We start from the raw sequence: 56,082 nt of genomic DNA on the forward strand, positions 1-56,082 counted from the left end.
GACGTGCCTTGTGGAAGCCGACCTTCTTACGTTCGACTTCACGAGCGTCACGGGTAACGAAGCCAGCGTTCGACAGTTGCGGCTTCAGCGTTGCGTCGTAGTCCATCAGAGCGCGGGTGATGCCGTGGCGAACCGCACCGGCTTGACCCGTTTCACCGCCACCGGTCACGTTGACCTTGATGTCGAACGTGGTGCCGTGGTTCGTGAGTTCCAGCGGCTGACGCACGATCATCAGCGACGTTTCGCGGGAGAAGTAGTCGGCGATGGGCTTGCCGTTCACAACGATGTCGCCCTTGCCTGCCTTGATGAACACGCGAGCGACGGCGCTCTTGCGGCGGCCCGTGCCGTAATTCCAGTTACCGATCATGTGGGCTCCCCTTAGATCTCGAGCGCCTTCGGCTGTTGTGCCGAATGCGGATGCGTTGCGTCAGCGTAGACCTTCAGCTTCTTGATCATCGCGTAGCCGAGCGGGCCCTTCGGCAGCATGCCCTTGACCGCCTTCTCGAGCGCGCGGCCCGGGAAGCGTTCCTGCATCTTGCCGAACGTCGTTTCATAGATACCGCCCGGGTAGCCCGAGTGACGGTAGTACTTCTTGTCGGTAACCTTGTTGCCCGTGACCTTCAGCTTGCCTGCGTTGATAACGATGATGAAATCACCGGTGTCGACGTGGGGAGTGAATTCAGGCTTGTGCTTGCCGCGAAGACGGTGTGCCACTTCGCTGGCGACACGCCCGAGAACCTTATCCGTCGCGTCAATCACGTACCATTCGCGCGTCACCTCATGGGCTTTTGCGGAAAACGTCTTCATGATCGATCCAAAAAAATTGCTGCGCCCAGTGTGTTCTTTCCTGCTTGTAGTGTGCGCATCGAGGCGCGTGCAGGCTCTCCCTGGTTCTTCTTCCGCGGGCGCGGATGCGGAAAAGCCCTGAATTATAAAGGAATTTGTAGCCGCAAGTCAAAAGGCGCGATGCGCTCGCCATGGGCGGTCCGAAATCGGGGCAAAACGACGGACAACGGCCGGCGAAAAAAAACCCGAACAAGTGGTTCGGGTTTAATCCACCAAAGGAGGAGGTGGAGGAGACAGCGGAGGTTGCAGAACTGCTGCAACGATGAGTGGATTATAAGAGTCGCCCTTGTGCAACGCAAGAATATTTGCATTGCGAAACGCGTTTTCATAATGCGATGGATTCGGCGCACTGAGAAGGTTTGAGAAAATCCCTTATGGATCAAGCACCAAGGGCAAAACAATTCAAACGGCATCAGACATCCGCTACAGGAAAACCCCTAAAGCGAGCGCGGAATTAGGGAATCGCCCGTCCATTCCGCACTGCAGCAAGAAAGCAATCAGCGTGCAGGAACACCGGATGCGGTCGGCCTGAGCTAATTGTCAGACACCGGGCTACAATGCCGTCTCGACAAAGCGATGCGCGGTGGGAGTGACAGCATGGAATGCAAAGTAAGCTGGATGGGACAGGACGGGATGGCGTTCGCGGCCGAGACGGGCAGCGGCCATCTGGTCGCGATGGACGGCGCACCCGAGGGTGGCGGACGCAACCTCGCACCGCGTCCGATGGAAATGGTGCTGCTCGGCACCGGCGGCTGTACCGCCTACGACGTCGTGATGATCCTGAAGAAGAGCCGCCAGGAGATCGCCGGCTGCTCGGTGACGCTGAAGGCCGAGCGCGCAAGCGAAGATCCGAAAGTGTTCACGAAGATCCACTTCCACTTCACGGTGACGGGCAAGAATCTGAACCCGGCGACCGTCGAGCGCGCGATCAATCTGTCGCACGACAAATACTGCTCGGCGTCGATCATGATCGCGAAGACCGCCGAACTCACGCATTCGTTCGACATCGTGGCGCTCTAAGCGCGATAGGGGCAGCGGCCACGGGCCGCCATCCGCGCCCCAAATGAAAAAGCCGGCGTCCCAATGGACGCCGGCTTTTCTTATTCAGCGGCAAAGCAGGCCGATAAGCCGGATTCTGTGCACGCCCCACGTCCGGAGACGCGACGCGCGTGGCAGCCATTCCTCTAGGCGCGCCATTACTGACGCGCTCAAGCTTCCTACCCGCAGACGAGACGGGGGCCCCGTCCTGCATCGCGAAGATGCGCGCCTGCCTACTTGGAATTGCTCCGGGTGGAGGTTACCGTGCCGGTCTGCCTTGCGACAGCCGCGGTGCGCTCTTACCGCACCGTTTCACCCTTACCTGATCCCGGCTTGCGCCGGGCCATCGGCGGTTTGCTTTCTGTTGCCCTGTTCCGCGTGTCGCCACGGATGGCCGTTAGCCATCACCCTGCCCTGTGGAGTCCGGACTTTCCTCGCCCTCGTTGGCCGAAGCCGCCGAGGCCGCGACTGCCTGGCCTGCTTTGCTGGCGCGGATTTTAACACCGAACGCAAAAGCGCCTAACGCTTGCGCCGCCCCGCTCGGAACACGTTCGTGTCGTCATAGAACGCGGGTGATTCGTTCTCGGGCCACCAGCCCGGAATGCCGAGCACCGGCAGCGGTGCGAACAGGCGGCTGGTCAAAGCGTCGGTGCCGAGCAGCGCGGTGCTGACCGCTTCATCGAGCCATGCGTCGCGCGCCAGGGTGTCCCAGTCGAAATATTCGGCCGGAACGTCGACGATCCACGCATGGCCGGTGCAGCCCTTGAACGGCGCGACCAGCTTTTCGAGCAGCGCATGACCGAAGCAACGTACTTCGCAGTCGCGCCCCCATGCGTCGCGCCGTGCGACGAACAGCGTTTGCCAGTCGAAACCACGTAGCGCGGCGCTCAGCGCAGGATCGGCGCAAGCGAACAGCAGCGCGTTTTCGTCGAACAGGGTCAGCATGTCGCGCACGCCGCCACGCGTCGGGCCGACGCCGAGCACGTCGAGTTCCGCCGACTGGCGCGCGTTCAACGCCGCCTTGATGCGCGGAAACGCGAACCACATGGAGCCGTTGAAGAAGTCGTGCAGATTATGGCGCGTCGGCACGCAACCGGTCGACGCGATATGCCCCTCGTACGCGGCGCCCGGTGGCAGATCGTCCTGCGCGATAAACGCGAGCCGCTGGCCGCGGCCGGTGGTCTGTTGCATCTGGGCCGCGTCGGCATTCATCGCGGCGAGCAGGTCAGCGTGGCCGGTCAGCGCGGCTTGCTGCCAACGCTCGCCGCGTGCGGCGAATTGCGCGAACCACGGCGTCGACCAGTCGATTGCGGCGAAGCCTGCTGGCACAGGCTCGGGTGCCATGCCGCGTACAGCTTGGGCCGCGGCTTCACGCGCTACCGCGGAGCCGGCGTTCGCCGCCACATCAATATTGGCAGCGCGCTGCCCCGCCTCACGCTCGGGCATTTAACACAGCCTCAAACGAGACGCCAGCCGATCGATTCACCGCCGCGCAGCGGCACGACCGGCGTATCGCCAGCCGGCAGTTCGGCCGGCAGCGTCCATTCCTCGCGACGCAGCGTGACCTTCTCCGTATTGCGCGGCAGACGATAGAAGTCCGGCCCGTGAAAGCTCGCGAAGCCTTCGAGCTTGTCGAGCGCGCCGGCCTTGTCGAATGCCTCGGTGTAGAGCTCGAGCGCGTGCAGCGCGGTGTAGCAGCCCGCGCAGCCGCACGCATGCTCCTTCAGCCCCTTCGGATGCGGCGCGCTGTCGGTGCCGAGGAAGAAACGCGGATCGCCCGAGGTCGCCGCCTCGACCAGCGCGACGCGATGCGTCTCGCGCTTGAGCACCGGCAGGCAGTAGTAATGCGGACGAATGCCACCCTGGAAAATCGCATTGCGGTTGTACAGCAGATGGTGCGCGGTGATGGTAGCGCCCAGCAGCTCCGGCGCGACGCCCGCTTCGCGGACGTAGTCTGCCGCGTCCTTCGTCGTGATGTGCTCGAACACGACCTTCAACGCCGGAAACGCGCGGCGCAGCGGCATCATCACGCGATCGATGAAGACCTTCTCGCGGTCGAACAGATCGATGTCCGAATCCGTCACCTCGCCGTGCACGAGCAGCGGCATGCCTAATTCCTGCATCACCTCCAGCGTCTTCGCGCACTTCATCAGATCGGTGACGCCCGCGTCCGAGTTCGTCGTCGCGCCCGCCGGGTACAGCTTCACGCCGTGCACGAAGCCGCTCTCGCGCGCGCGGCGGATTTCGTCGGGCGGCGTGTTGTCGGTCAGGTACAGCGTCATCAGCGGCTCGAATTTCGCGCCCTCGGGGATCGCGGCGATGATGCGCTCGCGATACGCCTTCGCCATCGCGGTCGTCGTGACCGGCGGCTTCAGGTTCGGCATGATGATCGCGCGGCCGAACTGGCGCGCGGTGTCAGGCAGCACGGCTGCGAGCATCGCGCCGTCGCGCACGTGCAGGTGCCAGTCGTCCGGGCGGACCAGCGTGACGGAATCGGGGGAAACGTTGGAAGCAGTCATGGCAGGAATACGAGACTTCGCGCGCCTCGCTGATCGACCGGTCAAACCGCGTTGTAGCGGCCCAAACACGTGTCAATTTTGCTATTTGGCGTCTCCGGCTCGGTGATATGCTTGGAAAATCATCATTGTAACGGCTCGCTCCGTTCACAGGCTCACCCGCAACATGTGCCAACTTCTCGGAATGAACTGCGCCGCGCCGACGGACGTTACCTTTTCCTTCACCGGCTTTGCGGCGCGCGGTGGCGTCACCGATCACCACGCCGACGGCTGGGGCATCGCCTTCTTTGAAGACAAGGCCTGCCGGTTGTTCATCGATCATCAATCGTCGGCCACCTCGCCGATCGCCGAGATGGTCAAGCGTTACCCGATCAAATCGAAAAACACGATCGCGCACATCCGCAAGGCGACGCAAGGGCACATCCTGCTCGAAAACTGCCACCCGTTCATGCGCGAACTGTGGGGGCGTCACTGGATCTTCGCGCATAACGGCGATCTGCAGGGCTACGCGCCGGAGTTGAACGGCGTGTATCAGCCGGTCGGCACGACCGACAGCGAACTCGCGTTTTGCGCGCTGCTGCAGGGTTTGCGCAAGGCTTTCCCGGCCACGCAGCAGCCGCCGCTCGACGAGCTGTTCGGCGCGCTCGAGGCGCTCACGCGTGAAATCACGCAATACGGCGTGTTCAATTTCCTGATGTCGAATGGCCAGGCGCTGTTCGCGCATTGCTCGACGCATCTGCATTACCTCGTGCGTCACTGGCCGTTTTCGACCGCGCATCTGGTCGACGCGGACGTATCGATCGATTTCGCCAAATACACGACGCCCGAAGACCGCGTCGCCGTCATCGCGACCAAGCCGCTGACCGACAACGAAGTGTGGACCGCGTTCAAGCCCGGCGATCTGCTGATGTTCCGGCATGGCGAAGTGATCGGCCAGGCCCATATCCCGGTGCCGAACTCGGTGCTCGAAAAGCTGCGCAATCCGGCGCTCGATGCATCCGCATCGGCGACGACGATCGCGGCGTCGAACGGCGCGCAGCCGGTGGGCACGCGCGGAGCCACGCATTCGCCCGACAGCGAACCCGATCTCGAAGCCGCGGATGATGCGGCGGCGTTCGAGTCATAAACCACTGACGTCGCCCTCAGCCAGGCAACAAAAAGCCGCTCCACCGAGCGGCTTTTTTGATCCCCACGCAAGCCTCGGCAACGAGGCCTGCCCGGCGAATCTCAGTGCAGGATCTTTGCGAGAAAGTCCTTCGCGCGATCCGACTTCGGATTCGCGAAGAAGTCTTCCTTGCGGTCGTCTTCGACGATCAAACCCTTGTCCATAAAGATCACGCGATGCGCGACCTTTTTCGCGAAGCCCATTTCGTGCGTCACGCACATCATCGTCATGCCTTCCTGCGCGAGTTCGACCATCACGTCGAGCACTTCGTTGATCATTTCCGGGTCGAGCGCCGAAGTCGGCTCGTCGAACAGCATTGCGATCGGGTCCATGGACAGCGCTCGCGCAATCGCCACGCGCTGCTGCTGACCACCGGACAGCTGCCCCGGATACTTGTCCGCATGCGCGCGCAGACCGACGCGATCGAGCAGCTTCAGGCCCTTCGCGGTCGCCTCGTCGTTCGAGCGGCCGAGCACCTTGACCTGCGCGAGCGTCAGGTTCTGCACGATCGACAGATGCGGGAACAGCTCGAAGTGCTGGAACACCATGCCGACCTTCGAGCGCAGCTTCGACAGATTGGTTTTCTTGTCGGTCAGCGACTGGCCGTTGATGACGATCTCACCCTTCTGGAACGGCTCGAGGCCGTTCACGGTCTTGATCAGCGTGGACTTGCCCGAGCCGGACGGCCCGCACACCACCACCACTTCGCCCTTTTTGACTTCCGTCGTGCAGTCGGTCAGCACCTGGAAATGGCCGTACCACTTCGAAACATTCTTGATAGAGATCATCTTGCGACCTTTTTCTGAAGACTTTTGACGAGGCTCGACGCGATAACGCAGATCACGAAATAAACCGCACCCGCGAACAGTACCATCTCGACATTCGTGCCGTCACGATCGCCAATATTCGTGGCTGTGCGGAAGAAGTCGGCGAGGCTGATCACGTACACGAGCGATGTATCCTGAAACAGCACGATCCCCTGCGTGAGCAGCAGCGGCACCATCGCGCGAAACGCCTGCGGCAGCACGATCAGACGCATTGCCTGCCCATAGGTCATGCCGAGCGCGAACGCGGCGTTGACCTGACCGCGCGGCACCGCTTGAATGCCGGCGCGAATGATCTCCGAATAGTACGCGGCCTCGAACAGCGAGAACGCGACCATCGCCGAGGCGAGCCGGATGTCGATGTCGGCCGACAGACCGAGCACGCTTTGCAGCACCTGCGGCACGATCAGGAAGAACCACAGCAGCACCATCACGAGCGGGATGGAACGGAACAGCGTCACGTAGCCCTGCGCGAACCATGCGAGCGGTTTGACCGACGACAGTCGAAACATCGCGAGAATGGTGCCCCAGATGATGCCGAAAACGATCGCGACGAGCGTGATCTTGAACGTGATGATCGCGCCGGTCCACAGCGTCGGCAGCGCGCCCGGAATACCGCTCCAGTCGAAATGATGCATCACTTGCCTCCGATGTAGCCTGGCAGCCGGGACTTCGCTTCGACCCAGCGCATCAGGAGCATCACGATCACGTTGATCAGCATGTACGCGACCGTGACCGCGATGAACGACTCATAAGTTTGCGACGTATAGTCGACCAGCTGGCGCGCCTGCGCCGACAGATCGAGCAGACCGATCGTCGAGGCAACCGCGGAGTTCTTGAAGATGTTCAGAAACTCGGAGGTGAGCGGCGGCACGATGATCCGGTAGGCGACCGGCAGCAGCACGTAGCGATACGTCTGCCATTGCGTGAAGCCCACCGCGAGACCAGCCGCGCGCTGGCCGCGCGGCAACGCGTTGATGCCCGAGCGCACCTGCTCGCACACGCGCGCGGCGGTGAAGAGGCCCAGACACACGATCGACGCCGAGAAGAACTGCGCGCCCGGCGGCAATTGCTTGAACCAGGTGCCGATCGACACGGGCAGCAACTCCGGTATCACCAGATACCAGATGAAGAACTGCACGATCAGTGGAATGTTACGGAAAATCGCGACGTAGACGGTGCCGACGCCCGACGCCCATTTGTTCGGCACCGTGCGCAGCACACCGAACAGCGAGCCGACGATCAGCGCGATCACCCATGCCGACAGCGACACGGTGACCGTCACCCACAGCCCCGAGAGCAGCCAGCCCAGGTAGGTGGTCGGCTCGCCCGTGGAGACGGGACTCAGCAAAATGCCCCAGTTCCAGTGATATGACATGACCAAGACTCCGGCAAAAAGAAACGGAAGAAGCGCGTGGCCCCTTCCGTTCCGTTCAGCGTTTCGAAAGTGTCGAAAAAGCAGCTAGGGTTTAGTCGATTGCCTTGTCGTTCGGGTTCTTGAACAGCGCACGCATGTCGTCGCTCATCGGGAAGTTCAGGTTCAGGCCCTTCGGCGGGATCGGCGATTCGAACCAGCGCTTGTAGATCGTTTCGCCTTCGCTCGACAATTGAACCTTCGCGATCGCATCGTCGGCGACCTTCTTGAAGTCGGCGTCGTTCTTGCGCAGCATGCAGCCGTAAGCCTCACGCGATTGCGGCGTGCCGACGATCACGAAATCGTTCGGGTTGCTCGACTTGGCGCGCTCGCCGGCGAGCAGCGCGTCGTCCATCATGAACGCGGCGGCACGGCCCGTCGACAGCGTCAGGAACGACTCGCCGTGATCCTTCGCGCTGATGATGTTCATGCCCATGTTCTTGTCCTGGTTCATCTTGCGAAGCAGGCGCTCGGACGTGGTGCCGGCGGTCGTCACGACCGTCTTGCCCTTCAGGTCCGGGAAGTCCTTGATGCCCGAATCTTTCTTGGTCATCAGGCGCGTGCCGATCACGAAGATCGTGTTCGTGAAGGCAGCCTGTTGCTGGCGCTCGAGGTTATTCGTGGTGGAGCCGCACTCGATGTCGACCGTGCCGTTCTGCACGAGCGGAATGCGGTTCTGCGACGTGACCGGCACGAGCTTCACCTTCAGGTTCGGCATGTTCAGCTTCTGCTTGACGGCCTCGACGATCTTCGTCGCGTAATCCTGCGAGTAGCCGATCACGTTCTGCTTGTCGTCGTAATAAGAGAACGGGATCGACGACTCCCGATGGCCCAGCGAAATGACGCCCGTATCCTTGATCTTTTTCAGCGTCCCCGAGTCTTGCGCATGCGCGCCAACCGTAAACAATCCGAGAGTGGCGAGCAACAGCGCAGCTTTTTTAACCTTCATCTTGATCTCCTTGGCAAGAACCGGCGCCAGTGTAACAAAGTAATTTTTCTGAAAGTATTCCTATTAACCATGCTGTTGCGCGCACGCCTCGATGGGCCCGCGGCGCGGTCGCACAGCCGTTTCGCGCATACGAGAAGGCGGGCGGCATCGATAGGATGCCGCCCGCCGGTCAAACACGCCGTCTTGTGGACAGCGCTGATGCACAAAATTTCGGCGGTTTCGCCTCCCGGCCCGGATACCGGGCCGCGTCACCGCCGCTTCCAACAAGATAGGACAGGGTCCATCAGGGATACAAGCCGCGCATCTCGCGCGCTTGCAAAATCCGCTTACATGCGACGATGAACGCCGCCGTCCGCACCGACACGTTCTGCTCGCTCGACACCTGCCACACCGCCGCGAACGCTTCGCGCATCACGCGCTCGAGGCGCTCGTTGATCTCGTCTTCGGTCCAGAAGAAGCTCGAAAAGTCCTGCACCCATTCGAAATATGACACTGTCACACCGCCCGCATTCGCGACCACGTCCGGAATCACGAGGATGCCGCGATCGTGCAGGATGTCGTCCGCCGCCGTGGTGGTCGGGCCGTTCGCGCCCTCGACGATGATCCTGGTCTTGATCTTGCCTGCGTTCTTTTCGGTGATCTGGTTTTCCAGCGCCGCCGGAATCAGGATGTCCGATTCGACGGTCCAGAACTCATCAGCGGTGATCGCGTCGGCTTCAGGGAAACCGCCGACGCCGCCCTTCTTCGCGACGTAATCGAGCAACGCGACCGCATCGATCCCGGTGGACTTGTACACCGAGCCGGTGTGGTCCTGCACCGCGACGACCTTCGCGCCCGCTTCCTGGAACAGACGTGCGGCGATGCCGCCGACGTTGCCGAAGCCCTGCACCGCGATACGCGCGCCTTCGATGTCGAAGCCGATCCGGCGAGCCGCTTCGCAGCCCACCACGAACACGCCGCGGCCCGTCGCCTCGCGGCGGCCGAGCGAGCCGCCGAGCGTGATCGGCTTGCCGGTCACGACGCCGGTGGCCGTCTGCCCCTGATTCATCGAGTACGTGTCCATCATCCACGCCATGATCTGCTCGTTCGTGTTCACGTCCGGCGCGGGGATGTCGGTATTCGGTCCGATGATGATGCCGATCTCGCTCGTGTAGCGGCGCGTCACGCGCTCGAGCTCGCCCCGCGACAGCGTGCGCGGATCGACACGGATACCGCCTTTCGCGCCGCCGTACGGCACGTTCACCGCCGCGTTCTTCACCGACATCCACGCGGACAGCGCCATCACTTCGGAGAGCGTAACGTCCTGGTGATAGCGCACGCCGCCCTTGCCCGGACCGCGCGACACGTTGTGCTGCACGCGATAGCCCTCGAAGTGCGCGACCGTGCCGTTGTCGAGTTCGATGGGCACGTCAACGACGAGAATGCGCTTCGGGCGCTTCAGGGTTTCGAGCCAGCGGGACAGCGAACCGAGGTACGGCGCGACGCGGTCGACCTGGCGCAGATAGTTGCCCCAGGGGCCGAGGTCTTCTTTGTTGAGATAGGAGGGAACGGATTGCAACGTTGAGGCGGCTTGTGCCGATTCTGCGGCTTGTTGCTGGGATGACATGAACGCTCCGGCGTTTGATCGAGTACCGGCATTGTGGAAAAACGCCGTATTGAAATCCAATGCCGTTTCCTTATCCGGTTATGTTTTTCTTGCATAACCTTCGGAAAGGCGCAAATTCGCGTCGCCGCGACGCAGGTTCGAGCTCGAGTTTTATGCCGCGCTTCAGGGGGCGCTCTGCCGGAGTTCCTCCGACACCACGTCCCACAACTGCCGCACGAGGATCTGGCGCGCGTCGTCGCTTTTCGCGGCGAGCTTGTCGCGGTACAGGCGAATCTCCATGCTGAGCGTCAACTGCCCTTCGGGCGTGCCGCGCATCGCGCGATCGAGGCGGATCAGCCGGCCTTCGGCCACCGCATCTTCGACCGCGCTATGCGGCAGAAACGCGATGCCGTGACCAGCGAGCGCCATCGCCTTGAGCCCCTCAGCCATGTCGGTTTCGTAGAGCCGGTCGAGGTACAGGCGCTCCGGCGCGTTCGCGAGAATCACCTCGGTCATGCGCCCGAGGTATGCGTTCGGCGTGTACGACAGATACGGCGCGGGCGCGTCGGCCGAGCCCGGCAGCGTGTGACGCGGACGGCCCGCGCGGGCGGGCGCCGAGAACGGGCTGATCGGCTCGTGGCCGAGCGTCAGCATGTCGTAGCGCGCCGGATCGAGCGCGACCGGGTGGCTCGGATGGTGATAGCCCATCATCAGATCGCAGCCGCCTTCCACCAAGGACAGCGCCGCGTCGTGCACGTTCAGCGCGCGCAGCCGCGTGTGGATCGGGCCCATCTGCGCTTCGATGCGCTGCAGCCAGCGCGGAAAGTAAGTCAGCGACAGCGTGTGCGGGACCGCGAATTCGATCGTCGCCTGCGGCGTCGCCGTATGGCCGCGCAACAGCGCGCGCGCCTCATGGAATTGCGACAGCATCGCGAGCGCCTGCTCGTTGAACACCTGCCCGGCCGCCGTGAGCCGCGTTGGATAAACAGAACGGTCGATCAGTTCCGTGCCGAGCCACGCTTCGAGCGCCTGGATGCGGCGCGAGAAAGCCGGCTGCGTGACGTGGCGCAGTTCGGCCGAGCGGCTGAAACTACGCGTTTCCGCGAGCGAAATGAAGTCTTCGAGCCATTTCAGTTCCATGCGAGTGCGTTTGCCGGCGAGAGGGAAGAAGTCTGCATTCTAGCGGCGCGAGGTGCGGCCGACGCATCCGGACGGGCGCATCGCATCACAGTGGTAAAATCCACGGTTCCCTCCGTTCCCGATCCGCTCGCTGAGCGCTCAGTGCCTTAACCCGCGCCTCAACCTGCGCCTCAACCCGGTCCTCATCATGTCCGACACCCGCCCCGACACCCTGTTCGCGCTGAACGCGCTCTCCCCGCTCGACGGCCGCTATGCCGCCAAAACCGAAGCCCTGCGCGACTGGCTCTCGGAAGCCGCTTTCATGCGCAATCGCGTGACGGTCGAAATCCACTGGCTGATCGCGCTGTCGCGCGCCGGCTTCGCCGAAGTGCCGCGCTTCTCCGACGCATCCGAGCAGTTCCTGCTGCAACTGGCTGAGCGCTTCACCGCGCACGACGCCGCGCGCATCAAGGAAATCGAGCGCGTGACGAACCACGACGTGAAGGCCGTCGAATACTGGCTGAAGGAGTCGGTGAAGGGTCAGGAAGAACTGGAACGCGCGAGCGAGTTCATCCACTTCGCGTGCACGTCCGAAGACATCAACAACACGTCGCACGGTCTGATGCTCGCCGGCGCGCGCGAACACGTGATCCTGCCGGCGCTGCGCTCGGTGCATCAACGCCTCGTCGCGCTCGCGCATGCGCAAGCCGCCCAGCCGATGCTGTCGCGCACGCACGGCCAGCCGGCCAGCCCGACCACGCTCGGCAAGGAAATCGCCAACGTCGCCGCGCGTCTCGCGCGCGCGATCGAGCGCATCGCGAAGGTCGAACTGCTCGGCAAGATGAACGGCGCGGTCGGCAACTTCAACGCGCACCTGTCCGCGTATCCGGAGTTCGACTGGGAAGCGTTCTCGAAGGACGTCGTCGAGAACCGTCTGAAGCTCACGTTCAATCCGTACACGATCCAGATCGAACCGCACGACTACATGGCCGAGCTGTTCGACGCGATCTCGCGCGCGAACACGATCCTGCTGGATCTCGATCGCGACGTGTGGGGCTACATCTCGGTCGGCTACTTCAAACAGCGCACGAAGGCCGGCGAAATCGGCTCATCGACGATGCCGCACAAGGTCAACCCGATCGACTTCGAAAACTCCGAAGGCAACCTCGGCCTCGCGAACGCGACGCTGCGTCACCTCGCCGACAAGCTGCCGGTATCGCGCTGGCAGCGCGACCTGACCGACTCGACGGTGCTGCGCAACATCGGCGTCGCGTTCGGCTACTCGCTGCTCGCGTACGACTCGCTGATCCGCGGCCTCGACAAGCTCGAAGTGAACGCGCAGCGTCTGAACGAAGACCTCGACAACTGCTGGGAAGTGCTAGCCGAGCCAGTGCAAACCGTGATGCGCCGTTACGGCATCGAGAACCCGTACGAGCAGCTGAAGGAGCTCACGCGCGGCAAGGGCATCACGCGCGAGGCGCTGCAGAGCTTCATCGGCGGCCTGGCGATTCCGCAGGACGCGAAGGACCGTCTGCTCGAAATGACGCCCGGCTCGTACATTGGCAAGGCCGTCGAACTGGCGAAGCGGATCGGCTGATCGGCTGGCCCAGCTTCGGCGCATAAAAAAGCCGCTCCGAGGAGCGGCTTTTTTTCGTCCCGCGCTCGAAGCCGGAACGCGGGGGAATCAAAGACTCAGCGCGCTTCGACCTGCCTGAGCGCCTCGTCGACGATCTGTTCCGGCGTCAGATCGATGCTGACCGTGATCGCTTCATCGTCACCCGGCTCCTCGAGCGTATCGAGCTGGCTTTGCAGCAGCGACGGATCGAAGAAATGCCCGGTGCGATGCCCGAGACGCTCCGCGAGCACCTCGCGCGAACCCTTCAGGTAGACGAAGCACACGTCCTTGTCGCCGGCGCGCAGAATGTCGCGATACGAGCGCTTCAGCGACGAACACGTGAACACCGCCGTCTCGCCCGCCTTCTGCTTTTCCTCGATCGCCGCGCGGATCGTCTTCAGCCACGGCCAGCGGTCTTCGTCGGTGAGCGGAATGCCGTGGTGCATCTTCTCCTTGTTCGCCGCGCTATGGAACGCGTCGCCGTCGGTGAACGTGCAATGCAGACGCGCGGCCAGCATTTCGCCAATCAGAGACTTACCCGCGCCCGACACGCCCATTGCGATCAGAATCATTTGAAACTCCTTACAGGACCGCCGCGAGTGCGAAGGTCAGGGCCAGCCCCATCACCGAAATGATGGTTTCCAGGAGCGACCACGTCTTGAAGGTCTGCACCACCGTCATGCCGAAATATTCCTTGATCAGCCAAAAGCCGCCGTCGTTCACGTGCGAGAAGATCAGCGAGCCCGAGCCGGTTGCGAGCACCATCAGTTCCGGTTTCACCTGCACCGCACCGGCCGCCGCGATCGGCGCGACGATGCCGCAGGCGGTCGTCATCGCAACGGTGGCCGAACCGGTCGCGAGACGGATCATCGCCGCGACGATCCAGCCGAACAGCAGCGGCGACAGATGCACCGCGGTCGCGACGTTGGTGATTTCCTTCGAAATGCCGCTATCCATCAGCACGCGGCCAAAACCACCGCCTGCGCCGACGATCAGTGTAATACCCGCGATCGGCGCCAGACACTCGCCGCAGAACTTCTGGATCTGCTCGCGGTTAAAGCCGCGGCTCGCGCCGAAGGTCCAGAAGCTGACCAGCACGGCCGTCAGCAGCGCGACGTCGGTGTTGCCGAAGAAGCGCAGCAGATCGTTCGGCAGCGTCTTCGGTTCGAACACCAGGTCGGCCCAGCTGCCGACCAGCATCAGAACCACCGGCAACAGGATCGTGGCCAGCGTGATGCCGAAGCCTGGCAGTTCGCGCTTCGGTGCGTTGGTTGCCACGCCGTTGCCGTTATTCGCGTCGTGACTGAGAAACTGCGCGGCAAGCGGATTTTCCTTCGGCAACTGGATATGGCGGCTCACCAGCAGCGCGAACAGCGGACCGGCGACGATCGCGCAGGGGATGCCGACGATCAGACCATAGGCGATCGTCTTGCCGATATCCGCGTGATAAGCCTGCACGGCGAGCAGCGCGGCCGGGTGCGGCGGGATCAGCCCGTGCACCACGGACAGACCCGCGACCATCGGCAGGCCGACCAGCAGCAGCGATTTGTTGGTGCGCTTGGCGACGTTGAACGCGATCGGAATCAGCAGCACGAAACCGACTTCGAAGAACACCGGCAAGCCGACGATGATCGCGACGACCATCATCGCCCAGTGAATGTGTTTCTCACCGAACCAGTTGATCAGCGTGGTCGCGACGCGCTCGGCGCCGCCCGATTCGGCCATCATCTTGCCGAGCATCGTGCCGAGACCGACAACGATGGCTATGTGCCCGAGCGTGTTGCCGTTACCCGTTTCGAACGATTTGACGATGGTCTGCATCGGCATGCCGGCCACGAGGCCCAGCAGCAACGACACGATGATCAGAACGAGAAACGGATAGACCTTCAGGCGCGTGATCATGAAGATCAGCAACGCGATCGCGATTAACGCGTAGACCAGCAACATGCTTCCGTGGGCAGATTCCATGAAGCCCCTCCTTTGGTTTATTGGTTTCAGAGTGCGGATGCGGCCGGCACTTCGTCTCACGGCAACCTGCGCGATGCCTGAAAACCCGGCTGGCCGCGCGGACGCTGAATTTTACTGTTTGTTTCAAAAACGCGCGCAAATCCAGCACGCATATCAAGCAAAAAAAGAGTCTCGGCGCGACAGCCTGATGCGGCTGTATCGACGAGACTCCTGTGCCCGGTTTAGCTAACCGATGCGCTGTCGTTTTGCGGGCTTAGTGCGCGGGCGCCGCCAATTGGCTCGCGGCGCGCGCGAGGCGCGTCACCTCATCCCAGTTCTGCGCGGCGAGTGCGGCCTTCGGCGTGAGCCACGAACCGCCGACGCAGACCACGTTCGGCAGCGACAGGAAGTGCGGTGCGCTTTCCGGCGTGATGCCGCCAGTCGGGCAGAACTTCAGCGCCGGGAACGGACCGTGGAACGCCTGCAGCATCGGCACGCCGCCGGCCTGCTGCGCGGGGAAGAACTTGACGATCTCGTAGCCGAGCTCGAGCGCGAGGATGATGTCCGACGGCGTCATCACGCCGGGCAGCAACGGCAGACCCACATCCTGCGCGGCCTGGTGCATGTCCTTGGTCAGACCCGGCGACACGCCGAACTGCGCGCCGGCCTTCTTCGCTTGCGCGCAATGCTCGGGCTTCGTGATCGTGCCGACACCGACCACGATGTCATCGGCGAGCTCGGACGCACGCTCGATCGCGCCGAGGCCCGCCGGCGTGCGCAGCGTGATTTCGAGCACCTTCACGCCGCCCGCGTGCAACGCGCGCGACACGTGTTCGCCCTGTTCGACCGTGTCGAACGCGAGCACCGGAATCACCGGGCCGAGGCGCACGATATCGCTTACTGTTTTCGACGTCATAGTCAGACTCCTTGTTTCTGCAGCGCCGCGCCGGCTTGCGCGGTGCTCGTGTGATGGTCGCTGGGTTGATGGGCGTGCTTGTCGCCATGCTTGTGGTGGCTGCCGTGACCGTGCTGGCCGTCGAGCGCGCCGCCCTCGCCGATCAGCTTGCCGAACACCGACGCGCCCTGCTCCGCCGGCGCCGCCGCCGCGCGGAACACGCCGAACAGCTCGCGGCCGAAGCCGGCTTCGTTGTCCGCCTGATGCAGCGGCTCGGCGTTCGGACGCGCGGCCCATTCGGCTGCGTCGATCTCGATGTCGAGCACGCCCGCTTCCGCGTCGATGACCAGCGTGTCGCCCGTGCGGACCTTGCCGAGCGGGCCTTGCAGCAACGCTTCCGGCGACACATGAATGACCGCCGGCACTTTGCCCGACGCGCCCGACATACGGCCGTCGGTCACTAGCGCGACATGGAAACCCTGATCCTGCAACACACCGAGCAGCGGCGTCAAACGATGCAATTCAGGCATGCCGTTTGCGCGGGCGCCCTGGAAGCGCACCACCGCGATGAAGTCGCGCTTGAGCTCGCCCTTGTCGAACGCTTCCTGCACCGCTTCCTGCGAATCGAACACGATTGCCGGCGCCTTCACCTTGCGATGCTGCGCCGCGACCGCCGAGATCTTGATCACGCCGCGGCCGAGCTTGCCCTGCATAAGACGCAGGCCGCCGTCAGGCTGGAACGGCTCCTGGATGCCGCGCAGCACCGCGGTATCCGCGCTCGCCTCGACGCCCGCGACCCATTGCAGCTTGCCGTCGAGCAGCTTGGGCTCCTCCGTGTAGCGCTTCAGGCCCTTGCCCGCGACCGTGTTCACATCTTCATGCAGCAGCCCCCCTTCGAGCAGATTGCGCACGAGGAACGCCACGCCGCCCGCCGCGTGGAAGTGGTTCACGTCGGCCTTGCCGTTCGGATAGATCTTCGCGAGCAGCGGCACCGCCTGCGACAGCGTGTCGAAGTCGTCCCAGTCGATCACGATGCCGGCCGCACGCGCGATCGCGACGAGGTGCAGCGTGTGATTGGTCGAGCCGCCGGTTGCCAGCAGCGCGACGATGCCGTTGACGATCGCCTTCTCGTCGATCACATGGCCGATCGGCATGTAGTGGCCGCGCTCGACCGTCAGATCGAGCACGCGGCGCGCGGCCTGCGCGGTCAGCGCGTCGCGCAGCGGCGTGTGCGGATGCACGAAGGCCGAGCCCGGCAGATGCAGGCCCATCACTTCCATCAGCATCTGGTTGCTGTTCGCGGTGCCGTAGAACGTGCAGGTGCCGTGGCTGTGATACGCGGCCGCTTCCGCTTCGAGCAGCGCGTCGCGGCCGCACTGGCCGGTCGCGAACTGCTGGCGCGTCTTGGCTTTGTCGTCGTTGGACAGGCCGCTCGTCATCGGACCGGCCGGCACGAAGATGGTCGGCAAATGGCCGAATTGCAGCGCGCCGATCAGCAGGCCCGGCACGATCTTGTCGCAGATGCCGAGGCATAGCGCCGCGTCGAACATGTTGTGGGTGAGCGCGACGGCCGTGCTCATCGCGATCACTTCGCGCGAGAACAGCGACAGCTCCATGCCCGCGTTGCCCTGCGTGATGCCGTCGCACATCGCCGGCACGCCGCCCGCGAATTGCGCGACGCCGCCGTTTTCGCGCGCTGCCTGTTTGATGATGTCCGGGTAGTTTTTGTACGGCGCGTGCGCCGACAACATCTCGTTGTAGGACGACACGATGCCAATGTTCGGCTCGCGGATCTGCTTGATCACGAGCTTGTCGTTGCCTTCGAGACCGGCGAAACCGTGGGCGAGGTTCGCGCACGACAACGCGCCGCGTGCCGGGAAGCGCCCCTGCGCATGCTGGATGCGGGCCAAATACGCTTCACGCGTGGGCTTGCTGCGCTCGATCACGCGTTGCGTGACCTTCAACAATTGCGAATGCGGGGAAACCATCGGAGCTCCTTCGTCGCTGGCGGCAGGCGCACGCATGACACCAGGCGGTATCGCGGGGTTGTGATATCGAACCACGCCATATTAGTAGAAAAACTACACGATCGCAATTAGGAACGCTGTTGCGGTGCCGCATCGAACGACTCGCCAAGTCGCCCTATTGGCGGCGCCTTAGCGCTTTACAGCCGAAACCCAGGGAATACACTTACTCACCAATATGTAGTTTTGTACCTAGCTTTTGTGCGCCAACGACCAATCGGATATAGTCCACACGTTCTTCAGCATAGTGCGAGTTTTCCGATGATGCTGTCCCAAGTGGAACAGATGCGTGATCAGCTGCGCCCGTCCGAGCGCAAGCTGGCCGATTATGTGATCGAGGCGCCGCGCGAGGTGCTCGATCTGTCGATGACCGAGGTCGCCGCGCGCGCGGGCGTGAGTCAGCCGACGATCGCGCGCTTCTGTCACGCGCTCGGTTTTTCCGGCTTTCGCGAATTCAAGATCCGGCTCGCGCAGGGCATCGCGAGCGAAGTGCCGGCCGTATATCGCGACGTGCGGCCCGACGAGCCGACACCGGGCGTCGCCGCGAAGGTGCTCGACCGGACCATCGGTGCGCTGATTCAGGTGCGCAACAATCTGTCCTCGGATAGCGTCGCGGCGGCGATCGACATGCTCGCGCAGGCGAAGCGCATCGAGTTCTATGGCGCGGGCGGCTCCGGCATCGCCGCGCTCGACGTGCAGCACAAGTTTTTCCGGCTCGGCATGCCGAGCGTCGCGTATTCGGACCCGCATACGTTTCTGATGTCAGCCGCGCTGCTCGGGCCGGGTGACGTGGTCGTCGCGATTTCCAACACGGGCCGCACGCGCGACATCATCGATGCCGCGAGGGCCGCGCTGAACGCGGGCGCGAAGGTGATCGCGATCACGCACGGCAACTCGCCGCTCGCCCGGCTCGCGACCGTGGGACTCTTCGCGAACGTCGACGAAGACACCGACATCTTTTCGCCGATGACCTCGCGCGTGTCGCATCTGGCGATCGGCGACATTCTGGCGGTCGGTGTCGCGCTGAGCCGCGGGCCCGAACTGGTGGAAAAGCTCGCGCAGACGAAGGAAGTGATACACCGGCGGCGGGTGGACTCGCAGGGGTAATCCGCTCCGATAAGAAACGCAAAAGGGCGGTGTGCCATTCGACCGGCACACCGCCCTTTGTCTTTTCCAGCGCCCTGCTTAACGCCGTCAGCCGCTCAGAACGGCTTGATCACCACCAGCGCGACCGCCGCAAGCATACCGAGCACCGGCAGCTCGTTGAACATCCGATACCACTTGTCCGAGCGGCGATTCTGGCCGCGTTCGAACGTGCGGAGCAGCACGCCACAATAGGCGTGATAGATGACGAGCAGCACGACTACGCCGACCTTCGCGTGAATCCAGCCCTGCCCGCTGCCGATGCCGATCACGAGCCACAACCACAAGCCGCACGCGATCGCGGGCACCGCGATAAAGCTCATGAAGCGGAACAGCTTGCGCGCCATCAGCAGAAGACGCGCGGTCGCGGCGGGTTCCGTTTCCATCGCCAGATTGACGAAGATGCGCGGCAGATAGAACAGGCCGGCAAACCAGGAGGCAATCAACACGATGTGAAACGTCTTTACCCAAAGCATCGGCGGGGGTCCTTGTGGTCCTTGTTGTTGTGTTCGTTGTGGCGGTGCTTCGATTCGTGCTTATTGACGACCTTCGCCGTGCCCGAGCACGACGTACTTCAGCGACGTCAGCCCTTCCAGTCCGACCGGGCCGCGCGCGTGCAGCTTGTCGTTCGAGATGCCGATCTCGGCGCCGAGACCGAACTCGAAGCCGTCCGCGAAACGCGTCGACGCGTTGACCATCACGCTCGCCGAATCGACTTCGCGCAGAAAGCGCATCGCGCGGTCGTGGTCTTCGGTAACGATCGCGTCGGTGTGCTGCGAGCTGTAGGTATTGATGTGATCGATCGCCGCGTCGATGCCGTCGACCACCTTGATCGCGAGCACCGGCGCCAGATATTCGGTGCGCCAGTCTTCCTCGGTCGCGTCGACGAGCGGGCCGACGCCCGCATCGGCCAGCACAGCGCGCGCCGCCGCGTCGACGCGCAGCTCGACGTCCTTGCCGCGATACAGCTTGCCCAGCGGCGGCAGCACTTCGGCCGCGATGCCGCGCGCGACCAGCAGCGTTTCCATCGTGTTGCAGGTGCCGTAGCGGTGCGTCTTCGCGTTGTCGCAGACGTTGAGCGCCTTCGCCAGGTCCGCGCGATCGTCGACATAGACGTGGCAGATGCCGTCGAGGTGCTTGATCATCGGCACGCGCGCTTCGTTCATCAGACGCTCGATCAGGCTCTTGCCGCCGCGCGGCACGATCACGTCGACGTATTCGGTCATCGTAATCAGCTTGCCGACCGCCGCGCGGTCCGACGTCGCGACCACCTGCACCGCGTCTTGCGGCAAACCGGCCGCTTCGAGCCCCTCGCCGATCAGCCTGGCGAGCGCGGTATTGCATTCGAGCGCTTCGGAGCCGCCGCGCAAAATGGTCGCGTTGCCGGACTTCAGGCACAGCGCGGCCGCGTCGATCGTCACGTTCGGGCGCGATTCGTAGATGATGCCGATCACCCCGAGCGGCACACGCATCTGGCCGACCTGGATGCCGCTCGGCCGATACTTCAGATTGCTGATTTCACCGATCGGATCGGCCAGCGCCGCGACCTGGCGCAGGCCTTCGACCATCGTCTTCAGCGCCTTGTCGGACAGCGTCAGACGGTCGATGAACGCAGCGTCGTGGCCCTTGCCGCGGGCGCGCTCGAGGTCGCGGGCGTTGGCGGCCTTCAGCAGATCGGCATCGCGCTCGATCGCCTCGGCAACGGCAGCAAGCGCCGCATTCTTCGCGGCGGTCGACGCCCGCGCCATCGCGCGCGAAGCCTGGCGAGCGCGTTGGCCGAGGTCGGTCATGTACTGGTCGATATCCATGGTCATTCTCGTGATGCCCCGCACGGTGACGTGCGGTGGTCGGGCAAGATTAGCGAAAGATCAAACGATTGTAAGTCGGGTACCTGGGCTTTGCTCGCGAGGGGCAGCGGGTGCGCTGTGCTGTCGCGGGTTGCCGTTGCGTTGTGTTGAGCCCGTGGCATGGGAAACACGGTGCTCTGCATGCGACGCGATTAACGGTTGCTGTGCGATTGCAATCGCCGCCGAAGCTCGCCCGCGCCCAGTTGCCTAGACTGGCCGCCGCGCTGGCGCCGCAGTCGGCGCCCGAGGTCGCGGCGGCGGCACTGGCGGCGCCGCCGGCGGTTTTGGCGCGGCCACCGTCATCGCGAGTTCGAACAGGCCGTCCCACGGATCGGGCGGCGGATCGTTGCGATGATTGCCCGGCGTGCCGCCCGACAAGCCCTTGACCTGCCGGTCGAGCCGCGCCGCCAGCGCGAGCGCCTTCTCGAGCGCCGTTTCGCTGACACGCGACAGCGCCGGCCCGATCAGCCGTTCGCGCGGACCCCACACGCGGTTCTCGCGCGTGAGCACCGCGAGAGGCTTGCCGGCTGCGACGCCGCGCTTGATCCGCAACAGTGTGCGCACTTCCTCGACGACGGCCCACAGCACGAGCACCGCCGCCTCTCCTTCACCGCGCAGGCCGTCGAGCATGCGCGCGAGACGGCCGACGTCGCCCGCGAGCATCGCCTCGTTGAGCTTGAAGACGTCGTAGCGCGCGACGTTGAGCACCGCGTCCTGCACCTGATCGAAGCTCAGCGAGCCGCTCGGATACAGCAGCCCGAGCTTCTGGATTTCCTGATGCGCGGCGAGCAGATTGCCCTCGACGCGCTCGGCGATGAACGCGAGCGCGCGCCGCCCTTCTTCGCCGGCTGCGACGCGCTGGCCTTGGGCCGCGAGCCGCTGCCCGACCCAGTTCGGCAGCTGCGCGCGCTCGACCGGATCGATCTTCAGCGCGACGCCCGCGTCGGCGAGCGCGGTGAACCATGCCGACTTCTGCGTGGCCGCATCGAGACGGGGCAGCGTAATCATCGTCAGCACGTCGTCGTTGACGGTGGATGCTAGCGCCTTCAGCGCATCCGCGCCTTCCTTGCCCGGCTTGCCCGACGGAATGCGCAACTCGACCAGTTGACGGTCGCCGAACAGCGACATCGACTGGCTCGCGCCGAGCAGCGAGCTCCAGTCGAAATAGCGCTCGGCCGTGAACACCGAGCGGTCAGTGAAGCCTGCCGCGCGCGCGGCCGCCCGGATGCGGTCGCACGCTTCCTGCGCGAGCAGGTGCTCGTCGCCGTACACGACGTACAGTCCGGCGAGGCCGCGGGCGAGATGCGCTTCGAGCGCGTCAGGTCGCAGTTGCATGGCTGGCGGTTGACGGGGTGGATGAGATTCGACGCATCGCTAACGGCGCGATGCTCACAGCGGCGGCGGCGGCAGCGGCGCGCGCGGCGCGATGGCCGGCACGGCCTCGGACGGCGTCGGATGCAGCGAGCGCACCACGCCGAGACGGCGGATCAGCTGATCGACCGCGTCGTTCTCCATGTCGGCGAACAGGATGTCCGACTCGGCGGCCTTCGCCTGAGAGAACTGGTCGCTATAGGTCATCGCGCGGTTCAGCGCGATCACGCTGCCCGGAATCAGCACGGTGCCGTCCTTGCCGGTCAGCGTGTAGGTCATCTGCAGATTCAGCTGATACTCGGCGACGACGCCCAGCGAATTCAGCGTCAGCGTGCTGAGGTTGCGGTTCTGCGTGATCTGCAGGATCGCGTCGGCATTGGCGACCGAGTTGACCACCACGGTGTCGCTGCCGCCCTGCACGATGCGGGTGAAGCGCGCCATGGCCGCGGGCGAGCCGCCCGACACATAGAGGCGCTTGAACGCGAAGTCCTGCTGGCCGCGCAGCTTGAAGCCGCAGGCCGACAACATCATTACGCTGCAAGCGAGCGTCAAAAACGATCTGCGAGTCACATTCGCTCCCGGTTCGCAGTGGATTCGCGGTGCCGAGGAACGCCACCGTGCGGGCGGCGCCCCATCTGCCGGATGAGGGCCCGGAACGTCAAACGACCACGTTCACGAGACGGCCCGGCACCACGATGATCTTCTTCGGCGCCTTGCCTTCGCTGAACTTCGCGACCATTTCGTGCGCGGCCGCTTGCTGCTCGATCGCGTCGCGCGATGCATCCTTCGCGACCGTGATCGCGCCGCGCACCTTGCCGTTCACCTGCAGCACGAGTTCGATCTCGGCCTGTTCGAGCGCCTTCTCGTCGACCTTCGGCCACGGTGCGTCGAGCAGAGGGCCGAATTCGTCGGCGTAGCCGAGCTCCTGCCACAGCTGGAACGTCAGGTGCGGCACGACCGGGTACAGCACGCGCAGCATCACGCCGTAGGTCTCACGCAGCACGGCCGTCTGCGCGCCCTTCGCGCCGTCGAGCGCGTTGAGCATCTTCATCGCGGCCGATACCACCGTGTTGTACTGCAGACGCTGATAGTCGAAATCGGCCTGCTTCAGCACGCTGTAGATCTCACGACGCAGCACCTTGTCGGCATCGTTAAGTTGCGCGGTGTCCAACTGGCCACCCGTGCGCAGCGCGGCTTCGTTCGTGTAGCCGAAGTTCCAAACGCGGCGCAGGAAGCGGCTCGCGCCTTCGACGCCCGAACCCGACCACTCGAGTTGCTGCTCGGGCGGAGCCGCGAACATCACGAACAGGCGCGCGGTGTCCGCGCCGTGCTGATCAATCAGCATCTGCGGGTCGACGCCGTTGTTCTTCGACTTCGACATCTTCTCGACACCGCCGAGCACGACCGGCTGGCCGTCCGCGTTCAGCACCGCGCCGACCGGGCGGCCCTTGTCGTCGAACGACACGGTCACGTCCGCCGGGTTGTACCAGGTCTTCTTGCCCGCGTCGTTTTCGCGGTAATAGGTTTCGTTGAGCACCATGCCCTGCGTGAGCAGGTTCTTCGCCGGTTCGCCGAACTTCACGAGACCGAGGTCGCGCATCACCTTCGCCCAGAAACGCGAGTACAGCAGGTGCAGGATCGCGTGCTCGATACCGCCGATGTACTGATCCATCGGCGCCCAGTAGTCGGTGCGCTCATCGACCATCGTCTTCGCATCCGGCGACGCATAGCGGTAGAAGTACCACGACGAGTCGACGAAGGTGTCCATCGTGTCGGTTTCGCGCTTCGCCGCGCCGCCGCAGCTCGGGCACGTGCAATTCAGGAACGCTTCGGACTTCGCGAGCGGATTGCCCGTGCCGTCCGGCACGAGGTCTTCCGGCAGCACGACCGGCAGGTCTTTTTCCGGCACCGGCACGTCGCCGCACTTTGGGCAGTGGATGATCGGAATCGGCGTGCCCCAGTAACGCTGGCGCGACACGCCCCAGTCACGCAGACGCCACGTGATCTGCTTGTCGCCGAGGCCGAGCTCCTTCAGATCGGCGGCGATGCGGTCCACCGCTTCGTCGTACGCGAGGCCGTCGTACTTGCCGCTGTTCACCAGCGTGCCGGTCTTCTCGCCGTACCATTCCTGCCACGCTTCGGTCGAGAACTCCTTGCCTTCGACCGCCACTACCTGTTTGACCGGCAGACCGTACTTCTTCACGAACGCGAAATCGCGCTCGTCGTGCGCCGGCACGCCCATCACCGCGCCTTCGCCATAGGTCATCAGCACGTAGTTGCCGATCCACACCTCGACCTGCTCGTGCGTCAGCGGATGCGTGACGTAGAAGCCGGTAGCCATGCCCTTCTTTTCCATCGTCGCGACGTCGGCTTCGGCGACGCCGCCGCGCTTGCATTCGTCGATGAACGCCTGCAGTTCGGCCTTGTCTTGCGCAAGGCGCGTGGCGAGCGGATGCTCGGCGGCGATCGCGCAGAACGTCACGCCCATGATCGTGTCGGCGCGCGTCGTGAACACGCGCAGCAGCTTCTGCTCACCGTCGATTTCGTACGGGAAGCCGAAGTTCACGCCGAAGCTCTTGCCGATCCAGTTCTGCTGCATGATCTTCACGCGCTCGGGCCAGCCGAGGCCGTCGAGATCGTTCAGCAGCTCATCCGCGTACTGCGTGATGCGCATGTAGTACATCGGGATTTCGCGCTTTTCGACGAGCGCGCCCGAGCGCCAGCCGCGCCCGTCGATCACCTGCTCGTTCGCGAGCACGGTCTGGTCGACCGGGTCCCAGTTCACGGTGCCGGTTTTCTTGTACGCGATGCCCTTTTCGAGCATCTTCAGGAACAGCCACTGGTTCCATTTGTAGTAGTCGGGGCTGCAGGTCGCGACTTCGCGCGACCAATCGATCGCGAGACCCATCGACTGCATCTGCTTCTTCATGTAAGCGATGTTGTCGTAGGTCCACTGCGCGGGCGGTACGTTGTTGGCCATCGCGGCGTTTTCCGCCGGCATGCCGAACGCGTCCCAACCCATCGGCATCAGCACGTTGTAGCCGTTCATCCGCAGATAGCGGTACATCACATCGTTGATCGTGTAATTGCGCACGTGCCCCATGTGCAGCTTGCCCGACGGATACGGCAGCATCGAGACGCAGTAGAACTTGGGCTTGTCGGTGGTTTCCGTCGTCTTGTAGGCGTCGATGGCGCGCCATTGCCCTTGCGCGGCGGCTTCGACGTCGGAGGGAACGTATTTTTCGTGCATGGTGTGATGGGATCGCTAGGTTCGGTGCTTTCGCACCGGCCCGGTGCTCTGCAGAATGTCGTTGCGTCGTTTCCCCTTTGACGGGGAAAGGGCTGATTATACCGTTCGCGGACGGGTGCGCCGCTACGCGCGGCATGGTGCGGGGCGGGGTACGCCGGATCGTCGACGCGGTGCGCGCCCGGCGGCGCCCGGTGATGCTCAGTGCTGCGCGGCGGGCGGCGGCGGGTCCGTCACGAAGCCGATCCGCTCGAGCCCCGCTTGCTGCGCGGCGCCCATCACCTGCGCGATCACTTCGTAGCGCGTCGAGCGCTCCGCGCGCAGCTGGATGTCCGGCTGGTCCGCCTGCTTGCCGGCCTCGGCGAACTGCATGCGCATCTGCGCGAGCGTGATCGGCTTGCCGTTCCAGTAGAGCTTGCCGGCGCCGTCGATCGACAGCGAGATGGTCTGCGGGGTCTGGCGCGCGGGCGCCGCCGCGACCTTCGGCAGATCGAGCCGGATCGCGTGCGAGAACAGCGGCGCGGTAATGATGAAAATCACCAGCAGCACCAGCATCACGTCGATCAGCGGCGTCATGTTGATCTCGGCCATCGGCGCGGCCGTCTGCTTCTTCTCGAGTCCGCCGAATGCCATGTCGCCTCCTTGCGTCTGAGTTTGGTCCTGCGATGGGCGGTGTGTCGTGTGGGGTAGGTCGCGATTTATCGGGCCCGCCGCACGCCAGGCGTCAGCGGTGTGCCTCGTGCGCCGCCTGCTGCGCGCGCGGCGGCGTCGGCGCGTGCTCGGGCGAGCACACGTACGCGTGCAAATCGTGCGCGAATCCGTCCAGTTCCTCGGTCAATTGCCGCACGAGGCGGCCCAGCACGTTGTAGCCGAGCACCGCCGGAATCGCGACCACGAGACCGAAAGCGGTCATGATCAGCGCCTCACCGACCGGTCCCGCGACGTTCTCGATCTGCGCCTGCCCGCTCGCCGCGATGCTGCCGAGCGCGTGATAGATGCCCCACACGGTGCCGAGCAGACCGACGAACGGCGCGGTGCTACCGACCGACGCCAGCAGCACCTGACCGAACTCGAGCCGCCGCTGCGACGCGTTGAGCGCCTGGCGCAGCGCGCGCAGCACCCGTTCGCTGCGCTCGACGCGCGCGAGCAATGCGCCCGGAATGTCGACCTCGGCCGCATGGAGCGCCGCTTCGGCGAGCGGCGCGAACACGCGCTCGCGGTCGGCGCGACGCAGGATGGCGACGCCCTCGGCGAGCGTCGGCGCCTGCCAGAAGCGCGCGATCGCCCGCGAGGACTGGCGTTTCGCGCGCGTCAGAATCCAGCTCTTGACGATCAGAAAACACCAGCTCGCAATCGACATGGCCAGCAGTACGTAGGCGACCGCAAGCGTGATCGCGTCGCTCGTTTGCAGGTAATGAATGATGCCGCTGCTGGCTGCCATCTGACCTCGCCTTCGGAAAGTGACTTCGGGAGGGCGCGCTCGGGATGCGCTGCCCCGCCTATGCGCAACGAACTTCGCTCAACGCAGGCCGAGCACGTCCTGCATGTCGAAGAAGCCGTTGTCGTGGCCTTCGAGGAAGCGTACAGCACGAAGCGCGCCTTGTGCATACGACAGGCGGCTCGCCGATTTGTGCGTGATCTCGATGCGCTCGCCGATGCCCGCGAACAGCACCGTATGATCGCCGACGATATCGCCGCCGCGAATCGCCGAGAAGCCGATCGTCGACGGATCGCGCTCGCCGGTCACGCCTTCGCGGCCGTAGACCGCGCAGTCGTCGAGATTGCGGCCGAGCGCGCCCGCGATCACTTCGCCCATCGTCAGCGCGGTGCCGGACGGCGCATCGACCTTGTGACGATGATGCGCCTCGATGATCTCGATGTCGTAGCCGGTCGAGAAGTGCCGCGCCGCGTATTCGAGCAGTTTCAGCGTGACGTTCACACCGACGCTCATGTTCGACGCGAACACGATCCCGATCTTTTCCGCCGCCGCGCGCAGCTGCGCTTTTTGCGCGTTGTCGAAGCCGGTCGTGCCGATCACCATTTTCACGCCGTGGCGCTGCGCGGCTTCGAGATGCGCGAGCGTCGCGTCCGGGCGCGTGAAGTCGATCAGGTAGTCGGATTCGGCAAAGACGCGCTCGATATCGTCGGACAGCAGCACGCCGGTCTGTTTGCCGAGAAACGCGCCGGCGTCCTGGCCAAGCTGCGCCGCGCCCGTGCGGCACAGCGCGCCGGAGAGCGTCGCGTCGGCATCGTTGAGGACGGTTTCGATCAGCATGCGGCCCATACGGCCCGATGCGCCTGCAATGGCAATTTTCATGACGATGAGGATTCGGAAAGAGTCAACCGGGATGGAGCCCGGCGAATGCACCGACCAGTGTGCCGGGGAATGCGCCCGGTCGATATAGGGACAAGCGGCGACAGGCGGCACGATCTTGCGGCGAGGTCGGTCGGCTCGCTGCTGAAGCCAACGCGCGCGGCCAACCGGGACGGCTCGCTCAGGTGACTGACTGATACGGCCCGCTGCGGCGCCCCACTGCCGCGGCGCACTGCGGCAACAGGTTCATGCGGCCCAAACGGCGCATTTATGGCCTCGCCTGACGCCGGACAAACACACACCTGGCGGGCGCCGCACATGTGGCGCGCAGCCCGCCTCGCAATACCAACAAGCGGATCAGTTGCTCGTTCCGGACGTCGACGGCGAACCGTTCGGCGTCGAGCTGTCGCCGCTTTGCGAGCCCGTCGGGCCGACCGGGTTGCTCTCGTTTTCCGGCGCCGGCGGCGGCGGACGTTTGAACTGGAACTGCGGCTGGCCGCCGGCCGTCGGGCCTTGCGTCGGGATCCCGCCGGCGCCAGCTCTCGGCACGGCCGAACGGACGGACGGCGTGCGGCTCGGCGTCGACACCGCGCTGGTCGCGCGATTGGCCGCCTGGGCGGCTTCCGCGTTGGCGTCCATGGACGGCGTGGCGGCCTGCTGGGCGCCTTCGACCGACGGCGAGCGCGTCGTATCCACCGTGGCCGGCGCCGCGGCGGCAGCGGCCGCGCTTGCGGCGGCTGCATCGCTGGCGGCCACGGCCGCGCTCGCAGCGGCCGGCGGCGTCGCGGTCGAGCGACGGCCACCGCGGTCGCCGTCGATTTCGGCCAGCAATTCGAGATTGGTCGGCAGATCCTCGCCACCCGTCCAGTGGGTCACGGTGTCGCCCGAGAAGAACACGACGAAGTCGCGTTGCTGAACGATCGAGGTGTTGCCGCGCTTGAAATAGAACGTGTAATCCCAGCGATCCGCGTGGAACATGTCGGTCAACAGCGGTGTGCCGAGCACTTGGCGCACCTGCGCGCGCGTCATGCCGACCTTCATCTGGCCGGCCATTTCCTGCGACACGAAGTTACCTTGCACGACCGTAATCCGATACGGCGTAATGCTTTGGGCAACGCGCTGGGTCAGGCTGTCGTACGTGGAACATCCGGCAAGAACCGCGACAGTCGCGACAGCGATCAAGGTACCCCGCATGCGGCTCCCCCGGTAAATCAATTGAGATTTAGAAATCATTTCACTCACCGTGCGGGCCCGCTTGCGGGCCGCGCTCATTCCATCGAAAATGACCAGAACGGCAAAACACATTACTATGAGAGCCCAGCATTGTACTCTAGGGATCCCTTGTCATGACCAATCCAACCGATCTCAAGAATATCGGGCTCAAGGCGACCCTTCCGCGCCTCAAAATCCTTGAGATTTTCCAACACAGCCCGGTACGACATCTAACCGCCGAAGACGTGTACCGCAATCTCCTGCACGAGGAACTCGATATCGGTCTCGCCACCGTGTATCGCGTGCTGACGCAATTCGAGCAGGCCGGCCTGCTCTCGCGCAGCAATTTCGAATCGGGCAAGGCGGTGTTCGAGCTGAACGAGGGGACGCACCACGATCACCTCGTGTGCCTCGATTGCGGGCTCGTGGAAGAGTTTTTCGACCCCGAAATCGAAAGTCGTCAGCAGTCCATCGCCAAGGCACGCGGCTTCAAGCTGCAGGAGCACGCGCTCGCACTGTATGGGGCGTGCACGAAGGAAAATTGCCCGCATCGTAAGCACTGATGCGTGGCGGGCCGCGTGCGAGTACGCGGCCTGGCAAGTCAGAAGAAAGACCCGGCCGATGAGAATCGGTCGGGTCTTTTTTGTTCAGCGGCGGCAAATACGGCTATCCGGCTAGTTCCACGCTCGGCTCGAAGGCGAGCCGCCACGGCTCGGCCAACTGCAATTCGTCGCAATTCGGCGCGTCGCCGCCACGATCGACGACGATGAACTCGCTGACCTGATCCAACGCGAGCAGCGGATGGTGCCAAATCCCTTTCGCGTAATTGACGCCCTGCCACGCGTCGGTCCAGAACGCGCGCATCCGCGTGGCGTCGAACTCGCCGGCCGGCGCGACCACCACCAGATAGCGGCCCGCGCGTAAGGGAATGAAAGCCTGGCTGCCGAGCGGATGCCGCTCCATCATCGTGATCTCGACGGGCAGCGCGCGCGGCTGCGCGCGAAACAGATTGACGAGCGGCCGGCCGCCCTGCTCCGCCACGTCGACGCGCGCGAGGTCGTGATAGCGCTCGGTCGTACCGCCATTGATCGGAAAATGACGCGCGCCGTCGAGTTCGATCACATCGCCGAACAGCGCGAAGGCCGCGCGCGTGAGGCGTTCCATCTGCAGGATCTTCATGCGTGCCGCTCCCTGATGTTGCGTGCGTTAAGCGATCTCGCCCCACAGACGCAGGCGTGACACGCCGCCGTCCGGGAAGATGTTGAAGCGCACCTGCGTGACCGGCCCGAGCGCGGCGAGGTCGTCCGTGAACGTGTGCACGTGATCCATTTGCAGTTTCTGTTCGCCGAGCAGCACCGGCCAGAACATCGCCTGCGTGACGAGGGAATCGTCGGTGCCGCCCGTCACCGATGCCGCCTGCAGCGAGCAGCGGTCCGGGAAGTTGCCCTTGAAGTGCGCCGTGTCCACTTCGATCCTGCGAATCACGCCTGGCCGTGCGAGCGCGACGATCGCCCAGTCGTTGCCCGGCTCGCGACGGCGCCGGGTTTCCCAGCCGTCGCCCATGTTCACGCCACGGCCCGGCATCAGCATCTGCGAGGCCGGCCCGAAATGCTGGTTGTTCGCGGCGACGAGGTACGCGCCGTTCTCGATCGCGGCGAGATCGAGCAGCGTGCCGCGCTCGACGCGGCTCCAGTCCCGCTGCGGCTGCCCGTACACGCGCAGTCGCGCGAGCCCGCCGTCCGGGTATAGATTCACGCGCAGATGGGTGACCGGGCGCGCGTCTTTCACTTCGACGTAGTGATGCTGGTTGCCCTGTAGCGTCGTCGCCGGCACGAGCGGCTGCCAGTCGGCGTGCTCTGGCGGCACGTCAGCGTCGCTGTGGCAGGCATCGATCGACGCCGCCGGCGGGAAATTGCCGGTGAAGTGGCTCGTGTCGAGATCGACGCCATGCACGACGCCCGGCCGCGCGAGACGGATCACGCAATGGTCGTGGCCGTTCGCGCGCTTGCGGCGCGTCTCCCAGCCGTCCATCCACTTGCCGTGGTCGTCGTATTTGCCGGGGATGAACACCGCCGGCTGCGGCTCGAGCATGCGCTCTTTCGGTGCGAAGAATTCGTCGCTGGCGAACAGCGCCTTCGCGCCGAGGCGCGGATCGGCGAGGTTCATATAGCGGCGCGTGAAGGCGGGAGCGTTCGGGTCGAGGATGGGGTTGGCCATGATGTCGGTCAGTGTCGAAGAGGTCAGAAACGGCCGGCGGCGCCACGGGGCCGCCGGTTTGCGAAAAAACTGTCCAGGTACGGTTCCGGTCGGTCTGGTCAGACCAAGGCCGACACGCCGCCGTCAGAGTGCCGCCGCGTGTTCGCCAGCGCCCGGCTCGGCGAGTGTGTCGTCGACGGCCGGCACGTAGCGCAGTGCCGCGTCGCGATTCAGCACGCGGTGTGCGCGCGCCTTGTCGATATCGTTTTCCCATACGGCGACCACCACCGTCGCGACGCAGTTGCCGATCAGATTGGTCAGCGCACGGGCGATGCCGACGAACCAGTCGACCGGCAGAATCAGCACGAGACCGAGCACCGGAATCGCGGGAATCGCGGACAGCGTCGCCGCGAGAATCACGATCGCCGAGCCCGGAATGCCGTGCGCGCCCTTCGACGTCACCAGCGACACCAGCACGACGACGATCAGGTCGTGGACGGACAGCGGGGTATTGGTCGCCTGCGCGATGAACAGCACCGCGAGCGTCAGATAGATCGAGAAGCCGTCGAGGTTGAACGAGTAGCCGGTCGGAATCACGAGACCGACCGTCGAATCCTTGACGCCCATCCATTCGAGCTTGCGCATGATCTGCGGCAGCACGGCGTCGGACGACGCGGTGCCGAGCACGATCGACAGTTCTTCGCGCAGATAGCGGATCAGCTTGAAGATGCTGAAGCCGGCGAGCCGCATCACCGCGCCGAGCACGAGCACGACGAACACCACGCAGCTCGCGTAGAACACCAGCACGAGCATGCCGAGCTGCTTGAGCGACTCGACGCCGTAGGTGCCGGTCGTGAACGCGATCGCGCCGAGCACGCCGAGCGGCGCGAGCTTGATGATGAAGCCCATCACGCGGAAGAACACCTGCGACAGTTCATCGATCAACCCGCTCACGCGTTGCGCGCGCTTGCCGAGCAGCGACAGCGCCGAGCCGAACAGCACCGAGAACACTAGGATCTGCAGGATGTCGCCGGTCGCGAACGCGTTGATCGCGGTGTCGGGGATGATCTTCAGCAGGAAGCCCGCAGTGTCCTTCAGGCTCTTCGCGTGCTCGGTATAGGTCGTGAGCGACGCCGCATCGAGCGAACTCAGGTTCACGTTCATGCCGGCGCCCGGACGCGTCACGTAAGCGAGCACCGCGCCGATCACGAGCGCGATCGTCGTCATCGCCTCAAAGTAGATCACCGACTTTAAGCCGACGCGGCCGACCTTGCGTAAATCGCCCGCGTGCGCCATGCCGCTCACCACCACGCAGAACACGATCGGTCCGATCACCATCTTGATCAGCTTCAGAAAGCCGTCGCCGAGCGGCCGCAAGGACTGCGCGAAATGCGGAAACACGGCACCGAGCACGATGCCGACCACGAGCGCTATCACGACCCGGCCAAATAGCGAATTGAAGAATTTCAACACGGCTTCCTCCTGCGGATGGTTGTCTCGGTCACTTCTGTTCAGACTGGTCGGACCAGTACTGTTATGGCGAATAGTAGGAAGCCGATATAGTCCCGTCAAGGACTGATCGAGCAGTGTTTACCCGTTATTTTTTCGGCGATTTCGGGTCGGATTCAGGATGCGCTACGCCGTGCGGCGCGCCGTTTCCGACCGCGTATTAGAATTGCGGTCAGACCACGCCACCAAGTGAGCTTTTATGAAAAACGTCCCGCACACCGTCACTGACGCGGCCATCGCGACCATCCGCGAGCGCATCGAAGCGGGCGTCTATCCGGTGGGCAGCCTGCTGCCGGCGCAGCGCCAGCTATCCGATGAACTGTCGATCAGCCGAGCGTCATTGCGCGAAGCGCTCTCCACGCTCGAAGCGCTCGGCCTGCTGGTGATCCGCCCCGGCAAGGGCGTGTACGTGGAAAGCGCGCAGGCGAAAACCGCTCAGGCGTGGCGTTTCGCCGAGCAGTCGTCGCTGCCCGACACGTATCAGATGCGCTACGCGCTCGAAGGCTTCGTTGCGCGCATGGCGGTGCTCGCGGTCACCAACGACGACCTCGCGTGGCTCGAGGAAAACGTCACCGCGATGCAAAGCGCGCTCGCCTGCGAGGAACTCGACGAAGCGGCGCGGCTCGACTACGCGTTCCATATGCGCATCGTCAGTATCGCGGGCAATGCGGCGATCGAGTCGATCCTGCGCAGCAGCGCCGAGATCATGAAGGAAAGCCAGCGCATGCCGTTCTACCGGCGCGAGCGGGTGCTGTCCACCTACACCGAGCATCGCGCGATACTCGACGCGCTGAAGGCCCGCGATTCGCTCGCTGCCGGCAAGGCGATCGAGACGCACATCGCGAACGCCGCGCAGCGCGCGGGCGTCTATTTCCCGACGCCGTAGCCGCCGCGCCGATACCGCAGACGACAAAAAGCCGCTCCGAGGAGCGGCTTTCTCATGCAGCGTGAAACCGGCAGCTTACTTCGCGTTCGCGAGCGCCACAGCGGTGTCCAGCATGCGGTTCGAGAAGCCCCACTCATTGTCGTACCAGCTCGACACCTTCACGAGACGGCCCGACACCTTGGTCAGCGTCGAGTCGAACGTCGACGAAGCCGGGTTGTGGTTGTAGTCGATCGACACGAGCGGTGCGTCGTTGTAACCGAGAACGCCCTTCAGCGAGCCTTCCGATGCTTCCTTCATGATCGCGTTGACTTCCTCGACCGTCGTGTCGCGCGCGGCGATGAACGACAGGTCGACGACCGACACGTTGATCGTCGGGACGCGGATTGCGTAGCCGTCCAGCTTGCCGTTCAGTTCCGGCAGCACGAGGCCGACCGCCGATGCAGCACCGGTCTTGGTCGGGATCTGGCTATGCGTAGCCGAACGCGCGCGGCGCAGGTCTTCGTGGTACACGTCGGTCAGAACCTGGTCGTTCGTGTACGCGTGGATCGTCGTCATCAGGCCGTTCACGAGACCGATCTTGTCGTTCAGCGGCTTGACCAGCGGCGCGAGGCAGTTGGTCGTGCACGATGCGTTCGAGATGACCGTGTCCGATGCCTTCAGCACGTTGTGGTTCACGCCGTAGACGACGGTCGCGTCGACGTCCTTGCCGCCCGGCGCCGAGATGATGACCTTCTTCGCTCCGCCCTTGATGTGCGCGCTGGCCTTTTCCTTGGTCGTGAAAAAGCCCGTGCACTCCATCACGACGTCGACGCCCAGCTCGCCCCACGGCAGTTCGGCCGGGTTGCGGTTCGCCAGCACGCGGATCTTGTCGCCGTTCACGACGAGGTAGTCGCCGTCCACCGACACCTGGCCCGGGAACTTGCCGTGCGCGGTGTCGTACTGCGTCAGGTGGGCGTTGGTCTTCGCATCGCCCAGATCGTTGATGGCGACGATTTCGATATCGTGCTTCTTGCCGTTTTCATAGAAGGCGCGCAGGGTATTGCGGCCGATCCGGCCGTAGCCGTTGATTGCGACGCGAATCGTCATGATTTATCTCCTGATGGCTAAAAAATCCGTTTATGTTCGCCTGGTCGGACATCCGGTTCGGTGCGTTGCCCCGCGCATCCACGGGCACGACGGCAACGCGACGCAACCATCAGCCGAGAGCGGCCTTGACCGTCGCCACCACGTGCTCGACGGTGAAACCGAAATGCTTGAACAGCACACCTGCCGGGGCCGACTCGCCGAACGTGTCGATGCCGACCACGCCGCCTTCCAGACCCACGTACTTGCGCCAGAAATCCGACACGCCAGCTTCGATCGCGACGCGGCGCACGCCATGCGGCAGCACGCGTTCGCGGTACTCGGCGTCCTGCTTGTCGAACACCGTTGTCGACGGCATCGACACGACGCGTGCGGCAATGCCTTCGCGCGCGAGCGGCTCGACGGCCTTCATCGCCAGTTCGACTTCCGAGCCCGTCGCGATCAGGATGATCTTACGCGCGACGATCTCTTCGTCCCAGTCGCGCAGCACGTAGCCGCCCTTCTCGATGTTGGCGATCTGCGCGTCGGTGCGCTCGTTGAACTGCAGGTTCTGACGGCTGAAGATCAGGCACGACGGACCTTCATGCTCGATCGCATGGGTCCAGGCCACCGCGGTTTCGACCGTATCGGCCGGGCGCCACGTTTGCAGATTCGGAATCAGGCGCAGGCTCGCGACGTGTTCGATCGACTGGTGGGTCGGGCCGTCTTCGCCGAGACCGATCGAGTCGTGCGTGAACACGAAGATCGACTGCGACTTCATCAGCGCGGCGACGCGCAGCGCGTTGCGGCTGTAGTCCGAGAACGTCAGGAAGGTGCCGCCGAATGCCTTGTAGCCGCCATGCAGCGCAACGCCGTTGATCGCGGCGCTCATGCCGAATTCGCGCACGCCGTAGTTCACGTAGTTGCCGGCGGCACGGCCTTCGGCATTCACGCGCACCGGCTTCGCGGCTTTCCAGTTGGTCAGGTTCGAGCCGGTCAGGTCGGCGGAACCGCCGAGCAGTTCGGGCAGCACGGCCGACAGACCTTCGATGGCCTGCTGCGACGCCTTACGCGTCGCGACGGTTTCGGCGCGTTCGTTCGCGCCCGCGATGATCGCTTTCGCCTTGTCTTTCCAGTCGGCCGGCAGCTGCTTCGCGCTGCGGCGCTTGAACTCGGCCGCTTGCTGCGGATACTTGGCCGCGTAGGCGGCGAACGCCTTGTCCCACTCGGATTCGAAGCGCGCGCCCGCATCCTTTGCATCCCATGCCGCGTAGACTTCCTGCGGGATCACGAACGGCTCCCACTTCCAGCCGATCGCTTCGCGCGTTGCCGCGATTTCCTTGTCGCCGAGCGGCGCGCCGTGCGAGTCGTGCGAGCCCGCCTTGGTCGGCGCGCCTTCACCGATCACGGTCTTGCAGCAGATCAGCGTCGGCTTGTCCGACTGCTTCGCTTGCCTGATCGCCGCGTCGACCGCGTCGACGTCGTGGCCGACCACGTTCGGGATCACGTTCCAGCCGTACGCTTCGAAGCGCTTCGGCGTGTCGTCGTGGAACCAGTGCACCACTTCACCGTCGATCGAGATGCCGTTGTCGTCGTAAAACGCGATCAGCTTGTTCAGCTTCAGCACGCCCGCGAGCGAGCAGGCTTCGTGCGAGATGCCTTCCATCAGGCAGCCGTCGCCGACGAACACGTACGTGTGGTGATCGACGATCTTCGCGTCGGGCTTGTTGAATTCGGTGGCGAGCAGCGACTCGGCGAGCGCCATGCCGACCGCGTTCGCGAGACCCTGGCCGAGCGGGCCGGTGGTCGTCTCAACGCCCGGCGTGATGCCGTATTCCGGGTGACCCGGCGTCTTCGAATGGAGCTGGCGGAAGTTCTTCAGCTCTTCCATCGGCAGGTCGTAGCCGGTCAAATGCAGCAGCGAGTACAGCAGCATCGAGCCGTGACCGTTCGACAGCACGAAGCGGTCGCGATCGGCCCATTGCGGGTTCTTCGGGTTATGGCGCAGATGACGCGACCACAGGGCAACGCCGATTTCGGCCATGCCCATCGGCATGCCCGGGTGGCCGGAGTTCGCCTTTTGAACGGCGTCCATGGACAACGCGCGGATCGCGTTAGCCATCAGGGAAGTGGGTGCGGGAGACGGGGTCGTCATGTCGAGTCCGGAGACAGAGTCAGAAAGCGGAGCGCGCTTGAGGCCCGGAAGCTCGGCGGCCAGTTCGCTACGGCGCACGATGCGGCGCCAGGAGACGCGAAACGGGCAGAGCAAGCGGACAAGGCTGAAAGCGTCACATTCTAGCAGAAGGTTAACCCCTACCCGGCCGGAAACCCGCCCGGCCGCGCGGTTCAACGCACTCCGCCCGGCGGCGGCATTCACGATCCGAGCAGCTGTTTTGCCCACGCTGCCGATCGAGCCCGTCCGCCGTGGACGCCCCGTTATTGTTCCAGCCTTGTGCCGGCGCCGTCTACGGATTTCCTCATGCGCGGCTCGGTCCGCTCGATGCCCGGATGTCTAGCGAGCTCCGCTACGGCCCGACCGATTCGCACGCTCGCCGAACGTCCCGCCGCATACCGCATCGATTCGCTGCGTCATGACGAACCAGCTGTGCACGCGGGGCAACTCTCGGCAGCGCGAACGGCGCGCGATAAACTGAGTCCGACGACGAAACCATCCATTTGAAGCGTGGACACCTGGAGCGAACCGGTTCGAGCGAAGCCGGCATGCCGCGCCGGAGCGAAACCCGCAACAGTGGCAACGCTGCCCCACGAGATCCGGAGAACTCCATGACCGCCCCTCGCCCCGCCGGTGTGCCCTGGCTGACCCCCTATCTGACGGTGCGCGACGCGCGCGCGTCGACGGCGTTTTTTTCGGCGGCGTTCGGCTTCGACGTGCGCGACAGCGTGCAGGACGATGGCGTCGTCATGCACGTCGAGATGACCTATCAAGGCCAATTGATCGTGATGTTCGCGCCCGAAGGCGCGTTCGGCTCGACCGCGAAGACGCCGAAGAGCGCGGGCACGATCGCGCCGCAATCGTTCTATGTCTATGTCGAGGACGTCGATGCCGTGTATGCTCGCGCGCTCGCGGCCGGCGCCAAGTCGCTGAGCGAGCCGCAGGACCAGTTCTGGGGCGACCGCTTCGCGCAGGTCGAAGACATCGACGGCTATCGCTGGGCGCTCGCCCGCCACCTTTCCTGAATCCGAGAGTCTTTCGTCGATGCCCCGTTTTTTTGTTGATGCGCTGCTTTACCCCGACGACGTGATCGCACTGCCCGACGACGTCGTGCGCCACGTGGCCGTGCTGCGTCTGCAGCCTGGCGATTCGCTGGTGCTGTTCAACGGCCAGGGTGGCGAATACCGCGCCGAACTCGTCGAGGTCGAGCGCCGTTCGGCTCGCGTGAAAATTGGCGAATTTCGCGCGGTGGAGGTCGAGCCGCCGTATCGGCTGACGCTCGCCCAAGGCATTGCAGGCGGCGACAAGATGGACTGGTTGATCGAGAAGGCGGTCGAACTCGGCGCCTCTGGCTTCGTGCCGCTCGCGACCGCGCGCAGCGTCGTGCGCCTGACCGGCGAGCGGGCACAGCGGCGACAGCAGCACTGGCAGGGTGTGGTGCGGGCGTCGTGCGAACAGTGCGGGCGTAATCGGCTGCCAGACGTGATGCCGGTGTGTGAGATTGGCGCGTGGCTCGATACCCTCGCGCGCGAGCCGGCGCCCGACGAGTTGCGCCTGCTGCTGTCGCCGCGCGCGAGCATCGGCTTTGCGGCGCTGCCGGACGCGCCGCCGCCGGGTGGCGTGACGCTGCTGATCGGCCCCGAAGGCGGCCTTTCCGCCGACGAGGAAACTGCCGCCATTGAACAGGGCTTTACCGCAGTCGGCTTGGGCGCGCGTGTGCTGCGCACCGAAACCGCGGGGATCGCGGTGCTTGCCGCGCTTGCGGCGCGCTGGGGTGGTTGGTAAGCGGGAGCTTCCACAAGCAGCGCCGCAAAAAACAACGGCCCGCTAATTAGCGGGCCTTTGCCGTTTATACCGCGACGTTAACTGCCAGGTCCAAGCAGAAACGCCTGAACAGGCGAACATTCTACGAGCCTCAGGCGAACGAGTAAAACACCCGGAACGCGACCTTGCGCTCGGCCCAGAATTCGGCCGCTTCACGGAACACGTCGAGCAGCGTTTCGCGCCCTTCCTTGTCGAATTTCTGCGCGATCGGCAGGTGTTCGAGCACGATCACGAAGCCAGGCTGCGCGCCGGCCTTGTGCACGAGGTCGGTCAGGCAATCGTAGAGCGCGTCGTAGTTCTTGCCGAAATGCTTGGGAAACAGAAACGACGTCGCGATCGTCTCGAGCACTTCCTGCTTCGAGGCGGCGTTCGCGCAATACGCATACAGAAAGTGCTGGCCAAGGTGGTTGGCCTCGTCGGCGAGATCCTGCACGCGGAACGCGCGGATCGACTGCACGATGTTCGGCCGCACCGTCCTGAAAAGGCTCATGGGCTCTTCGTTCGATGAAACCACCGTGCCAGCCTCGCTTTGGTTGTCGCGACCCTGCTCGTCGGCGCGCATCTTCATGACGCGTTGGAACAAATTGCCGTCGCCGGCCGCGAAAAGATCCGTCGCGACTCCGGAATCGTGCGCGTAGATGTTGTCGCTCATGCCGTTCATCCCAATGTCATTCAACAATACGGTTAAAACTGGTGTAATGGTCGTCCGAGTAATAACAATTGTCGGTTCGCTGTAGCGGACCTCCGCAGACGATGCGGCGCGCCCCGCGATTACGCGCGTGAGGCGTGGGGACGGTGTATTCGTGGTAATAGCCGCGCCGATGAGCGGGCAGCACCCGTTCGTAGTTGCCGAATACGATGCCGTCCTTCTGATACGGGTAAGGCCCGCCGGCAGCAATGAGGTTCAACGTATCGACCGCCTCGCGCGGCAATTGCGCCAGCGCGATGGTGCCTACCTGCGCTTCCGCCACAGCTGGCGCCGAGTAGTCTCGCGCCAGCGCCTCGGGCGCCGAACTTGACAACGCGCAGAGCGCGGCAGCACCAATCAGCACGCCTTTCATGCGCAACCAGTTGCGTGCCATGTATCAGGTTTCCCCGCTGTCAGACCACGAGTTTGACGACCATGAAAGTCGTAAGGGTATCGCTAATAGCCTTTGGAATCAACGTTCGACGGCCCGACGACACCCCGCCTCGCCGCGCGGATAGCCGGCCGTCGGGGCTTTGACGACTTTTGACAGAATGTTTAGCGCGATCAGGCTAAACTGAGCTCAATCGTGATCGAACGCAGCGCAAGCGGTGCAGGCTGCCGGTGGCCGAGGCGCTCGATTGCGGTTGTTAGAGCCTGGAACCACTCAGCCGAAAGGCTGTGTCATTGCCATTTTTCGGGGTGGCGATCCCCAGCTTGCCCTGAAGGCGTGCCCATTGCGGGCACGCCGTTTTTTTCAGGGCGCGCCGGTTGGAGAACCGGCGCCGGGCCTGTCGCGGCCCGGTCACGATGTGCGCTTAGCGGGTTGCGCTGACGTCCGCAACCAGCAGCGCCGCCATGTTGACGATCCGGCGCACCGTCGCCGACGGCGTCAGCACGTGCACCGGCTTGGCCGCGCCGAGCAGGATCGGGCCAATCGCGATGTTGTTGCCGGCCGCCGTCTTCAGCAGGTTGTACGCAATGTTGGCCGCATCGATGTTCGGCAGCACCAGCAGGTTCGCGTCGCCTTCGAGCGTCGAATCGGGCAGCACTTCGCGGCGCAGGTTGGAGTCGAGCGCGACATCGCCGTGCATTTCGCCGTCAATCTGCATCTCCGGCGCGCGTTCACGCAGGATCTCGAGCGTATCGCGCATCTTCTGCGCGCTCGGCGCGTTGCTCGAACCGAAGTTCGAATGCGACACCAGCGCGACCTTCGGCTCGATACCAAAGCGACGCACTTCCTCGGCCGCCATGATCGTGATCTCGGCCAGTTCCTCCGGCGTCGGATCGACATTCACGTGCGTATCGACGAGGAAAATCTGCCGGTTCGGCAACACCAGCCCATTCATCGCCGCATACACCTTCGCGCCCGGCTTCTTGCCGATCACCTGGTCGATGAAGTGGATATGGCGGTGCGTCGTGCTGACCGTGCCGCAGATCATGCCGTCCGCCTCGCCTTTCCTGACCATCATCGAACCGATCAGCGTGGTGCGGCGGCGCATCTCAAGCTTGGCCATCTGCGTGGTGATGCCCTTGCGCGACATCATCTTCGCGTATTCCTGCCAGAACTCACGGTAACGTTCGTCATGATCGGTGTTGACGACCGTGTAATCCTGCCCGGCGACGAGCCGCAGGCCGTAACGAGCGATCCGCTGTTCGATTACGGCCGGCCGGCCGATCAAAATCGGCTTGGCGAGCTTTTCGTCGACGACGATCTGAATCGCGCGAAGTACACGTTCCTCTTCGCCTTCCGCGAACACGATGCGCTTCTTCTCCGGCTCGACGCTGCGCGCGAGCTGGAAGATCGGCTTCATCGTCGTGCCGCTGTGGTAGACGAATTGCTGCAGATGCTGCGCGTACGCGTCCATATCCTCGATCGGACGCTCGGCGACGCCACAGTCCATCGCGGCCTTCGCCACTGCAGGGGCGACCTTCACGATCAGACGCGGATCGAAGGGCTTCGGAATCAGGTATTCCGGTCCGAACGACAGATCCTGGATGCCGTACGCGGTCGCGACGATGTCGCTCTGTTCCTGGCGCGCCAGTTCGGCGATCGCGTTGACAGCGGCGATTTCCATTTCGCGCGTGACCGTCGTCGCGCCCGCGTCCAGTGCCCCGCGGAACAGGAACGGGAACACCAGCACGTTGTTGACCTGGTTCGGGTAGTCGGTGCGGCCCGTGCACAGCACCGCGTCCGGGCGCACTTCGAGCGCGAGTTCCGGCAGGATTTCCGGCGTCGGGTTCGCGAGCGCCAGGATCAGCGGCTTGGCGGCCATCTTCTTGACCATGTCCTGCTTGAGCACGCCGCCAGCCGACAGGCCGAGGAACACGTCCGCGCCGTCGATCACCTCGGCGAGCGAGCGCGCGCTGGTTTCACGCGCGAAACGCTCCTTGTCCGGGTCCATCAGTTCGGTGCGGCCCTTGTAGACGACGCCCGCGAGGTCGGTCACGGTGATGTTTTCGAGCGGCAGGCCGAGGTCGACCAGCAGGTCCAGACAGGCGAGCGCCGCCGCGCCAGCGCCGGACGAGACCAGCTTCACTTCCTTGATGTCCTTGCCGACGACCTTCAGGCCGTTGGTGACCGCCGCCGCGACGACGATCGCGGTGCCGTGCTGGTCGTCATGGAAGACCGGAATCTTCATGCGCTTGCGGCATTCGCGTTCGACGATGAAGCAGTCCGGCGCCTTGATGTCTTCGAGGTTGATGCCGCCGAAGGTCGGCTCGAGCGCGGCGATCACGTCGACCAGCTTGTGCGGATCGGTCTCGTTGATCTCGATATCGAACACGTCGATGCCGGCGAACTTCTTGAACAGGACGGCCTTGCCTTCCATGACCGGCTTCGACGCGAGCGGGCCGATGTTGCCGAGACCCAGCACCGCGGTACCGTTCGTGACGACGCCGACGAGGTTGCTGCGCGCGGTGAAGCGCGCGGCGTTCAGCGGGCTCTCGACGATTTCCTCGCACGCAAATGCGACGCCAGGCGAATATGCCAACGCGAGGTCGCGCTGGTTGATCATCTGCTTGGTCGGGGCGATCGCGATCTTGCCGGGAGTCGGAAACTCGTGGTAATCGAGGGCTGCTTCGCGGAGTTTGGTATTGACGGGATTCGACATAAGGCGGGCTTCGGAGGGCAGATTAGAATAGACGTTCGACGGCATTGTAGCCCCAATTGCCCACGCAATTCCTTCAATACGGGTACAACTGCCGCGACTGAAACAGTGTGAAAGCCCGTTGCCCGTTGCACCGCTCGCCCGTTGCTTGCGACCGGGCATTACGCTCGAATCTCCTGACCTGCGCTATTTCTCCACTCGTTCTCCGCTCATCGCCCGCCATCATGCTTTCCGAGTTTTCGCTGATCGACCGCTTCTTCGCCCGCCGCGCCGCCCAAGCGCGGCCCTCTACTACCGAAGGCGCCACGCTCGGCATCGGCGACGACTGCGCGTTGCTGGCACCGCCTGCTGGCGAAATGCTGGCGATCTCGACGGACATGCTGGTGGAAGGCCGTCACTTCTTCGCCGATATCGATGCCGAAGCGCTCGGTCACAAGGCGCTCGCGGTCAACCTGTCGGACCTCGCGGCGATGGGCGCGCAGCCGCAGGCATTCACGCTCGCCTTCGCGCTGCCGCAGGCCGACGAAGCGTGGCTATCCGGATTCAGCGAAGGCCTGTTCGCGCTGGCCGAGCGCTACGGCTGCGAGCTGATCGGCGGCGATACGACCGGCGGGCCGCTCAATCTGTGCATTACCGTGTTCGGCAGCGTGCCGCCGCAAACAGCATTGCGCCGCGATGCCGCGCAACCCGGTGACGACATCTGGATTTCCGGCACGCTCGGCGACGCGCGCGCCGGCCTCGGCGTGCAGCGGGGCGAATGGTCCGCCGATCCGAACGACGCCGCGACGTTCCGCCAGGCACTCGAACGCCCCGAGCCGCGCATTGCGCTCGGCCTCGCGCTGCGCGGCATCGCACACGCGGCGCTCGACCTGTCGGACGGACTCGCCGGCGATCTGCTGCATATCCTGGAGCGCTCGTCGGTGAGTGCAAGCGTCGACGTCGACGCGGTGCCGCGCTCGGCCGCGTTGCGCCGACTGCCACCCGACGTCCAGCAGCGCTGCACGCTAGCCGGTGGCGACGACTACGAGCTGTGCTTCACCGCGCCCGCTGCCGCGCGCGCCGCAGTCGAGGCCGCCGCGCACAAGGCCGCTGTGCCGGTCACTCGCATCGGTACAATAAGCGCACTGGAGGCGGCCACCGACCGCCCGGCCATCGCGTGGCGCAACGCCGCCGGCGCGCCGCTCACTCTGACGCTGCAAGGTTTCGATCACTTTCATGCAGAATGACCCCCCGCTCGGCCCCGCCGACGACTTCCTCGGCAGCGAGCCGCCGCAAGCACCAGAACCGCGCGCGCCGAAGCCCGCTCAGCCACGCCGCGCGACCGCGCGCTTCATGCTGTCGCATCCAGTCCACATCCTGTCGCTCGGCTTCGGCAGCGGGCTGTCGCCCGTCGCGCCGGGGACGATCGGCACGCTGTTCGGATGGGCGTCCTTCGCGGTACTGAGCCGCTATCTGACCGTTATCGAATGGGGCGTGCTGATCGGCGTCGGCTTTCTCGCCGGCATCGCGCTGTGCGGCTTTACCGCGAAGCGGCTTGGCGTCGAGGATCCGTCGGCGGTAGTGTGGGATGAAATCGTCGCGTTCTGGCTCGTGCTGCTGATGGTCACGCCTGCCACGCTCGCCGCTCAGGTGTGGGCATTCGTGATCTTCCGCTTCTTCGACATGGTGAAGCCGCCGCCGATCGGCTACTTCGACCGTCGGCTGAAAGGCGGCTTTGGCATCATGTTCGACGACCTGATCGCCGCGTTCTTTACGTTGCTCGTGATTGCACTGTGGCGGATGTCGGTTTGAGCGCTGCCCGAATGCTACCTGAGCACCGTTCGGCTCTTCTGGTCGCCACCCGGCCCCTGCCGTTCGCCGCGCCTCACGGCCGGCTTCGTTTTCCGGATTGACTGACGCCATGCCTACCGATTCCGTCGTTCACCAGCTTGCGATCCGCGTGAGCAACCGTCTGCGCGACGAGCGCCTGATGCTCGTGACCGCCGAGTCCTGCACGGGCGGCATGGTCGCGACCGCGATCACCGACATCTCCGGCAGCAGCGGCTGGTTCGAACGCGGCTTCGTCACGTATTCGAACCAGGCGAAGAGTGAAATGATCGGCGTGCCGGCCGACCTGATCGAAAAGCACGGCGCGGTCAGCGAACCGGTCGCCCGGGCGATGGCTGAAGGCGCGCTGCGCAACAGCCGCGCGCAGGTGTCGCTGTCGATCACGGGCGTCGCTGGGCCCGGTGGCGGCACCGAAACCAAGCCGGTCGGCATGGTGTCGTTCGGCTGGACCAATCGGCTGCATACGTCGGTGGAAACGAAGATTTTCAAGGGCGATCGCGAGCAGATCCGCGTGCAGGCGGCCGCACACGCGCTGCGCGGCCTGCTGGCGCTACTCGACGAACGCGAGCATTGAGCGGCGTCTAACTGTCACTGAGGAGGCGGACAATGCCGGATTCGCGCGCGATCGCAGATGAACTGATCCGCCGCTTCGACCTGAAGCCCCATCCCGAAGGCGGCTTTTTCGCGGAGACCTATCGCTCCGCCGCGCGCGTGCTGCGCGCCGGCGACGCAAGCGAGACTGAGAACACCCGTGCGGCATCGACCGCGATCTATTACATGCTGTGCGACGGCGCGCATTCGGCGTGGCATCGGATCCGATCCGACGAAGTCTGGCATTTCTACGCCGGCGAGCCGCTGCTGGTCCATGTGCTCGATGAAGGCGAGGCCGACGGTGCGCTCGTCACGCACCGGCTCGGCAATCCGCTCACGCATCCCGATACGGTGTATCAGGCCGTCGTGCCCGCCGGTATGTGGTTCGCGGCCGAGTGCGCCGATCCGGCGTCGTTCGCGCTGGTCGGCTGCACGGTCGCGCCGGGTTTCGAATTCAGCGAGTTCGAACTCGCGGAGGTCGATGCGCTGAAGGCGCGGCATCCGCGCCATGCGGAGTTGATCGGGCGACTGGGACCGGCGCGCTGACGCGCCGCTCCTCGATTCAACGAAACGCGTTGATTCGGTCGCGGGTGTCCTTCGCTGCCTGTGCGGCCGCTTGCGCGAAGTCATCGCCCTTGCCCGCGTAGATGATCGCGCGCGAAGAGTTGATCAGCATGCCGGTGCCGTTCGCGGTACGTCCGGCGCTCACGGTGGCCTGGACGTCGCCGCCTTGCGCACCAATGCCCGGAATCAGCAGCGGCATGTCGCCGACGATCCCGCGCACCACTTCGATTTCCTTCGGAAACGTCGCGCCGACCACGAGCCCCAGTTGGCCGCTCGCATTCCACTTCTGCGCGGCCAGTTGCGCGACGACCTGGTACAGCGGCCGGCCGCCCGTCTCGAGAAACTGCAAGTCCGAGCCGCCCGCGTTCGACGTGCGGCACAGCACGATCACGCCCTTGCCGGCGTGCTCGAGATACGGCTCGATCGAATCGAAACCCATGTACGGATTGACCGTCACCGCGTCGGCCTGGTAGCGCTCGAACGCCTCGCGCGCGTACTGCTCGGCGGTGCTGCCGATATCGCCGCGCTTGGCGTCGAGAATCACCGGCAGGCCCGGATGGTTAGAGTGAATGTGAGCGATCAGCTGCTCGAGCTGGTCTTCCGCGCGATGCGCGGCGAAGTAAGCGATCTGCGGCTTGAACGACGACGCATACGACGCGGTTGCATCGACGATCGTGCGGCAGAACTCGAAGATCGCGTCGGCGCGGCCCGCGAGCGCGCCCGGAAATTTGCTGGGCTCGGGATCAAGCCCAACGCACAGCAGCGAGTTCGTGCGCTGCCAGGCGTCGTTGAGTGTCTGGATGAAATTGGACATGGTGAGTCTCGCGGCGAGCCGGTAATCGGAGGAGGCGCGTATTTTACCCGTCCGACGATCGCCATCCGTCGATGGCGGTCAGCGCGCGGCCCGCACCTCATTGACTGTGGCTACTGCCTGCGCCGCGCGCCACGTGCACCCGGCATCGAGCGCAGGCCAGTCCGCTCGACCGTGAAGCGGAACGTGCGCGTCAACCGCTCGCCGCGCTTGAGCAGCGTCATGCCGTTTTCGCTCGCGCCGCCGGCCAGGTTCATCGCATTGATCGGATGATCGACCGGCTCGAAGCAGAAGAAGTCTTCCCCGGGCGGTGTGTACAGCACGTAGTAGTCGGTATCGGCGGCGATGTTCAGCGACAGCCGGCGCTTCGGCCACACCACCGCCGCCTGGCCGCTCCAGCCGGTGAACGCGTGATTGACGATCGTCTCCGGCAGCGGATACGCGACGCCGAACTGCCACGCGGGCGGCGCCGGCACGTGACGCACCGGCAGCCAGTCGTCGCCCGACAGCCACAAGCCGCCGGCCGCCGCCGACAACTCGGTGTCCTCATCGCGCACGAAGAACGGATGCACGCCGAGCCCGAACGGCAGCGTCTCGCGGCCAGCGTTTTCGATTTCGAGCGCGACGATGAGCGTCGGGCCGTCGAGCGTATAGGTTTGCGTCGCGCGGAACGCGTACGGCTTGCCGTCGCTGCGGTCGAGCGCGAGGCGCACGTGCTCGCGGCCCGTGTCGAGCACCTGCCATTGCGCGAGCCAGCCGTCGCCGTGAATCGGCAGCGGTTCATCGGCGCGGTTGCGCGGCACCTCGACGCGCCGCCCGCCCACGCTGAAATGACCGCCGCCGATGCGGTTCGAGTACGGCAACAGCGGATAGCAGGCAAGCTGGTTCGGTTCCGTATCGACACCGACTTCACTGCAGCGCCGGAAGATCGGCGTCAGCGCGCCGTCGTCGCGCCAGTCGAAGCGGGTCACGCCGCCGCCGAGCGTCGGCGCGACATCGAGACGCAATTGCGAGTTGGCGAGCGTGATGCACGCGACATCGCCGGCACTGCCTTCGCCGAGCGCGACCGCCGATGTGCTCGGGCCCGCCAGCACCGGATTGGCCGCCGCGGCAAGTCGCGAGCGTCGCGTTTGAGAGGTTGGGGATGAGGCTGAAACGAGATTCGCAACAGTCATATCTGGCTCCATCGAGAGGCGTGGGACGTTGCCGTCAGGGTTGACGGGAGTTGCGGGCGATTTTTTATGAGCAATTCGCCTCGAGTCCGAACTGCATGCTGCCGATTCGTTGCCGGCCGGTCGCGGGCGTATCGCTAGCAGACCGAAACTGCTACATCGACTTCTGCTTCACCTTCAGGATCGCGGCCCCGGCGCGCGGCCGGGGCTGCGTCATTCTGCGCTAGATCGGCGCGCCCTGGAACAGCGGTTCCGCAACACCGCGCCGTGCGAGCGTCGCGACGAACAGGTCGCCCGCGAGCGTATCGGCCGCGCGCGCCGTCGCATCGAGTTCGGCGTAGGCGCTCGTGATGTACAGCGTGTCGAGCGCCTTCTCGCCCTGGGTGCTGCCCGCGGCCTCGCCGAGCGCGGCACCGCCGATCGCGACGCAGCTCGGCTGCGTGGTCGGCACGTCGATGCGCTCGGTTTCCACACCATCGGGACCGTAGCGCACCACGCGCGCGCCGCCCCACTGCGCGTTCCACAGGCCGCCGTCGCTGTCGACGGTCGAGCCGTCGGGGATGCCGTTCGCATCGGTTAGACGCGTGAACACGCGATCGTTCGCGATGCTGCCGTCCGCGCGATAGTCGCACGCGCGGATTTCACGCGTCGGCGAATCGCAGTAGTACATCGTCGCGCCGTCGGGACTGAATGCGATGCTGTTCGAAATTGCCGGCGCTGGCAACGGTAAGCGTTCGAGCGATAGATCGTGATTCAACCGATAAAAGCCGGCGACCCTCTGCCGTTGCCCGCTTTCGTCCTTGGTGCCGAACACGAAGCGCCCTTGCCGATCACAGCGGCCATCGTTCACGCGCGTGTTCATGCCGGGTTCGACGTCGACGATCCGCTGCGTAGTGCCGGTCTGCAGATCGAAAAACGCGAGATGCGATGCGAGCCCGAGCAGCACGTAGCGCGGGTTTTCGCACAACGCGAAGGTGGCGAGCCGCTCGGGCATGTCGAACGAATCGCTGCTGCCGTCGGCCGGATCGTAGCGCCACAGCCGCGCGCCCTCGATATCGGTCCAGTAGAAACGGCCGCTGCGGGCGCACCAGGTCGCGCCTTCGCCGAGTTCGCACTGCGCGTCGAGCAGCAGCGTGGCCCGCTGCACGCGCGGGTTGCCGCTCACGCCCAGCCTCCGTCCACGACGATGTCCTGCGCGGTGATCATGCGGCTGTCGTCGGCGGCGAGGAACAGCGCCATGCGCGCGAGGTCGGCCGGCATCAGCTCGGCGTCGATGCACTGGCCTTCCTTGATCTGCCGGCGGCCGTTGTCGTCGAGCCACAGGCGCAGCTGCTTCTCGGTCATCACCCAACCGGGCACCAGCGTGTTGACGCGGATATTGAAGTGGCCGAGGTCGCGCGCGAGCCCGCGCGTGAGCCCCTGCACCGCCGACTTCGACATCACGTACACCGGATAGCCGCCGTTCTTCAGCATCCAGCTGATCGAGCCGAGGTTGATGATCGAGCCGCTGCGCGCGGCCTTCATGTCCTCCATCACGGCCTGCGCCGCGAAGAACTGGTGGCGGATATTGACGGCGATGCCCGCGTCGAACGACTCGCGCGTGACGTCGGCAATCTGATGGCGCTTGTCGTTCGCCGCGTTGTTGATCAGCACCTGGATCGGACCCAGCGCCGCCTTCACATCGGCGATCGCTTTTTGCAGCGCGTCGACATCGGTCAGGTCGCAGGGGAGAAACAGCGGCTTGTGCTTCGAATCGCCGAGCTGGTCGGCGAGGGCTTCGCCGGCGCTCGCGTCGATATCGAAGAACGCGACGCGCGCGCCCTGCGCCGCGAAGTGCTCGACGAACGATGCGCCGATGCCGGTCGCGCCGCCCGTGATCAGCACCGTACGGTCGACGAGGCTCGGATAGCGCGCGTACGCGGTGTCAGCGAGACTGACGTTTGCATTGGCCGGAGACGACATCGTTCGATTCCTTTATGAGCTTGGGATGGGGTGAAAGCGACTCAGTCGCGCGAGCCGCGGTTCTTCAACTGGTCGAGCAACACGGCCGCGAGCAGGATCGCGCCGCGCACCAGGTACTGGTAGAACGCGTCGATGTTCAACAGGTTCATCACGTTCTCGACCGTGCCCATGATCAGCACGCCGATCACGACGCCCGAGATCGTCGCGCGGCCGCCCAGCAGCGACACGCCGCCGAGCACGCACGCGGAGATCACGTTCAGCTCGAAGCCTTCGGCGGCATTCGGCTGACCCGACGTGATACGCGACGCGAGAATCACGCCGGCGAGCGCGGTGACGGCGCCCTGGATCAGGAAGATGTAGACGCGCGTGCGCTCGACGTTGATACCGGCGAGCCGCGACGCTTCCGGATTACCGCCGATCGCGAGCGTATTGCGGCCGTACACGGTCTGGTTCAGCATCACGCCGAACACGATGAAGCAGATCAGCGTGACCCAAATCGGCAGCGACACGCCGAAGAACGTCAGGCCGCCCAATGCGATGAAGGTATCCGACGACACGCCGACCGCCTGACCATGCGACACGATGAAACCGAGGCCGCGGACGATTTCCATCGTCGCGAGCGTGGTAATCAGCGCGTTGATGCGCAGATAAGCGATCACCGCGCCGTTGACGAAACCGATCACCCCGCCCGCCGCGACCGCCGCGATGATCGCGATGACCGTGCTGTTGGTCGCGTTGAGCACCATCGCGCACAGCACGCCGGCGAATGCGACGGTCGAGCCGACCGACAGGTCGAAGTCGCGCGACGCGAGGCAGAACATCATCGTGCACGCGACCATGCCGATCTGCGAGATCGACAGAGCGAGGCCGAGCATGTTCTCGATCGAGAAGAAATGATCGACGGTCAGCGACATCGTGACGAACATCACGATGAAAATCACGATCAGGCTGTACTCGGTGATCTGCTGCCACCACTTGGCCTTGTCGCTGGTCTGCGGAATCAGCGCGTCGGCCGCGCTCTTGGCGGCCTGCTGCGCGAGGTTTTCTCTGGCTTGCATGTTCAATACTCCTCCCCGTTCCCCACGGGTTGCGGACTCTCGTCCGGATAAGGTTCAGGCCGCGCGCGAGCCGCTCTGGTTGGCTGCGTTGGCGTTCGTGTTCGAGTCACCAGGTAGCGCGGTCGAGCTTTGCGGCAGCGCGAGGCTCAGCACCGACTGCTCGGTCGCATCCTTGCGCGCGAGCTCGCCGGAAATGCGGCCCTGGCGCATCACGACGATCCGGTCGGACACGCCGAGCACTTCGGGCAACTCCGACGAAATCATCACGATCGCGCAGCCGCGCTCCGCGAGCTGATAGATCACGTTATAGATCTCGTGCTTCGCGCCGACGTCGATGCCGCGCGTCGGTTCGTCGAGAATCACGACCTTCAGATCTGGCTCGGCGAGCCAGCGCGACAGAATCGCCTTCTGCTGGTTGCCGCCCGACAGGAAGCGGATCTTCTGCCGGCGATGCGGCGTCTTGATCTTCAGCAGCTTGATGAAACGGTCCGCCGTCTGCGCCTCTTTCTTGCGATCGAGAAACACGCCCGCGCGCAGATAGTGACGGCGGCAGCTGATGTTGATGTTCTCCGCGACGCTCGCCATCGCGACGATGCCTTCTTCCTTGCGATCCTCGGGGCACAGCACGATGCCGTGTTTGATCGCCTCGCCCGCGCTGCGCACCTTGATCGGCTTGCCGTCGAGCACGAGTTCGCCGCCCTTGCGATGCTCGGCGCCGTACACCAGATGCATCAGCTCGCTGCGGCCCGCGCCGACGAGTCCGAAGAAGCCGACGATTTCGCCGCGCCGCACCTCGAAGCTGGCCGGCTGCGCGAGCGGATGACCTTCGATCGCCTTCGCCGCGAAGCGCACTTCGCCGAGCGGCCGCGCCGTATAGCTATAGATGTCCGAAATTTCGCGCCCGACCATCTCGCTCACGATCGTGTCGCGCGATACGCCTTCGAGCGTCGGATGCGACGCGACCTTGCGGCCGTCGCGGAAGATCGTGCACGCGTCGCACAGCTCGTAGATCTCGTCCATGCGGTGCGAGATGTAGATCATCGCGCGGTTGTCGGCGCGCAGATCGCGCACCAGCTTGAACAGCACCTCGGTCTCGCGATGCGACAGCGAACTGGTCGGCTCGTCGAGCGCGATCACGCGCGCATTGCGCATCAGCGCCTTGCAGATTTCGACCATCTGCCGCTGCGCGATCGACAGCTTGCGCAGTTTCGCGTTCGGATCGAGCGCGACGCCCATCGCTTCGAGCCGCTCGCGCACGAAGCGCTTCGCCTCGCGCTTGTTGACCCAGCCGAGCGCGTTGGGCAGTTGGCCGAGCAGGAGATTTTCCGCGACCGTGAGGTCCGGTACGTACTGCAGTTCCTGGTGAATCACCGCGATGCCGGCACCGATCGACGCGGCCGCGCTCGGAAAGCGCACCTCCTTGCCGTCGATCATCATGTGGCCCGAATCGGGCTGATACTCGCCGCCGAGAATTTTCAGCAGCGTCGATTTTCCCGCGCCGTTTTCGCCCATCAGGCCGTGCACCTGGCCGACGTTGACGTCGAAGGACACACCGTCGAGCGCACGCACGCCTGGAAAAACCTTGCCGATATTGTCAAAACGTAGCGTCGCTGACACTTCGCCTCCTCATCCCTCATGTAGACCGTACGCGCGCCGCCCTCCGCAACAGGCGGAGAAAGCGGCGCGCCGGCGGTGTACTTCATGTCACCGCAAGACCCGCGATTACTTCGACGCGAGGCCCATCTTCTCGCGCACTTCGCCGACGTTGTCGCGCGTCGCCAGCATGCCGGTCGTCAGCGTCAGCAGCGGCGGCTCCTTGCCCTGGGTGATCCACGAGTACATCAGTTCCGAGGTTTCCTCGCCGTGGCGCTTCGGGCTGATGATCACGGTGCCGAAGAAGCCCGTCGGCTGCGGCTTCTTGAACTCGTTCAGCGCGGATTCCGAGCCGCCGATGCCGATACCGATCATGTTGTCGGCCTTGAAGCCACGGCCTTCCGCCGCGCGCACCGCGCCGAGCACGCCTTCGTCGTTCAGCGCGTAAGCGACCCAGTGCTTGAACTGCGGGTTCTTCGTCAGCGCGATGTTGGCGGCGTTGAAAGCGTTTTCCGTGTCGGTCTTCGCTTGCGGCGCGGTGATCACGTTCGCTTTCGGGAAGCCCGCGGCGACCAGCGCGTCGGTCGCGCCGGTGGTGCGGTCATGCGCGGTCGGCAGCTGTTCATAGGTCACGTCGATCGCGCCGACGTCCTTCATGTCCCAGCCGCGCTTCTTGATTTCAGCCGCGATGCCGTCGCCGACCTGCTTGCCGATGTTATACGCCGAGATGCCCATATGCGGCACCGCTTCGATCGGCTTGCCCGCGCCGTCGACGAGGCGGTCGTCGACCGTCATCATCTTCAGGCCGTCGGCTTTCGCCTTCGCGACGATGCCCGGCCCGAGCTTGACGTCGGGCGTGCAGATCACGAAGCCCTGCGCCTTCTGCGCGGCGAGGTTATCGATTGCGCTCATCACCTTCTCGCCCGACGGCGCGCCGATCTTCACGAGCGTGAAGCCCTTCTCCTTGGCGGCGATCTCGGCGAACTTCCATTCGTCCTGGAACCACGGCTCTTCCGGCTGCTTCACGAGGAAGCCGATCTTGACCGTATCGGCAGCCTGTACGACCGGCGCGTTGAAGAGCACACCCGTCGCCGCCGCTGCCAGCGTGAGGAAAATTCTGCGTTTCATGATGCGTGTCTCCTGACTAATTGATAACGAGAAGGTAATCGGCCGCGTCTTCTAATACCGGTCCTGACACACGCGGCCAGCGCGTCGTCCGGTGTTCTGTGCGTCTCTTCGCGATGCGAATTCAGTCGTGATACAGCGCCGAGCGGCCGCCATCGACGGTGATGCAGCTCGCGTTGATGAACGGCGCCTCGTCCGATGCGAGGAACACCGCGGTCATCGCCACTTCCTCCGGGCGCCCGATGCGCTTCATCGGCTGCAGATCGAGCGTCGCCTGCTGCGCGGCGGCCGGATCGGGCTGCTCGTTCCACCAGTCGTGCGTCAGCTGCGTCTCGATGTAGCCCGGTGCGATCGCGTTCACGCGCACGTTGCACGGCGCGTACTCGATGCCGAGCGCGCGCGTGAGGCCGATCACGCCATGCTTCGCGACCGGATACGGGAAGCAGCCCGGAATGATCTTGAACGCGTGGGTCGACGCGATGTTCACGATGCTGCCCGCGCCGCGTTCGACCATCCCCGGCAGCACCGCGCGACAGCCATTCCACACGCCGTCGAGATCGACCGCGAAGCAGCGCCGCCAGTCGGCGTCCGTCATCGTCAGCGGATCGCAAAACACGTTGATGCCCGCGTTGTTGACGAGGATGTCGAGCGCACCGAACGCGCGCTCGCCTTCGCTCACCGCGTGCCGCAGCGACGCGGGTTGGGTCACGTCGGTCTGCACCGCGAGCACGCGCGCGCCTGCGCCGACTTCCGCCTCGATCCGCGCCGCCGTGCGCTGCGCCGTGTCGAGATCGAGTTCCGCCAGCACGACCGCCGCGCCCTCGCGCGCGAATGCGAGCGCGATCGCCGCGCCGATGCCGCGCCCGGCGCCGGTCACTAGAGCGGCTTTGCCGGCGAGCCGGTTCATTTCTTCGCTCCTGCGCGAGCGATCCGCAGACCGTTGATGAACGCCTTCGCATGCGACGCGGTCACCGCCGCGCTTTGGCCCGGCTTGTACAGCGCCGAGCCGAGGCCGAAACCGTTGGCGCCGGCGCTCAGGAACGGCCCCATGTTGTCCGGGTTGATGCCCCCGACCGGCACGAGCGGCACCTGCGCGGCGATCACCGCGCGCCATGCCTTGACGACCTGGCAGCCGAGCTGCTCGGCGGGGAACATCTTCAGCACGTCCGCGCCGTTCTTCAGCGCGATGAACGCTTCGGTCGGCGTCGCGACGCCGGGCGCGCAGGCGAGGCCGCGCGCCTTCGCGGCGATCACGACATCCGGATCGCTGTGCGGCATCACGATGAGCTCGCCGCCCGCCGACTTCACGTCGTCGACGTACAGCGGATGCAGCACCGTGCCCGCGCCGACGATCGCGTCGGCCGGCAGCACCTTGCGGATCGCGGAGATGCTGTCGAACGGCTGCGGCGAATTGAGCGGTACTTCGACGATGCGAAAACCCGCTTCGTACAGCGCTTGACCGTGATCGGCCGCGTCGGCGGGCGTGACGCCACGCATGATCGCGATCAGCGGACAGACTTCGAACGCGGCGATCAGACCCGCGTGCGGCATGTAGGGTCCGGGCAGATTGATATGTGGTTGCATGTCGGTTCCTTGTTTCGTGAGCGTCGTAAAGGCTCTGCCGCCGGTCAGCCCGCGCGCGCCGCCTGCGCGGACGGCTGCACGAGCCCCGCTGCTACCGCAACGCGCCACAGGCCGCGTTCGGTCGCGTGCCTGACCGGCTCCGCGCGCAGACAGCCGAATTGCGCGAGCGCGAGGCGGTAGCGCTCGCATAGCGCGTCGTTGCCGATCAGCCGCAGACTCTGCTGCGCGAGCGAGCTGCCTTGCTGAGCGAGCACCGCTTCGAGGCCGGCGAGTTCGTGTCCGATCAGCAGGCCCGACAGATAGTCGGGCTGTGCGTCGCTCGACAGCGCGCCGGTCAAGCCGAGCGTGCGCGTGCTGAACACGGTCGCGAGCACGCCCGCCTGACCTTTCTCGCGCGCGATGTTCACACCGCGCAAAAATGCTTCGGTATCCGGCCGATCGGGCGTGACCATCGTACGGCCGAGAATCGTGTGCTCGCGCAGCGCGGCGAATACTTCGCCAGTCATGAAGGTGTGAAAACGCTCGATGCGCTCCGCCTGCACGACCGCCCATTTCGCGTGCGTGCCGGGCAGGCCGATCAGTGAGCGAGCGTTGCTGTCGACGGCGCTCGTGCCTTGCGCGCCGTTCGCATCCGCGCTGAGCGCGCCGAAAATCTGCGTCTCCTCGCCGCGCATCACGTTCGGCAATTCGCCGCGTTGCAGCACGCCCGGCACGATATGCAGCGTCGCGCCGCGCGCGGTCTGCACGCGGACGATGCCGGCCACCAGCGCATCGGCGTTCGCGGGCGTCTCGACATACGGCGCTTCGAGCCAGCCCTGCGCGCTGCCCACCATCCCCGCCGCGATCACCGGCACGCCGCGCCCATGCTCGAGCCACGCGCCGCAGGCGTCGTCGAACGCCGCGTCGAAGCCGCCCTCGGCCGCGCTGCGCGGCAGATTCATAATGCCGGCCGACGATGCGCGCGTCGCCAGCACGCGACCGTGCACGTCCAACAGATACGCGCGCAGCGACGTCGTGCCCCAGTCGAGCGCGATCAGCGCGGCATGCGTGAAATCGACGGCGGCGGTATCCGTGCCATCGGTCGCGTCCGGCTGCACGCCCGATGTGGGCCCGGCGGGCGCCTGGTGGTTCGCCAGCGTGGCGGTGCCCGCTTGTTTCATCGCTTGATCCTGCGCGTGGCCGGTTGCGGTGCGCGCCAACCGAGTTCTTCCGAAATCGCGCGCGCCTCGCGCTGCACGACCGGAATCAGTTCGTCCATCCGTTCGAGCGGCATATACGG

At 64.7% G+C, this 56,082-nt stretch carries 54 protein-coding genes and 1 other RNA gene (2 of these 55 only partly in view); 12 read left to right on the forward strand and 43 right to left on the reverse strand.

What is annotated here, in order from left to right:
- On the reverse strand, positions 1-367 hold the 5' portion of the coding sequence (gene rpsI / locus ACLFKU_RS07085; protein ID WP_013090507.1) for a 30S ribosomal protein S9. It extends 26 nt beyond the left edge of the window; 367 of the gene's 393 nt are visible here — the first part of the coding sequence; it begins with the start codon at positions 365-367; the stop codon falls past the left edge of the window.
- An 11-nt stretch (positions 368-378) separates the two neighbouring features.
- Positions 379-807 (reverse strand): 50S ribosomal protein L13, encoded by a 429-nt coding sequence (gene rplM, locus ACLFKU_RS07090; RefSeq protein WP_013090508.1) that lies wholly within the window; start codon positions 805-807, stop codon positions 379-381.
- Between the two features lie 636 nt (positions 808-1,443).
- Between rplM and ACLFKU_RS07095 the strand changes: the two genes are divergently transcribed.
- Complete coding sequence (locus ACLFKU_RS07095) at positions 1,444-1,866, forward strand: OsmC family protein (RefSeq protein ID WP_026226035.1); 423 nt, start codon at positions 1,444-1,446, stop codon at positions 1,864-1,866.
- An 88-nt stretch (positions 1,867-1,954) separates the two neighbouring features.
- Here the strand turns inward: ACLFKU_RS07095 and rnpB are convergent.
- From rnpB to pyrC, 3 genes are all read right to left on the reverse strand, one after another.
- Positions 1,955-2,368, reverse strand: an RNA gene (gene rnpB / locus ACLFKU_RS07100) — RNase P RNA component class A.
- 35 nt (positions 2,369-2,403) lie between these two features.
- Positions 2,404-3,330 carry a DUF3025 domain-containing protein gene (locus ACLFKU_RS07105; protein WP_368584025.1) on the reverse strand — a complete coding sequence of 309 codons (927 nt, stop codon included), beginning with the start codon at positions 3,328-3,330 and terminating at the stop codon, positions 2,404-2,406.
- A gap of 11 nt (positions 3,331-3,341) precedes the next feature.
- Positions 3,342-4,403 carry a dihydroorotase gene (gene pyrC, locus ACLFKU_RS07110; RefSeq protein WP_410848605.1) on the reverse strand — a complete coding sequence of 354 codons (1,062 nt, stop codon included), beginning with the start codon at positions 4,401-4,403 and terminating at the stop codon, positions 3,342-3,344.
- Positions 4,404-4,566: 163 nt separating this feature from the next.
- Between pyrC and ACLFKU_RS07115 the strand changes: the two genes are divergently transcribed.
- Positions 4,567-5,526 carry a class II glutamine amidotransferase gene (locus ACLFKU_RS07115; protein WP_410848606.1) on the forward strand — a complete coding sequence of 320 codons (960 nt, stop codon included), beginning with the start codon at positions 4,567-4,569 and terminating at the stop codon, positions 5,524-5,526.
- Between the two features lie 101 nt (positions 5,527-5,627).
- Here the strand turns inward: ACLFKU_RS07115 and ACLFKU_RS07120 are convergent, their stop codons facing one another.
- The 6 genes from ACLFKU_RS07120 to ACLFKU_RS07145 all read right to left on the reverse strand — a co-directional run bounded on the left by ACLFKU_RS07120 (position 5,628) and on the right by ACLFKU_RS07145 (position 11,477).
- On the reverse strand, positions 5,628-6,353 hold the full coding sequence (locus ACLFKU_RS07120; RefSeq protein ID WP_176105077.1) for an amino acid ABC transporter ATP-binding protein: 726 nt from the start codon (positions 6,351-6,353) through the stop codon (positions 5,628-5,630).
- Positions 6,350-7,027, reverse strand: coding sequence for a glutamate/aspartate ABC transporter permease GltK (gene gltK, locus ACLFKU_RS07125; protein WP_176380894.1), 678 nt, complete (start codon positions 7,025-7,027; stop codon positions 6,350-6,352). The genes ACLFKU_RS07120 and gltK overlap by 4 nt, the downstream gene beginning before the upstream one ends.
- A complete protein-coding gene (locus tag ACLFKU_RS07130) occupies positions 7,027-7,767 on the reverse strand; it encodes an amino acid ABC transporter permease (RefSeq protein WP_368584028.1) in 741 nt (246 codons plus the stop codon). Before ACLFKU_RS07130 ends, gltK begins: the two co-directional genes overlap by 1 nt.
- 91 nt (positions 7,768-7,858) lie before the next feature.
- The gene (locus ACLFKU_RS07135; RefSeq protein ID WP_368584029.1) at positions 7,859-8,752 is read right to left on the reverse strand and encodes a glutamate/aspartate ABC transporter substrate-binding protein; all 894 of its coding nucleotides are present in this window, start codon (positions 8,750-8,752) and stop codon (positions 7,859-7,861) included.
- Positions 8,753-9,035: 283 nt separating this feature from the next.
- A complete protein-coding gene (locus ACLFKU_RS07140; RefSeq protein WP_176121823.1) occupies positions 9,036-10,358 on the reverse strand; it encodes a Glu/Leu/Phe/Val family dehydrogenase in 1,323 nt (440 codons plus the stop codon).
- 162 nt (positions 10,359-10,520) lie between these two features.
- On the reverse strand, positions 10,521-11,477 hold the full coding sequence (locus ACLFKU_RS07145) for a LysR family transcriptional regulator (protein ID WP_410848607.1): 957 nt from the start codon (positions 11,475-11,477) through the stop codon (positions 10,521-10,523).
- A 187-nt stretch (positions 11,478-11,664) separates the two neighbouring features.
- On the opposite strand from ACLFKU_RS07145, the gene purB reads away from it, so the two are divergent.
- Positions 11,665-13,053, forward strand: a complete 1,389-nt coding sequence (purB, locus tag ACLFKU_RS07150) for an adenylosuccinate lyase (protein WP_368584031.1) — start codon at positions 11,665-11,667, stop codon at positions 13,051-13,053.
- A gap of 95 nt (positions 13,054-13,148) precedes the next feature.
- Here purB and ACLFKU_RS07155 read toward each other — a convergent pair whose 3' ends face one another.
- From ACLFKU_RS07155 to edd, 4 genes are all read right to left on the reverse strand, one after another.
- Positions 13,149-13,643 (reverse strand): gluconokinase, encoded by a 495-nt coding sequence (locus ACLFKU_RS07155; protein WP_368584032.1) that lies wholly within the window; start codon positions 13,641-13,643, stop codon positions 13,149-13,151.
- A gap of 10 nt (positions 13,644-13,653) precedes the next feature.
- A complete protein-coding gene (locus ACLFKU_RS07160; protein WP_368584033.1) occupies positions 13,654-15,039 on the reverse strand; it encodes a GntP family permease in 1,386 nt (461 codons plus the stop codon).
- Positions 15,040-15,292: 253 nt separating this feature from the next.
- Positions 15,293-15,934, reverse strand: a complete 642-nt coding sequence (eda, locus tag ACLFKU_RS07165) for a bifunctional 4-hydroxy-2-oxoglutarate aldolase/2-dehydro-3-deoxy-phosphogluconate aldolase (protein ID WP_368584034.1) — start codon at positions 15,932-15,934, stop codon at positions 15,293-15,295.
- Positions 15,935-15,936: 2 nt separating this feature from the next.
- Positions 15,937-17,901 (reverse strand): phosphogluconate dehydratase, encoded by a 1,965-nt coding sequence (gene edd, locus ACLFKU_RS07170; RefSeq protein ID WP_410848608.1) that lies wholly within the window; start codon positions 17,899-17,901, stop codon positions 15,937-15,939.
- A 297-nt stretch (positions 17,902-18,198) separates the two neighbouring features.
- Between edd and ACLFKU_RS07175 the strand changes: the two genes are divergently transcribed.
- Positions 18,199-19,044 carry a MurR/RpiR family transcriptional regulator gene (locus ACLFKU_RS07175; RefSeq protein WP_410848609.1) on the forward strand — a complete coding sequence of 282 codons (846 nt, stop codon included), beginning with the start codon at positions 18,199-18,201 and terminating at the stop codon, positions 19,042-19,044.
- Between the two features lie 95 nt (positions 19,045-19,139).
- Here ACLFKU_RS07175 and ACLFKU_RS07180 read toward each other — a convergent pair whose 3' ends face one another.
- The 9 genes from ACLFKU_RS07180 to ACLFKU_RS07220 form a co-directional block, all read right to left on the reverse strand.
- Positions 19,140-19,556 (reverse strand): CopD family protein, encoded by a 417-nt coding sequence (locus ACLFKU_RS07180; RefSeq protein WP_368584037.1) that lies wholly within the window; start codon positions 19,554-19,556, stop codon positions 19,140-19,142.
- Positions 19,557-19,616: 60 nt separating this feature from the next.
- Positions 19,617-20,888, reverse strand: a complete 1,272-nt coding sequence (locus ACLFKU_RS07185; protein ID WP_410848610.1) for a glutamate-5-semialdehyde dehydrogenase — start codon at positions 20,886-20,888, stop codon at positions 19,617-19,619.
- A 246-nt stretch (positions 20,889-21,134) separates the two neighbouring features.
- Complete coding sequence (holA, locus tag ACLFKU_RS07190) at positions 21,135-22,262, reverse strand: DNA polymerase III subunit delta (RefSeq protein WP_410848611.1); 1,128 nt, start codon at positions 22,260-22,262, stop codon at positions 21,135-21,137.
- A 54-nt stretch (positions 22,263-22,316) separates the two neighbouring features.
- Complete coding sequence (gene lptE, locus ACLFKU_RS07195) at positions 22,317-22,868, reverse strand: LPS assembly lipoprotein LptE (RefSeq protein WP_368584040.1); 552 nt, start codon at positions 22,866-22,868, stop codon at positions 22,317-22,319.
- Between the two features lie 88 nt (positions 22,869-22,956).
- Complete coding sequence (leuS, locus tag ACLFKU_RS07200) at positions 22,957-25,548, reverse strand: leucine--tRNA ligase (RefSeq protein ID WP_410848612.1); 2,592 nt, start codon at positions 25,546-25,548, stop codon at positions 22,957-22,959.
- 198 nt (positions 25,549-25,746) lie between these two features.
- Positions 25,747-26,178 (reverse strand): ExbD/TolR family protein, encoded by a 432-nt coding sequence (locus ACLFKU_RS07205; protein ID WP_368584042.1) that lies wholly within the window; start codon positions 26,176-26,178, stop codon positions 25,747-25,749.
- Between the two features lie 91 nt (positions 26,179-26,269).
- Entirely contained in the window at positions 26,270-26,986 is a 717-nt protein-coding gene (locus ACLFKU_RS07210; RefSeq protein WP_410848613.1) for a MotA/TolQ/ExbB proton channel family protein, read from the reverse strand.
- 78 nt (positions 26,987-27,064) lie between these two features.
- Positions 27,065-27,862 (reverse strand): 4-hydroxy-tetrahydrodipicolinate reductase, encoded by a 798-nt coding sequence (dapB, locus tag ACLFKU_RS07215; protein WP_410848614.1) that lies wholly within the window; start codon positions 27,860-27,862, stop codon positions 27,065-27,067.
- A gap of 354 nt (positions 27,863-28,216) precedes the next feature.
- Positions 28,217-29,053 (reverse strand): outer membrane protein assembly factor BamE, encoded by an 837-nt coding sequence (locus tag ACLFKU_RS07220; protein ID WP_410842478.1) that lies wholly within the window; start codon positions 29,051-29,053, stop codon positions 28,217-28,219.
- 152 nt (positions 29,054-29,205) lie between these two features.
- Here ACLFKU_RS07220 and fur point away from each other — a divergent pair, with 152 nt between their 5' ends.
- Positions 29,206-29,634 (forward strand): ferric iron uptake transcriptional regulator, encoded by a 429-nt coding sequence (gene fur / locus ACLFKU_RS07225; RefSeq protein WP_027198845.1) that lies wholly within the window; start codon positions 29,206-29,208, stop codon positions 29,632-29,634.
- A gap of 103 nt (positions 29,635-29,737) precedes the next feature.
- Here fur and ACLFKU_RS07230 read toward each other — a convergent pair whose 3' ends face one another.
- The 3 genes from ACLFKU_RS07230 to ACLFKU_RS07240 form a co-directional block, all read right to left on the reverse strand.
- The gene (locus tag ACLFKU_RS07230; RefSeq protein ID WP_410848615.1) at positions 29,738-30,250 is read right to left on the reverse strand and encodes an ureidoglycolate lyase; all 513 of its coding nucleotides are present in this window, start codon (positions 30,248-30,250) and stop codon (positions 29,738-29,740) included.
- Positions 30,251-30,277: 27 nt separating this feature from the next.
- Positions 30,278-31,288, reverse strand: coding sequence for an allantoicase (gene alc, locus ACLFKU_RS07235; RefSeq protein WP_410848616.1), 1,011 nt, complete (start codon positions 31,286-31,288; stop codon positions 30,278-30,280).
- Between the two features lie 123 nt (positions 31,289-31,411).
- The gene (locus ACLFKU_RS07240) at positions 31,412-32,740 is read right to left on the reverse strand and encodes a C4-dicarboxylate transporter DctA (RefSeq protein WP_410848617.1); all 1,329 of its coding nucleotides are present in this window, start codon (positions 32,738-32,740) and stop codon (positions 31,412-31,414) included.
- Between the two features lie 235 nt (positions 32,741-32,975).
- Here ACLFKU_RS07240 and ACLFKU_RS07245 point away from each other — a divergent pair, with 235 nt between their 5' ends.
- On the forward strand, positions 32,976-33,662 hold the full coding sequence (locus ACLFKU_RS07245; protein WP_176380908.1) for a FadR/GntR family transcriptional regulator: 687 nt from the start codon (positions 32,976-32,978) through the stop codon (positions 33,660-33,662).
- A gap of 75 nt (positions 33,663-33,737) precedes the next feature.
- Here the strand turns inward: ACLFKU_RS07245 and gap are convergent, their stop codons facing one another.
- Both gap and tkt read right to left on the reverse strand, forming a co-directional pair.
- Complete coding sequence (gene gap / locus ACLFKU_RS07250) at positions 33,738-34,748, reverse strand: type I glyceraldehyde-3-phosphate dehydrogenase (protein WP_013090539.1); 1,011 nt, start codon at positions 34,746-34,748, stop codon at positions 33,738-33,740.
- Between the two features lie 109 nt (positions 34,749-34,857).
- Entirely contained in the window at positions 34,858-36,879 is a 2,022-nt protein-coding gene (gene tkt, locus ACLFKU_RS07255; protein ID WP_410848618.1) for a transketolase, read from the reverse strand.
- Positions 36,880-37,508: 629 nt separating this feature from the next.
- Between tkt and ACLFKU_RS07260 the strand changes: the two genes are divergently transcribed.
- Together ACLFKU_RS07260 and ACLFKU_RS07265 are read left to right on the forward strand one after the other, a co-directional pair.
- Positions 37,509-37,922, forward strand: a complete 414-nt coding sequence (locus ACLFKU_RS07260; protein WP_008923880.1) for a VOC family protein — start codon at positions 37,509-37,511, stop codon at positions 37,920-37,922.
- Between the two features lie 19 nt (positions 37,923-37,941).
- A complete protein-coding gene (locus ACLFKU_RS07265) occupies positions 37,942-38,682 on the forward strand; it encodes a 16S rRNA (uracil(1498)-N(3))-methyltransferase (RefSeq protein WP_410848619.1) in 741 nt (246 codons plus the stop codon).
- A gap of 130 nt (positions 38,683-38,812) precedes the next feature.
- Here the strand turns inward: ACLFKU_RS07265 and ACLFKU_RS07270 are convergent, their stop codons facing one another.
- From ACLFKU_RS07270 to ACLFKU_RS07280, 3 genes are all read right to left on the reverse strand, one after another.
- Positions 38,813-39,373, reverse strand: a complete 561-nt coding sequence (locus tag ACLFKU_RS07270) for a barstar family protein (protein WP_013090542.1) — start codon at positions 39,371-39,373, stop codon at positions 38,813-38,815.
- 16 nt (positions 39,374-39,389) lie between these two features.
- Complete coding sequence (locus ACLFKU_RS07275; protein ID WP_368584051.1) at positions 39,390-39,803, reverse strand: ribonuclease; 414 nt, start codon at positions 39,801-39,803, stop codon at positions 39,390-39,392.
- Between the two features lie 421 nt (positions 39,804-40,224).
- The gene (locus ACLFKU_RS07280; RefSeq protein ID WP_410848620.1) at positions 40,225-42,564 is read right to left on the reverse strand and encodes an NADP-dependent malic enzyme; all 2,340 of its coding nucleotides are present in this window, start codon (positions 42,562-42,564) and stop codon (positions 40,225-40,227) included.
- Positions 42,565-42,740: 176 nt separating this feature from the next.
- On the opposite strand from ACLFKU_RS07280, the gene thiL reads away from it, so the two are divergent.
- From thiL to ACLFKU_RS07300, 4 genes are all read left to right on the forward strand, one after another.
- Positions 42,741-43,742 carry a thiamine-phosphate kinase gene (gene thiL, locus ACLFKU_RS07285; RefSeq protein ID WP_410848621.1) on the forward strand — a complete coding sequence of 334 codons (1,002 nt, stop codon included), beginning with the start codon at positions 42,741-42,743 and terminating at the stop codon, positions 43,740-43,742.
- Positions 43,732-44,307, forward strand: a complete 576-nt coding sequence (locus ACLFKU_RS07290) for a phosphatidylglycerophosphatase A (RefSeq protein WP_368584054.1) — start codon at positions 43,732-43,734, stop codon at positions 44,305-44,307. Before thiL ends, ACLFKU_RS07290 begins: the two co-directional genes overlap by 11 nt.
- 109 nt (positions 44,308-44,416) lie before the next feature.
- On the forward strand, positions 44,417-44,917 hold the full coding sequence (locus ACLFKU_RS07295; RefSeq protein ID WP_013090547.1) for a CinA family protein: 501 nt from the start codon (positions 44,417-44,419) through the stop codon (positions 44,915-44,917).
- Positions 44,918-44,949: 32 nt separating this feature from the next.
- Positions 44,950-45,480, forward strand: a complete 531-nt coding sequence (locus tag ACLFKU_RS07300; RefSeq protein ID WP_368584055.1) for a cupin domain-containing protein — start codon at positions 44,950-44,952, stop codon at positions 45,478-45,480.
- A 16-nt stretch (positions 45,481-45,496) separates the two neighbouring features.
- Here ACLFKU_RS07300 and pyrF read toward each other — a convergent pair whose 3' ends face one another.
- The 11 genes from pyrF to ACLFKU_RS07355 form a co-directional block, all read right to left on the reverse strand.
- Positions 45,497-46,312: an orotidine-5'-phosphate decarboxylase gene (gene pyrF / locus ACLFKU_RS07305; protein ID WP_410848622.1), complete on the reverse strand. Its 816-nt coding sequence runs from the start codon at positions 46,310-46,312 to the stop codon at positions 45,497-45,499.
- A 110-nt stretch (positions 46,313-46,422) separates the two neighbouring features.
- A complete protein-coding gene (locus ACLFKU_RS07310; protein ID WP_410848623.1) occupies positions 46,423-47,484 on the reverse strand; it encodes an aldose 1-epimerase in 1,062 nt (353 codons plus the stop codon).
- A 220-nt stretch (positions 47,485-47,704) separates the two neighbouring features.
- Positions 47,705-48,646, reverse strand: coding sequence for an SMP-30/gluconolactonase/LRE family protein (locus ACLFKU_RS07315; protein WP_410848624.1), 942 nt, complete (start codon positions 48,644-48,646; stop codon positions 47,705-47,707).
- A complete protein-coding gene (locus ACLFKU_RS07320; protein WP_368584059.1) occupies positions 48,643-49,443 on the reverse strand; it encodes an SDR family NAD(P)-dependent oxidoreductase in 801 nt (266 codons plus the stop codon). The genes ACLFKU_RS07315 and ACLFKU_RS07320 overlap by 4 nt, the downstream gene beginning before the upstream one ends.
- A 41-nt stretch (positions 49,444-49,484) precedes the next feature.
- Positions 49,485-50,501 carry an L-arabinose ABC transporter permease AraH gene (araH, locus tag ACLFKU_RS07325; RefSeq protein ID WP_410848625.1) on the reverse strand — a complete coding sequence of 339 codons (1,017 nt, stop codon included), beginning with the start codon at positions 50,499-50,501 and terminating at the stop codon, positions 49,485-49,487.
- Between the two features lie 54 nt (positions 50,502-50,555).
- Complete coding sequence (gene araG / locus ACLFKU_RS07330; protein WP_410848626.1) at positions 50,556-52,118, reverse strand: L-arabinose ABC transporter ATP-binding protein AraG; 1,563 nt, start codon at positions 52,116-52,118, stop codon at positions 50,556-50,558.
- Between the two features lie 105 nt (positions 52,119-52,223).
- Entirely contained in the window at positions 52,224-53,222 is a 999-nt protein-coding gene (locus tag ACLFKU_RS07335; RefSeq protein WP_368584062.1) for an arabinose ABC transporter substrate-binding protein, read from the reverse strand.
- A 121-nt stretch (positions 53,223-53,343) separates the two neighbouring features.
- Positions 53,344-54,126 (reverse strand): SDR family oxidoreductase, encoded by a 783-nt coding sequence (locus ACLFKU_RS07340; protein WP_176365584.1) that lies wholly within the window; start codon positions 54,124-54,126, stop codon positions 53,344-53,346.
- Entirely contained in the window at positions 54,123-54,803 is a 681-nt protein-coding gene (locus ACLFKU_RS07345; RefSeq protein WP_368584064.1) for a 2-dehydro-3-deoxy-6-phosphogalactonate aldolase, read from the reverse strand. Before ACLFKU_RS07345 ends, ACLFKU_RS07340 begins: the two co-directional genes overlap by 4 nt.
- A 44-nt stretch (positions 54,804-54,847) precedes the next feature.
- A complete protein-coding gene (locus tag ACLFKU_RS07350; protein WP_410848627.1) occupies positions 54,848-55,963 on the reverse strand; it encodes a 2-dehydro-3-deoxygalactonokinase in 1,116 nt (371 codons plus the stop codon).
- Positions 55,960-56,082, reverse strand: partial view of an IclR family transcriptional regulator gene (locus tag ACLFKU_RS07355; RefSeq protein WP_410848628.1) — the 3' portion only. The gene runs 894 nt beyond the window's last position; 123 of the gene's 1,017 nt are visible here — the last part of the coding sequence; its start codon lies beyond the right edge, outside the window; the stop codon is at positions 55,960-55,962. Before ACLFKU_RS07355 ends, ACLFKU_RS07350 begins: the two co-directional genes overlap by 4 nt.

This window comes from Paraburkholderia sp. EG304 (assembly GCF_046543485.1).
Lineage (GTDB): Bacteria > Pseudomonadota > Gammaproteobacteria > Burkholderiales > Burkholderiaceae > Paraburkholderia > Paraburkholderia youngii.

Bases quoted from the DNA above. Each gene is read 5' to 3' on its own strand.
- rplM (WP_013090508.1), bottom strand. From the start codon at position 807: ATGAAGACGTTTTCCGCAAAAGCCCATGAGGTGACGCGCGAATGGTAC.
- ACLFKU_RS07095 (WP_026226035.1), top strand. From the start codon at position 1,444: ATGGAATGCAAAGTAAGCTGGATGGGACAGGACGGGATGGCGTTCGCG.
- ACLFKU_RS07105 (WP_368584025.1), bottom strand. From the start codon at position 3,330: ATGCCCGAGCGTGAGGCGGGGCAGCGCGCTGCCAATATTGATGTGGCG.
- pyrC (WP_410848605.1), bottom strand. From the start codon at position 4,403: ATGACTGCTTCCAACGTTTCCCCCGATTCCGTCACGCTGGTCCGCCCG.
- ACLFKU_RS07115 (WP_410848606.1), top strand. From the start codon at position 4,567: ATGTGCCAACTTCTCGGAATGAACTGCGCCGCGCCGACGGACGTTACC.
- ACLFKU_RS07120 (WP_176105077.1), bottom strand. From the start codon at position 6,353: ATGATCTCTATCAAGAATGTTTCGAAGTGGTACGGCCATTTCCAGGTG.
- gltK (WP_176380894.1), bottom strand. From the start codon at position 7,027: ATGCATCATTTCGACTGGAGCGGTATTCCGGGCGCGCTGCCGACGCTG.
- ACLFKU_RS07130 (WP_368584028.1), bottom strand. From the start codon at position 7,767: ATGTCATATCACTGGAACTGGGGCATTTTGCTGAGTCCCGTCTCCACG.
- ACLFKU_RS07135 (WP_368584029.1), bottom strand. From the start codon at position 8,752: ATGAAGGTTAAAAAAGCTGCGCTGTTGCTCGCCACTCTCGGATTGTTT.
- ACLFKU_RS07140 (WP_176121823.1), bottom strand. From the start codon at position 10,358: ATGTCATCCCAGCAACAAGCCGCAGAATCGGCACAAGCCGCCTCAACG.
- ACLFKU_RS07145 (WP_410848607.1), bottom strand. From the start codon at position 11,477: ATGGAACTGAAATGGCTCGAAGACTTCATTTCGCTCGCGGAAACGCGT.
- purB (WP_368584031.1), top strand. From the start codon at position 11,665: ATGTCCGACACCCGCCCCGACACCCTGTTCGCGCTGAACGCGCTCTCC.
- ACLFKU_RS07155 (WP_368584032.1), bottom strand. From the start codon at position 13,643: ATGATTCTGATCGCAATGGGCGTGTCGGGCGCGGGTAAGTCTCTGATT.
- ACLFKU_RS07160 (WP_368584033.1), bottom strand. From the start codon at position 15,039: ATGGAATCTGCCCACGGAAGCATGTTGCTGGTCTACGCGTTAATCGCG.
- eda (WP_368584034.1), bottom strand. From the start codon at position 15,934: ATGACGTCGAAAACAGTAAGCGATATCGTGCGCCTCGGCCCGGTGATT.
- edd (WP_410848608.1), bottom strand. From the start codon at position 17,901: ATGGTTTCCCCGCATTCGCAATTGTTGAAGGTCACGCAACGCGTGATC.
- ACLFKU_RS07175 (WP_410848609.1), top strand. From the start codon at position 18,199: ATGATGCTGTCCCAAGTGGAACAGATGCGTGATCAGCTGCGCCCGTCC.
- ACLFKU_RS07180 (WP_368584037.1), bottom strand. From the start codon at position 19,556: ATGCTTTGGGTAAAGACGTTTCACATCGTGTTGATTGCCTCCTGGTTT.
- ACLFKU_RS07185 (WP_410848610.1), bottom strand. From the start codon at position 20,888: ATGGATATCGACCAGTACATGACCGACCTCGGCCAACGCGCTCGCCAG.
- holA (WP_410848611.1), bottom strand. From the start codon at position 22,262: ATGCAACTGCGACCTGACGCGCTCGAAGCGCATCTCGCCCGCGGCCTC.
- leuS (WP_410848612.1), bottom strand. From the start codon at position 25,548: ATGCACGAAAAATACGTTCCCTCCGACGTCGAAGCCGCCGCGCAAGGG.
- ACLFKU_RS07205 (WP_368584042.1), bottom strand. From the start codon at position 26,178: ATGGCATTCGGCGGACTCGAGAAGAAGCAGACGGCCGCGCCGATGGCC.
- ACLFKU_RS07210 (WP_410848613.1), bottom strand. From the start codon at position 26,986: ATGGCAGCCAGCAGCGGCATCATTCATTACCTGCAAACGAGCGACGCG.
- dapB (WP_410848614.1), bottom strand. From the start codon at position 27,862: ATGAAAATTGCCATTGCAGGCGCATCGGGCCGTATGGGCCGCATGCTG.
- ACLFKU_RS07220 (WP_410842478.1), bottom strand. From the start codon at position 29,053: ATGCGGGGTACCTTGATCGCTGTCGCGACTGTCGCGGTTCTTGCCGGA.
- fur (WP_027198845.1), top strand. From the start codon at position 29,206: ATGACCAATCCAACCGATCTCAAGAATATCGGGCTCAAGGCGACCCTT.
- ACLFKU_RS07230 (WP_410848615.1), bottom strand. From the start codon at position 30,250: ATGAAGATCCTGCAGATGGAACGCCTCACGCGCGCGGCCTTCGCGCTG.
- alc (WP_410848616.1), bottom strand. From the start codon at position 31,288: ATGGCCAACCCCATCCTCGACCCGAACGCTCCCGCCTTCACGCGCCGC.
- ACLFKU_RS07245 (WP_176380908.1), top strand. From the start codon at position 32,976: ATGAAAAACGTCCCGCACACCGTCACTGACGCGGCCATCGCGACCATC.
- gap (WP_013090539.1), bottom strand. From the start codon at position 34,748: ATGACGATTCGCGTCGCAATCAACGGCTACGGCCGGATCGGCCGCAAT.
- tkt (WP_410848618.1), bottom strand. From the start codon at position 36,879: ATGACGACCCCGTCTCCCGCACCCACTTCCCTGATGGCTAACGCGATC.
- ACLFKU_RS07260 (WP_008923880.1), top strand. From the start codon at position 37,509: ATGACCGCCCCTCGCCCCGCCGGTGTGCCCTGGCTGACCCCCTATCTG.
- ACLFKU_RS07265 (WP_410848619.1), top strand. From the start codon at position 37,942: ATGCCCCGTTTTTTTGTTGATGCGCTGCTTTACCCCGACGACGTGATC.
- ACLFKU_RS07270 (WP_013090542.1), bottom strand. From the start codon at position 39,373: ATGAGCGACAACATCTACGCGCACGATTCCGGAGTCGCGACGGATCTT.
- ACLFKU_RS07275 (WP_368584051.1), bottom strand. From the start codon at position 39,803: ATGGCACGCAACTGGTTGCGCATGAAAGGCGTGCTGATTGGTGCTGCC.
- ACLFKU_RS07280 (WP_410848620.1), bottom strand. From the start codon at position 42,564: ATGCCGTCGAACGTCTATTCTAATCTGCCCTCCGAAGCCCGCCTTATG.
- thiL (WP_410848621.1), top strand. From the start codon at position 42,741: ATGCTTTCCGAGTTTTCGCTGATCGACCGCTTCTTCGCCCGCCGCGCC.
- ACLFKU_RS07290 (WP_368584054.1), top strand. From the start codon at position 43,732: ATGCAGAATGACCCCCCGCTCGGCCCCGCCGACGACTTCCTCGGCAGC.
- ACLFKU_RS07295 (WP_013090547.1), top strand. From the start codon at position 44,417: ATGCCTACCGATTCCGTCGTTCACCAGCTTGCGATCCGCGTGAGCAAC.
- ACLFKU_RS07300 (WP_368584055.1), top strand. From the start codon at position 44,950: ATGCCGGATTCGCGCGCGATCGCAGATGAACTGATCCGCCGCTTCGAC.
- pyrF (WP_410848622.1), bottom strand. From the start codon at position 46,312: ATGTCCAATTTCATCCAGACACTCAACGACGCCTGGCAGCGCACGAAC.
- ACLFKU_RS07310 (WP_410848623.1), bottom strand. From the start codon at position 47,484: ATGACTGTTGCGAATCTCGTTTCAGCCTCATCCCCAACCTCTCAAACG.
- ACLFKU_RS07320 (WP_368584059.1), bottom strand. From the start codon at position 49,443: ATGTCGTCTCCGGCCAATGCAAACGTCAGTCTCGCTGACACCGCGTAC.
- araH (WP_410848625.1), bottom strand. From the start codon at position 50,501: ATGCAAGCCAGAGAAAACCTCGCGCAGCAGGCCGCCAAGAGCGCGGCC.
- ACLFKU_RS07335 (WP_368584062.1), bottom strand. From the start codon at position 53,222: ATGAAACGCAGAATTTTCCTCACGCTGGCAGCGGCGGCGACGGGTGTG.
- ACLFKU_RS07340 (WP_176365584.1), bottom strand. From the start codon at position 54,126: ATGAACCGGCTCGCCGGCAAAGCCGCTCTAGTGACCGGCGCCGGGCGC.
- ACLFKU_RS07345 (WP_368584064.1), bottom strand. From the start codon at position 54,803: ATGCAACCACATATCAATCTGCCCGGACCCTACATGCCGCACGCGGGT.
- ACLFKU_RS07350 (WP_410848627.1), bottom strand. From the start codon at position 55,963: ATGAAACAAGCGGGCACCGCCACGCTGGCGAACCACCAGGCGCCCGCC.